The 57,671-nt window shown below is 70.2% G+C and carries 51 protein-coding genes, 2 tRNA genes and 1 pseudogene (1 of these 54 running past the window's edge); 18 read left to right on the forward strand and 36 right to left on the reverse strand.

The window, feature by feature from the left end; genetic code table 11:
- The first annotated feature begins 382 nt into the window (after positions 1–382).
- A complete protein-coding gene (locus ACWEF2_RS18490; RefSeq protein WP_453816673.1) occupies positions 383–802 on the forward strand; it encodes a hypothetical protein in 420 nt (139 codons plus the stop codon).
- Between the two features lie 68 nt (positions 803–870).
- Complete coding sequence (locus ACWEF2_RS18495) at positions 871–1,083, forward strand: hypothetical protein (RefSeq protein WP_453816675.1); 213 nt, start codon at positions 871–873, stop codon at positions 1,081–1,083.
- A 27-nt stretch (positions 1,084–1,110) separates the two neighbouring features.
- Here the strand turns inward: ACWEF2_RS18495 and ACWEF2_RS18500 are convergent, their stop codons facing one another.
- From ACWEF2_RS18500 to ACWEF2_RS18530, 7 genes are all read right to left on the reverse strand, one after another.
- A complete protein-coding gene (locus ACWEF2_RS18500) occupies positions 1,111–1,530 on the reverse strand; it encodes a PH domain-containing protein (RefSeq protein WP_453816869.1) in 420 nt (139 codons plus the stop codon).
- A 104-nt stretch (positions 1,531–1,634) separates the two neighbouring features.
- Positions 1,635–1,711: transfer RNA gene (locus tag ACWEF2_RS18505), tRNA-Met, on the reverse strand.
- A 176-nt stretch (positions 1,712–1,887) separates the two neighbouring features.
- Positions 1,888–1,964 (reverse strand) — tRNA-Met (locus ACWEF2_RS18510).
- A gap of 66 nt (positions 1,965–2,030) precedes the next feature.
- Entirely contained in the window at positions 2,031–4,943 is a 2,913-nt protein-coding gene (locus ACWEF2_RS18515) for a UPF0182 family membrane protein (protein ID WP_453816677.1), read from the reverse strand.
- Positions 4,944–5,331: 388 nt separating this feature from the next.
- A complete protein-coding gene (locus tag ACWEF2_RS18520; RefSeq protein ID WP_453816679.1) occupies positions 5,332–6,378 on the reverse strand; it encodes a YlbL family protein in 1,047 nt (348 codons plus the stop codon).
- 116 nt (positions 6,379–6,494) lie between these two features.
- On the reverse strand, positions 6,495–6,920 hold the full coding sequence (locus ACWEF2_RS18525; RefSeq protein ID WP_453816681.1) for a molybdenum cofactor biosynthesis protein MoaE: 426 nt from the start codon (positions 6,918–6,920) through the stop codon (positions 6,495–6,497).
- A gap of 126 nt (positions 6,921–7,046) precedes the next feature.
- Positions 7,047–8,120 carry an NAD-dependent epimerase/dehydratase family protein gene (locus ACWEF2_RS18530; protein WP_453816871.1) on the reverse strand — a complete coding sequence of 358 codons (1,074 nt, stop codon included), beginning with the start codon at positions 8,118–8,120 and terminating at the stop codon, positions 7,047–7,049.
- Positions 8,121–8,199: 79 nt separating this feature from the next.
- Between ACWEF2_RS18530 and ACWEF2_RS18535 the strand changes: the two genes are divergently transcribed.
- The 3 genes from ACWEF2_RS18535 to ACWEF2_RS18545 all read left to right on the forward strand — a co-directional run bounded on the left by ACWEF2_RS18535 (position 8,200) and on the right by ACWEF2_RS18545 (position 11,164).
- Positions 8,200–9,519 carry a zinc-dependent metalloprotease gene (locus tag ACWEF2_RS18535; protein WP_453816683.1) on the forward strand — a complete coding sequence of 440 codons (1,320 nt, stop codon included), beginning with the start codon at positions 8,200–8,202 and terminating at the stop codon, positions 9,517–9,519.
- Entirely contained in the window at positions 9,516–10,073 is a 558-nt protein-coding gene (locus ACWEF2_RS18540; RefSeq protein WP_355599759.1) for an NUDIX hydrolase, read from the forward strand. The genes ACWEF2_RS18535 and ACWEF2_RS18540 overlap by 4 nt, the downstream gene beginning before the upstream one ends.
- A 77-nt stretch (positions 10,074–10,150) precedes the next feature.
- On the forward strand, positions 10,151–11,164 hold the full coding sequence (locus ACWEF2_RS18545; RefSeq protein ID WP_453816686.1) for an endonuclease/exonuclease/phosphatase family protein: 1,014 nt from the start codon (positions 10,151–10,153) through the stop codon (positions 11,162–11,164).
- Positions 11,165–11,214: 50 nt separating this feature from the next.
- Here the strand turns inward: ACWEF2_RS18545 and ACWEF2_RS18550 are convergent, their stop codons facing one another.
- A complete protein-coding gene (locus ACWEF2_RS18550) occupies positions 11,215–11,814 on the reverse strand; it encodes a DUF2064 domain-containing protein (RefSeq protein WP_453816688.1) in 600 nt (199 codons plus the stop codon).
- Positions 11,811–12,326, reverse strand: coding sequence for a M48 metallopeptidase family protein (locus ACWEF2_RS18555; RefSeq protein WP_453816690.1), 516 nt, complete (start codon positions 12,324–12,326; stop codon positions 11,811–11,813). Before ACWEF2_RS18555 ends, ACWEF2_RS18550 begins: the two co-directional genes overlap by 4 nt.
- Before the next feature lie 519 nt (positions 12,327–12,845).
- Between ACWEF2_RS18555 and ACWEF2_RS18560 the strand changes: the two genes are divergently transcribed.
- Together ACWEF2_RS18560 and ACWEF2_RS18565 are read left to right on the forward strand one after the other, a co-directional pair.
- Entirely contained in the window at positions 12,846–13,946 is a 1,101-nt protein-coding gene (locus ACWEF2_RS18560) for a ThiF family adenylyltransferase (protein WP_453816692.1), read from the forward strand.
- A 63-nt stretch (positions 13,947–14,009) separates the two neighbouring features.
- Positions 14,010–15,347 (forward strand): ABC1 kinase family protein, encoded by a 1,338-nt coding sequence (locus ACWEF2_RS18565; RefSeq protein ID WP_453816694.1) that lies wholly within the window; start codon positions 14,010–14,012, stop codon positions 15,345–15,347.
- Positions 15,348–15,702: 355 nt separating this feature from the next.
- On the opposite strand, the gene ACWEF2_RS18570 is transcribed toward ACWEF2_RS18565, so the two are convergent.
- From ACWEF2_RS18570 to ACWEF2_RS18590, 5 genes are all read right to left on the reverse strand, one after another.
- Positions 15,703–15,897: a hypothetical protein gene (locus ACWEF2_RS18570; protein ID WP_453816696.1), complete on the reverse strand. Its 195-nt coding sequence runs from the start codon at positions 15,895–15,897 to the stop codon at positions 15,703–15,705.
- 56 nt (positions 15,898–15,953) lie between these two features.
- Complete coding sequence (locus ACWEF2_RS18575; RefSeq protein ID WP_355599752.1) at positions 15,954–16,223, reverse strand: WhiB family transcriptional regulator; 270 nt, start codon at positions 16,221–16,223, stop codon at positions 15,954–15,956.
- A 127-nt stretch (positions 16,224–16,350) separates the two neighbouring features.
- A complete protein-coding gene (locus tag ACWEF2_RS18580) occupies positions 16,351–16,653 on the reverse strand; it encodes a hypothetical protein (protein WP_453816698.1) in 303 nt (100 codons plus the stop codon).
- A gap of 112 nt (positions 16,654–16,765) precedes the next feature.
- On the reverse strand, positions 16,766–17,644 hold the full coding sequence (locus tag ACWEF2_RS18585) for an acyl-CoA thioesterase (RefSeq protein WP_453816700.1): 879 nt from the start codon (positions 17,642–17,644) through the stop codon (positions 16,766–16,768).
- Positions 17,641–19,764, reverse strand: a complete 2,124-nt coding sequence (locus ACWEF2_RS18590; RefSeq protein WP_453816702.1) for an ATP-dependent DNA helicase UvrD2 — start codon at positions 19,762–19,764, stop codon at positions 17,641–17,643. The genes ACWEF2_RS18585 and ACWEF2_RS18590 overlap by 4 nt, the downstream gene beginning before the upstream one ends.
- A gap of 196 nt (positions 19,765–19,960) precedes the next feature.
- Here ACWEF2_RS18590 and ACWEF2_RS18595 point away from each other — a divergent pair, with 196 nt between their 5' ends.
- Both ACWEF2_RS18595 and ACWEF2_RS18600 read left to right on the forward strand, forming a co-directional pair.
- Complete coding sequence (locus ACWEF2_RS18595; protein WP_453816704.1) at positions 19,961–20,923, forward strand: alpha/beta hydrolase; 963 nt, start codon at positions 19,961–19,963, stop codon at positions 20,921–20,923.
- A gap of 73 nt (positions 20,924–20,996) precedes the next feature.
- Positions 20,997–21,233, forward strand: a complete 237-nt coding sequence (locus ACWEF2_RS18600) for a mycoredoxin (protein WP_355599747.1) — start codon at positions 20,997–20,999, stop codon at positions 21,231–21,233.
- Here ACWEF2_RS18600 and nudC read toward each other — a convergent pair whose 3' ends face one another.
- A complete protein-coding gene (nudC, locus tag ACWEF2_RS18605) occupies positions 21,234–22,217 on the reverse strand; it encodes an NAD(+) diphosphatase (RefSeq protein ID WP_453816706.1) in 984 nt (327 codons plus the stop codon).
- A 411-nt stretch (positions 22,218–22,628) separates the two neighbouring features.
- Here nudC and ACWEF2_RS18610 point away from each other — a divergent pair, with 411 nt between their 5' ends.
- Genes ACWEF2_RS18610 through ACWEF2_RS18620 form a run of 3 tightly spaced genes read left to right on the forward strand, consistent with a single transcriptional unit; the run spans position 22,629 to position 26,952 of the window.
- Complete coding sequence (locus tag ACWEF2_RS18610; protein ID WP_453816708.1) at positions 22,629–23,786, forward strand: ATP-grasp domain-containing protein; 1,158 nt, start codon at positions 22,629–22,631, stop codon at positions 23,784–23,786.
- Positions 23,771–25,396 carry an IucA/IucC family protein gene (locus ACWEF2_RS18615; protein WP_453816710.1) on the forward strand — a complete coding sequence of 542 codons (1,626 nt, stop codon included), beginning with the start codon at positions 23,771–23,773 and terminating at the stop codon, positions 25,394–25,396. Before ACWEF2_RS18610 ends, ACWEF2_RS18615 begins: the two co-directional genes overlap by 16 nt.
- A complete protein-coding gene (locus tag ACWEF2_RS18620; protein WP_453816712.1) occupies positions 25,393–26,952 on the forward strand; it encodes an IucA/IucC family protein in 1,560 nt (519 codons plus the stop codon). Before ACWEF2_RS18615 ends, ACWEF2_RS18620 begins: the two co-directional genes overlap by 4 nt.
- 971 nt (positions 26,953–27,923) lie before the next feature.
- Here ACWEF2_RS18620 and ACWEF2_RS18625 read toward each other — a convergent pair.
- Genes ACWEF2_RS18625 through ACWEF2_RS18635 form a run of 3 tightly spaced genes read right to left on the reverse strand, consistent with a single transcriptional unit; the run spans position 27,924 to position 30,957 of the window.
- Positions 27,924–29,420: a tripartite tricarboxylate transporter permease gene (locus ACWEF2_RS18625; protein WP_453816714.1), complete on the reverse strand. Its 1,497-nt coding sequence runs from the start codon at positions 29,418–29,420 to the stop codon at positions 27,924–27,926.
- Complete coding sequence (locus ACWEF2_RS18630; RefSeq protein ID WP_453816716.1) at positions 29,420–29,953, reverse strand: tripartite tricarboxylate transporter TctB family protein; 534 nt, start codon at positions 29,951–29,953, stop codon at positions 29,420–29,422. Before ACWEF2_RS18630 ends, ACWEF2_RS18625 begins: the two co-directional genes overlap by 1 nt.
- Positions 29,950–30,957, reverse strand: a complete 1,008-nt coding sequence (locus ACWEF2_RS18635) for a Bug family tripartite tricarboxylate transporter substrate binding protein (protein WP_453816718.1) — start codon at positions 30,955–30,957, stop codon at positions 29,950–29,952. Before ACWEF2_RS18635 ends, ACWEF2_RS18630 begins: the two co-directional genes overlap by 4 nt.
- Before the next feature lie 99 nt (positions 30,958–31,056).
- Here ACWEF2_RS18635 and ACWEF2_RS18640 point away from each other — a divergent pair, with 99 nt between their 5' ends.
- Positions 31,057–32,703 (forward strand): ATP-binding protein, encoded by a 1,647-nt coding sequence (locus ACWEF2_RS18640; RefSeq protein ID WP_453816720.1) that lies wholly within the window; start codon positions 31,057–31,059, stop codon positions 32,701–32,703.
- Entirely contained in the window at positions 32,700–33,374 is a 675-nt protein-coding gene (locus ACWEF2_RS18645; protein WP_453816722.1) for a response regulator, read from the forward strand. The genes ACWEF2_RS18640 and ACWEF2_RS18645 overlap by 4 nt, the downstream gene beginning before the upstream one ends.
- A 29-nt stretch (positions 33,375–33,403) precedes the next feature.
- Here the strand turns inward: ACWEF2_RS18645 and ACWEF2_RS18650 are convergent, their stop codons facing one another.
- Positions 33,404–34,261, reverse strand: a complete 858-nt coding sequence (locus ACWEF2_RS18650; protein WP_453816724.1) for an ATP-binding protein — start codon at positions 34,259–34,261, stop codon at positions 33,404–33,406.
- 632 nt (positions 34,262–34,893) lie between these two features.
- Here ACWEF2_RS18650 and ACWEF2_RS18655 point away from each other — a divergent pair.
- A complete protein-coding gene (locus ACWEF2_RS18655; protein WP_453816726.1) occupies positions 34,894–35,739 on the forward strand; it encodes a helix-turn-helix domain-containing protein in 846 nt (281 codons plus the stop codon).
- A 10-nt stretch (positions 35,740–35,749) separates the two neighbouring features.
- Positions 35,750–35,953 (forward strand): DUF397 domain-containing protein, encoded by a 204-nt coding sequence (locus tag ACWEF2_RS18660; protein ID WP_453816728.1) that lies wholly within the window; start codon positions 35,750–35,752, stop codon positions 35,951–35,953.
- Positions 35,954–35,963: 10 nt separating this feature from the next.
- On the opposite strand, the gene ACWEF2_RS18665 is transcribed toward ACWEF2_RS18660, so the two are convergent.
- The 6 genes and pseudogenes from ACWEF2_RS18665 to ACWEF2_RS18690 form a co-directional block, all read right to left on the reverse strand.
- Entirely contained in the window at positions 35,964–36,101 is a 138-nt protein-coding gene (locus ACWEF2_RS18665; RefSeq protein ID WP_453816875.1) for a hypothetical protein, read from the reverse strand.
- A 125-nt stretch (positions 36,102–36,226) separates the two neighbouring features.
- Complete coding sequence (locus ACWEF2_RS18670) at positions 36,227–37,522, reverse strand: RNA-guided endonuclease InsQ/TnpB family protein (RefSeq protein WP_453816730.1); 1,296 nt, start codon at positions 37,520–37,522, stop codon at positions 36,227–36,229.
- 9 nt (positions 37,523–37,531) lie between these two features.
- A pseudogene (tnpA, locus tag ACWEF2_RS18675) lies at positions 37,532–37,931 on the reverse strand (IS200/IS605 family transposase).
- A gap of 230 nt (positions 37,932–38,161) precedes the next feature.
- Positions 38,162–38,353 (reverse strand): hypothetical protein, encoded by a 192-nt coding sequence (locus ACWEF2_RS18680; RefSeq protein WP_453816732.1) that lies wholly within the window; start codon positions 38,351–38,353, stop codon positions 38,162–38,164.
- Between the two features lie 33 nt (positions 38,354–38,386).
- Positions 38,387–39,088: a pentapeptide repeat-containing protein gene (locus ACWEF2_RS18685; protein WP_453816734.1), complete on the reverse strand. Its 702-nt coding sequence runs from the start codon at positions 39,086–39,088 to the stop codon at positions 38,387–38,389.
- Positions 39,089–39,248: 160 nt separating this feature from the next.
- The gene (locus ACWEF2_RS18690; RefSeq protein ID WP_453816736.1) at positions 39,249–39,539 is read right to left on the reverse strand and encodes a hypothetical protein; all 291 of its coding nucleotides are present in this window, start codon (positions 39,537–39,539) and stop codon (positions 39,249–39,251) included.
- Positions 39,540–39,748: 209 nt separating this feature from the next.
- On the opposite strand from ACWEF2_RS18690, the gene ACWEF2_RS18695 reads away from it, so the two are divergent.
- Positions 39,749–40,327, forward strand: a complete 579-nt coding sequence (locus tag ACWEF2_RS18695) for a hypothetical protein (protein WP_453816738.1) — start codon at positions 39,749–39,751, stop codon at positions 40,325–40,327.
- 135 nt (positions 40,328–40,462) lie between these two features.
- Here the strand turns inward: ACWEF2_RS18695 and ACWEF2_RS18700 are convergent, their stop codons facing one another.
- Complete coding sequence (locus ACWEF2_RS18700) at positions 40,463–40,918, reverse strand: hypothetical protein (RefSeq protein WP_453816739.1); 456 nt, start codon at positions 40,916–40,918, stop codon at positions 40,463–40,465.
- Between the two features lie 384 nt (positions 40,919–41,302).
- On the opposite strand from ACWEF2_RS18700, the gene ACWEF2_RS18705 reads away from it, so the two are divergent.
- Positions 41,303–41,503, forward strand: a complete 201-nt coding sequence (locus tag ACWEF2_RS18705) for a DUF397 domain-containing protein (RefSeq protein ID WP_453816741.1) — start codon at positions 41,303–41,305, stop codon at positions 41,501–41,503.
- Between the two features lie 10 nt (positions 41,504–41,513).
- Here the strand turns inward: ACWEF2_RS18705 and ACWEF2_RS18710 are convergent, their stop codons facing one another.
- The 10 genes from ACWEF2_RS18710 to moeZ form a co-directional block, all read right to left on the reverse strand.
- A complete protein-coding gene (locus ACWEF2_RS18710; protein WP_453816743.1) occupies positions 41,514–45,209 on the reverse strand; it encodes a UvrD-helicase domain-containing protein in 3,696 nt (1,231 codons plus the stop codon).
- Positions 45,210–45,294: 85 nt separating this feature from the next.
- Positions 45,295–48,486: an ATP-dependent helicase gene (locus ACWEF2_RS18715; protein ID WP_453816744.1), complete on the reverse strand. Its 3,192-nt coding sequence runs from the start codon at positions 48,484–48,486 to the stop codon at positions 45,295–45,297.
- Between the two features lie 305 nt (positions 48,487–48,791).
- Entirely contained in the window at positions 48,792–51,692 is a 2,901-nt protein-coding gene (locus ACWEF2_RS18720) for a CDP-glycerol glycerophosphotransferase family protein (RefSeq protein WP_453816746.1), read from the reverse strand.
- A gap of 67 nt (positions 51,693–51,759) precedes the next feature.
- On the reverse strand, positions 51,760–52,080 hold the full coding sequence (locus tag ACWEF2_RS18725) for an MGMT family protein (protein WP_453816748.1): 321 nt from the start codon (positions 52,078–52,080) through the stop codon (positions 51,760–51,762).
- On the reverse strand, positions 52,068–52,436 hold the full coding sequence (locus ACWEF2_RS18730) for a hypothetical protein (protein ID WP_453816750.1): 369 nt from the start codon (positions 52,434–52,436) through the stop codon (positions 52,068–52,070). Before ACWEF2_RS18730 ends, ACWEF2_RS18725 begins: the two co-directional genes overlap by 13 nt.
- Positions 52,437–52,536: 100 nt before the next feature.
- Positions 52,537–53,784, reverse strand: a complete 1,248-nt coding sequence (locus tag ACWEF2_RS18735) for a S8 family serine peptidase (RefSeq protein WP_453816752.1) — start codon at positions 53,782–53,784, stop codon at positions 52,537–52,539.
- Complete coding sequence (locus ACWEF2_RS18740; protein ID WP_453816754.1) at positions 53,778–54,668, reverse strand: hypothetical protein; 891 nt, start codon at positions 54,666–54,668, stop codon at positions 53,778–53,780. Before ACWEF2_RS18740 ends, ACWEF2_RS18735 begins: the two co-directional genes overlap by 7 nt.
- Before the next feature lie 49 nt (positions 54,669–54,717).
- Positions 54,718–55,941 carry a S8 family serine peptidase gene (locus ACWEF2_RS18745; RefSeq protein ID WP_453816756.1) on the reverse strand — a complete coding sequence of 408 codons (1,224 nt, stop codon included), beginning with the start codon at positions 55,939–55,941 and terminating at the stop codon, positions 54,718–54,720.
- On the reverse strand, positions 55,935–56,669 hold the full coding sequence (locus ACWEF2_RS18750) for a hypothetical protein (RefSeq protein WP_453816758.1): 735 nt from the start codon (positions 56,667–56,669) through the stop codon (positions 55,935–55,937). Before ACWEF2_RS18750 ends, ACWEF2_RS18745 begins: the two co-directional genes overlap by 7 nt.
- Before the next feature lie 120 nt (positions 56,670–56,789).
- A protein-coding gene (gene moeZ / locus ACWEF2_RS18755) for an adenylyltransferase/sulfurtransferase MoeZ (protein ID WP_355598297.1) crosses the window boundary here: on the reverse strand, positions 56,790–57,671 show its 3' portion. Its footprint extends 300 nt past the window's final position; the window shows 882 of its 1,182 coding nt (coding positions 301–1,182); the start codon falls outside the window, past its right edge; its stop codon occupies positions 56,790–56,792.

A 57,671-nucleotide genomic window follows, 5' to 3' on the forward strand; every position in this document is an offset into this window, starting at 1 on the left:
AGCACACCCAAACCCGGCAAACCCACTAGAATTCCCACCACCCCGTCTCCGGAGCAACCCTTCCAACTTACTCTGACATCCAGGCCCTGTCCAGTTGCCCGCAGGCAGCCAAAGATCCAGAAGTAGAGAAGTGGAGGATACGCTGGGCGGATCCTGTTTCCGGAGGCCTTCCGGCCCCGGGGCTCGACCGCCCTGCGGGAAGAACATTACCAGGACTCAAGCGTCACAGAGACAACTTGCCAACCATCCCTGCGACTCGCGCGTCCAAAACGTTTGTGGGCAGTCGAACAGCGCAAGCAGCCGTCAAGCCATCCGCAATCGACTCTGGATACCAAGTAGGCCCGAGGGTCAGGATCCTGACTCCATCCTGGAGGTGAGCACCATGACCCGTTCAGAGTTTGACGACATCCGCGCACACATCGACGCGGAAGCCGATCATCCCAGTGACCTGCTCAGGGTCGCCAGGTCCCTGGTGAGCGACCTTGAGGACGCGAAGATGCGCGAGGCGAAGCTCCGCGCCCAGTATCTCCGCCTTCTCACCGGTGCTCGCACGACGATCGCCGCCCAGGCGGCCGGCTATCCGGAACCGCTGGCCTTCCTCGCCGACGAGCTCGCCAAACAGGGCCAGCTCCCGACCACCCAGGAGGAGATGCAGCAGGTTCTGGTGGACGCTCATACCGCGGCCACGCTACTGACACACCTGGAACAGGCCCCGCGTCTGAAACAGGCCGCGGCCGGCGTCATCCGAGGCGGGCCAAGGGTTCACCGGTGCGCCGGCAGCAGTCGTAGTCTCCCCCGATGAGGCATTCCGTGTCATTGACCTGGGCTTGAACCAAGATCTGTAAGACTTCAGGCATGTGGCAGCGGGGGATGAATTGGGGTGCGACGACCCTCGTGGGCGTCTTCGGCGTTCTGTGGATCGGCGTAGTGGTGTTCGCGGTCGCCGAGGGACCGATGTGGGCGCGCCTTGGACAGGGCGCCTTCGGGGGGTTCCTCATCGGCTGGGCTCTGCACAAGGCGGCTCTGCTGCTGCGCCCCACCCGTCCCAGGAGCCCGGCGAGACACCGTCGGGTCAAGGTCTGACGGACGTCCCCGAGGAGCCCGGCCCGGTCAGAAGCCGGTCCGGTAGGAGCGCAGTTCGTCCGCGACCTCCTGACACGGGACGCCCAGGTCGAACCGGCTCAGCAGAAAGATCGCCTCTCCGGTGTCGATCTCCAGGAGCTCCGTGCGCGAGGTGAGACGCGTTCGCCGGTCCACCCGGATCCGCTCGACCGAGCTCCACGGCACCCGCTCCGAACCGGCGAACCCCCGCACCACGACGAGCCCCTCGTCGTCGACGCTGAGCCGTACCGGAGCCAGCACGTCGCGCAGGGCGAGTACCGCGGCGACCAGGGCGCCCACGCCCGACAGGATCATCCCGCGCGGGTCGCCGACGCTCAGTAGGGCGAGCATCGCGAACGCGACCACCGCGAGGACCTTGAGAACGAAGAGCTCCCGGCGCACGCGCCAGCGCAGGACCGGCCCGGACATGTCAGCCACACCTGCACGTTAACCGCTCGGCCTGCCGGACGGTTAAGGCGGCACCGTGGGGAGCATGAGAAAGGCCCTGATCTCTGGGAGATCAGGGCCTTCTTTGGTAGCGGGGACAGGATTTGAACCTGCGACCTCTGGGTTATGAGCCCAGCGAGCTACCGAACTGCTCCACCCCGCGTCGGTGTGTGTCTGAAGATTACCGGGCCCGGCACTCAAGAGCAAATCGACGGCGCCGACCGGGAAATCGCGCCGCCGGGAAATTCCCCGATGCGGGTGGAGACCCCGGCGTGCCCCGGGAACGGAGAATCCGGACAACGAGAAAGGCCCTGATCTCTGGGAGATCAGGGCCTTCTTTGGTAGCGGGGACAGGATTTGAACCTGCGACCTCTGGGTTATGAGCCCAGCGAGCTACCGAACTGCTCCACCCCGCGTCGGTGTGTGTCTGAAGACTACCCGGCTTTGGCGGTGGACGCGAATCCGACGGCTCCCACGACCTCCTAGGGACTCGACGAGGACGACGACGGTGACGGCGTAGGAGTCCCTGAGGGGGCCGGAGTCGGCGTCTCCGACGGGACCGGGGCCGGGGCGGCCGAGGGGACCGCGGCGCCCTTCAGCTTCTCCAGGGCCTTCTGCAGCTCCTTCTGGGCCTCGCCGTACTCGGTCCAGTTCGGCGGGGTCGCGTTCAGGGCCTTCTGCGCCCTGTCGTAGGCCTTCTCGGCCTCGTCGATCGCCTGGCTCAGCGCGGTGCTCGGCTGGGCCGGCTGCTGCGGCTTGGTGGTGTCCGGCTTGGTCTGCTGGGTGCTTTCCCCGAAAACCTGTTCCAGCGCGACCTTGAGGGTGTCGGCGAAGCCGACCTTGTCCCCGTAGGAGACCAGGACGCGGCGGAGGATGGGATAGGGCTCCTGGCCGGGGGAGGCCGCGGTCTCCACGTAGACCGGCTCGATGTAGACCAGGCCGTCGGCGAACGGCAGCGTCAGCAGGTTGCCGTAGCGGACCTTCGCCCCTCCGATGCCGAGCAGGTTGAGCTCACCGGAGAACTTGTTCTGGAAGTTGTTCTGCACCTGGCCGGGGCCGGGGATCGTGGTGTTGGAGGGCATGCGCAGAATGCGCAGCTTGCCGTAGTCCGGTCCCGGCGTGGCGTCCACCGCCATGAACGCGGCCAGGTTCGGGCCCTGGCGCGGTACGAAGGTGGTGGTCAGCGAGAACGTCGGCTCCGTGGTGCCGGGCATCTTGACCGACAGGTAGTACGGCGGCTGCTTGATGTCACGCTCGCCCGAGGACGGGTCGGTCGGGACGTTCCAGAAGTCCTGGCCGCTGTAGAAGGCGTTCGGGTCCTCGATGTGGTAGCGGGACAGCACGTCGCGCTGGACCTTGAACAGTGCCTCCGGGTAGCGCAGGTGCTGCCGCAGTCCGTCCGCCATCTCGGCCTGCGGCTTGATGATGCCGGGGAACGCCTTGCGCCAGGTCTGCAGGATCGGGTCCTTGTCGTCCCAGGCGTACAGCGTGACCGTGCCGTCGTAGGCGTCCACCGTGGCCTTGACCGCGTTGCGCATGTAGTTGATCTGGTCGCGCGGCTGCTGCACCAGCGGACGCGGGTCGGTGACCGTGTCGCGCTTCATCGCCTCCAGGCTCCTGCTGTCGGAGTAGGGGTAGGCGTTGGAGGTGGTGTAGGCGTCGGCGATCCAGACCACCCTGCCGTCGACGATGGCCGGGTAGGGGTTGTCGTCCAGGCTCAGGAACGGCGCGACCTTGGCGATGCGCTCCTGCGGGTTCCGGACGTAGAGGATCTTGGACTTGTCGTTGACGTCGCTCGACAGCAGCAGGTTCTTCTCGCTGTACTTGGCTGCGTAGAGCAGGCGGTTCAGGAACGAGCCGACCGGGACACCACCCTTGCCGGTGTAGGTGGTGTTCTGCTGGCCGGTGCCCTTGCTCTCGGGGTAGTCGAGCTCCTGCTTCTTGTCGCCGCCCACGATGACGTACTCGGGCGCGGTCGGGGACTCGCCGAAGTAGATCCGCGACTCCGTCAGCCCTGTCCGCTGGGCGAGCGGGCCGGTGACCGGCATGTCCTTGGCGTCGAAGTTGGGCAGGCCCTGCGAGTCGACCTCGTTGCCCGGCGCGGCCACGAAGCCGTATCCGTGGGTGTAGACCAGGTGCTGGTTGATCCAGTTGTTCTGCTCGGCCGGCGGCCCGGTGAGCTCACGCACCGCCACCACGGTGTCGCGCATCTTGCCCGAGTCGTCGGGGTAGCGGTCGACGTCGAGCGGGTCGTGGAAGCTGTAGTAGCCGCGGATACGCTGCTTCTGCTGGTAGGTCTTGGCGACCAGGTTGGGGTCGAGCAGCCGCACGCCGGAGATCGAACTGTCGGCGGTGATGTTGACCTTGGAGGGGTCGCCCTGCGCCGCGTAGTCGATGACCTCGGACTTCTCGATGCCGTACGCCTTCCTGGTGGCGGCGATGTTGCGTTTGATGTACGCCTGCTCCTTGACCTGCTGGTTCGGCTTGACCTGGAACTGCTCGACCATGGCCGGGTAGACCCCGCCGATCAGGATGGCCGAGAGCACCAGCAGGCCGAAGGCGACGCCGGGCAGCATGCCGCCGGGCCGTACGACCCCGGCGAAGAACAGGACGGCGCAGATGAGCGCGATGATCGCCAGGATGGTCTTGGCGGGCAGTACGGCGTTGACGTCGGTGTAGGACGCGCCGTAGGCGAAGCCCCGGTCGGAGAAGACCAGGCCGTACCTGTCGATCCAGTAGGCCACCGCCTTCAGCAGCACGAACACGCCGAGCAGCACCGACAGGTGCACCCGGGCCGCGCGGGAGGCGTGTATGCCGGGTGACTGGAACCGGAAGCCCCCGTACAGGTAGTGCACGACGGCCGCCATGATGGCCGAGAGCACCACCGTGGTGAACAGGAAGTTCAGCACCATCCGCAGGAACGGGTAGGTGAACATGAAGAACGACAGGTCCATGCCGAACTGGGCGTCGTTCTCACCGAACGCCGTGGCGTTGACGAACTCCAGCCATGTCTTCCACTGTCCGGCGAACGACGATCCGGCGAACAGGGCGAGCACCGCGGCACCGATCAGGAAGATCAGTTTGCGGTGCGGGTCAAGGGCCATCCGGTAGCGGTCGGCGCCGGTGGCGCCGCCGAACATCCCCGGGCCGAACATCGGCCGCATCCGGTAGGCCAGCAGCATGTTGCCGCCCACGATGCCCACCATCAGGACGGCGCCCACGATGAAGAGCAGGATCTGCGTGATGACCACGCCGGAGAAGACCTCCGTGTAGTCGACGGAGGCGTACCACAGGTAGTCGGTATATATACCTGCGAAAAGGAAGAACAACGCAACGAGCGCGACGATGGTGATCGCGACAGGAAGCAGCAGTCGTGGCCGGCGGGGCAAGCGCATTGCCCTACCGGCTCCGGGGGTCCGGAAGCTCAAGGCCAACCCCTTGTCGTAAGAGCACGGTCCGTGTTTGAAAACCTACACCGGCAGGGGTATGGTCGCGCTCAGCCGCTCGGGCACGGTCCGGCCACAACCCCCCTAGCGGGTTTACAGGTCCAACGGTGCCAACGACTGGGATTCCGAATAAGTGCCCCGCCAGGCGATTTAGGGTCACCGATCGGCCGGAGCTTCGGACAACCGAAAGCCCCGACGCCCTCCGAGGCTCTCGGATCAGGCGAGAATCCGGCGGACGGTCTCCGTCACCCCGCGTGTTCGCGGCCCTCCCGACCACCGTCCCGGCGAGCCCCCCGATCACCGTCCCGGCAGGCCCTCCGGCCCCTGTCCCGGCGGGTCAGCCCGCCGCGCAGCCGGGCACGGCGCCGGTGCCGGTACGGATCACGTCGAGCGCCTTCACCGCGTCGTGAAGCGTGCCGACCTTGTACAGCCTCAGCCCTTCCGGGAGCGCCTTGACCGCCTCGGCGCAGTTGTCGGCCGGCGTGAGGAAGACCGTGGCACCGGCCTTGCGGGCACCCACCATCTTCTGCTGGATGCCGCCGATCGGGCCGACCTTGCCCTCGGGGCTGATCGTCCCGGTCCCGGCGATGGACTTGCCCCCGGTCATCGGGCCCGGGGTGAGCTTGTCCACGATGCCGAGCGAGAACATCATCCCCGCGCTCGGACCGCCGACGTCACCAACGTTGATCTTCACCTTGAAGGGGAACTTGTAGCTGATCCGCATGGTGATGCCCACGATCGGCGTGCCGTCCTTGGCCGCGACGGTCGGGATGGCCACGGTCATGCTCCGGTCGCCCCGGTTGACGGTGAAGGTGACCGTCTCACCGGCCTTGTGCCTGCGGACGATGGCGGAGACGCTCTCCCTGTCGGTCGCGGGAATCCCGTCCACCGAGACGATCTCGTCGCCGGGCTTGAACCGCCCGTCGGCCGGCAGCCCCTTCTGGGCGGAGGCCACGGTCACCACCGAGGTATAGGGGATCTTCAGCTCGGTCAGCGCCGCCGCGGTCGCGTCGTCCTGGGAGTTGGTCATCTCCTGGGTGTTCTGCTGCTCGACCTCCTCGGCGGTGCTCGTCGGCGGGAAGATCGTCTCCTCCGGCACAACCGCGACGGTCGGGTCGATCCAGCCCCTGAGCGCGCTGAACAGGTCGATCCTGTTGCCCGGCCCACCCTGGTAGGCCACGGTGACGAGGCTGAGCTTGCCCTCGGTCGGGTAGGTCTGGTGCCCCTCGATGCTGATCACCGGCTTGCCCTTGACGTCACCGATGGTGTTCTCGGTCGGCCCGGGTCTCAACACGACGTACGGCACGGGCAGCAGGGCGCCGACAACGCCGAGCGCGAGCGTGAGGAAGCCTGCCACCATCAAGGTCAGCGCTCGTCGGGACATGGGAGGAAGCCTATTCCGTGTGACCGGTTGAGGAGTCGCACGCACGCGCCGTCATCTTTCCCCCGTCGTCCTCCCGGCCGTGGTCCTCCCGGCCCGTACAGCTCACGCCCGGCGGCTCAGTCGCAGGCCCCGACCCACTCGGCCGAGCCGTCCGCGAAGAGCTGGTTCTTCCAGATGGGGATCTCGCTCTTGATGTCGTCGATCAGCCGGCGCGAGGCCGCGAACGCCTCACCCCGGTGCGGGGTGGCGACCGCCACGATGACGGCGATGTCGCCGAGCCGGAGGTCTCCGACCCGGTGCACCGCGGCCAGTGCGGTCGCCGGGAAGTCCGCGGCGATCTTCTCGGCCACCCGGCGCAGCTCGCTCTCGGCGCTCGGATGCGCCGAGTAGGAGAGCCCGACGACCGCCCTGCCGTGGTCCTGGTCGCGGACCGTGCCGATGAAGAGCGCGGTGCCGCCCGCCGCGTGGTCGCCAACGGCGGAGAGCACCTCGCCGACGGAGAGTGCGCTGTCGCGAATACCCAGCAACCGGATGACGTCCACGCCACAGAGGGTACCGCCCGGGGAAAACCACTCCCGTGCCGCGGGCCGTACTCGACAAAAAGGCTGTACAGGGCGAGGGCCGCCCCCTCTCCCCGGAGCGGGGACCCGGTGAAATCCCCGGCGGCGTCAGGTGCGGCGTTTCTTGCGGGCGGCACGGACGATCGCGGCGGTGCCGAGGACCGCGACGGTGGCACCGGCCGCGGTGAGCGTGGCCTCCTTGCCGGACAGGCGGCGGCCGACCACCGCGTGTCTGCCCTCGCGCAGCTCCAGAAGCTGCGCCAACGCGGCCTCGTTGCTCCACAGCGGCTTCCATCCGGCCCCGCGCAGCGCGGCGCAGTCGACCACCCAGGGGTAGACGACGTAGTGCAGATCGGTGGCCGGCGCCGGGGTGATGCCCAGCCGGTGCAGGCGCTGAGCGGTGCCGAAGGTCAGCCCGGCGGGCAGCTCGAACCGGCGCAGCCCGGAGATCTCCTCCACCTGCTCCTGCTCCAGCCAGCCGTCGCCCCCCACCGCCACCACCCCGGAGACCGTGCCGAGCGCGGCCATCTCCAGCGCCGAGACCAGGTCGTCCAGGTGGCAGAACTGCCAGCGGGGACTGCATCCCTTGACGCTGAGCAGCCGGGGCGCCTCGAAGTGACGGGTGACCACGCTGTCCGCCCCCGGCCCGACGACGGCCGCGGGGCGGAGCACGGTCACCTCAAGGCCGAGGTGGCTGCGGAGCGAGCGCCGGACCAGAGCCTCGATCTCCAGGTGGTCGCCGACGATCCCGGTGTCGGGCTCGGCGGCCACCGCGGAGTCCTCGGGCAGTGGGACGGGGTTGTCGGGCGCCGCGCCGTAGACCATGGCGCTGGTGACCAGCACGACGCGCCGCACCCGGGCCGCGGCGCTGGCGGTGAGCACCGTCTGGGCCGCGCGCAGGTTGTAGGCACGCCGCTCCGCGGGGTCGGCGTCGAGCGCGTAGTCGCCCGCCAGATGGACGAGCACGTCGATGTCGGAGATCCGGTTCGCCAAGAGCGGATCTCGGACGTCGAGCACTCTCCAGGTGACGCCGGGCACGTCGCCGCGCTGCTCGTCGATGGCCACGACCCTGCGGAAATCCGCAGACGAGGCGACCTTCGCGAGGAAGGCACGGCCGATACCCGAGGCCGCGCCGGTGACGGCGACGACCGGGAGCCGGGGGCGTTTCGAGGTAGGCACCAGGTCCTCACTTTGCACTGACCCGCCATGCGACGGATAACGTGGCGGATGTGGACTCCTCCATCCTGCACGAGGTAGAGCGGTGACTGACTTGCCAGGTCGGGAAAACGACCCCAACGAGAATCCGTTCGCCATGTTCGGCGACCCGGAGCAGATCGCAGCGGCCATGCGCCAGTTCGCCGACATGCTGTCCGCTCCGCAGAGCTCCGGTCCCGTCAACTGGGACATGGCGAAGAACATCGCCCGGCACGTCGTGGCCGCCGAGGGCGACCCGAGTGTCATGGAAGGCGAGCGGCGCCAGATCGTGGACGCGCTCAACCTCGCCGACCTGTGGCTGAACGAGGCGACCGCGCTCCCGAGCGGGGTGAACACCCCGCAGGCGTGGAGCCGGTCGGAGTGGATCGAGAAGACCGTCCCCGTCTGGCGGCAGCTGTGCGATCCGATCGCGGCCCGCATGGTCGAGACCATGAGCGGCACGCTCGGCGCCGCCGGGCTGCCCGCCGAGGCCCAGGCCATGGCCGGGCCGCTGATGGGCATGATGAAACAGATGGGCGGCATGATGGTCGGCCAGCAGATCGGCCAGGCCCTCGGCTCGCTCGCCCGCGAGGTGGTCGGCTCCACCGACATCGGCCTGCCGCTGTCCGGCAACGCCGCCCTGCTGCCCAGCGGGATCGCCTCCTTCAGCCAGGGGCTGGAGACGCCCGCCGACGAGATCCGCCTGTACCTCGCCCTGCGTGAGGCGGCCCATCACCGGCTGTTCCAGCACGTGCCGTGGCTGCGCGCCCACCTGCTCGGCGCGGTTGAGGAGTATGCCAGGGGCATCACGGTGGACGTGTCCGCCCTGGAGGAACAGCTTCGCGGGCTCGACCTCAACAATCCCGAGCAACTCCAGCAGGCGCTGAGCGGCGGCAACCTGCTCAAGCCCGAGGAGACCGACCGGCAGAAGGCCGCGCTGACCCGGCTGGAGACCATGCTCGCCCTGGTCGAGGGCTGGGTCGGCACGGTCGTGGACGGCGCCGCCGACGGCAAGCTGCCGTCGGCGGCCGCGCTGGCCGAGACGGTACGGCGCCGCAGGGCGACCGGAGGCCCCGCCGAGCAGACCTTCGCCACGCTCGTCGGCCTCGAACTGCGTCCGCGCCGCCTGCGCGAGGCGGCCGCCCTGTGGCAGGCGCTGGAGAGCGACCGGGGCGTCGACGGCCGTGACGCGGTCTGGGGGCACCCGGACCTGATGCCCACCGCCGACGATCTCGACAACCCCGGCGTGTTCGTCCGGGGGGAGCCCGAACTCGACCTGTCCTCGCTGGACACGCCCCGGGAGGGGCCGCCCGCCGGGGACGACGGCCGCGAAAAGGGCGGAGGCGGCGGGAACGACGAGGACGGCGGCAAGGGCGACACGGCGTGAGCCTGCGCGCGCACGCACAGGACGTGCTCGCGACGTGGATCGCGCCGACCGCCGAGGAGGAGCTCCTGCGCGAGGAGTTCCTGGAGCACGTGCGCGCCCACGAGGACGCGATGTGGCGCGAGTGCGTGCCCGATCACCTGACCGCCACGACCGCGGTCCTCTCCCACGACGGTGAGCGGGTGCTGCTGACGCTGCATCCCAAGGCCGGGATGTGGCTTCCGATGGGGGGCCACTGCGAGCGCGGCGACGTCTCACTCGACGCCGCGGCGCTGCGGGAGGCCGTCGAGGAGTCCGGCATCCCCGGCCTGCGCCTGCTGCCCGGCCCGCTGGCCCTCGACCGGCACCGGGTCTGGTGCCACCCGCCGCGCAGTCACCATCTGGACGTGGAGTACGGCGCGGTCGCCCCGGCCGACGTCGAGGCCGTGATCAGCGACGAGTCGCTCGACCTCCGCTGGTTCCCCGTCGAGGAGATCCCCGAGCTCTCCGACGAGGCGACCCGCCGACTGGCCCGCCGCGCCCGTGAGGCGATGCGGCGCATAGTGGGCTCCACATGATTGGACCGTTTTATACCTGTCTCACGTAGCCGTGGATATCGTCGTCCACGTCGAGCAGACGAGCGAATCGAGGCAGTGTGAGCGTGGACGTCTCGGCCGGCGGGGATGTGGTGGGCGGTACGGTCGTGGTTCCGCGGCGGCGCCGGCGACTCCGCCGGCTGCCCAGAGCCCTGGTCTGGGCAGCGGTCACCCCGTTCGCCGCCTGGGCGGTGGCCAGGGTCGCCGGACTGGAGCGCGGGTCGCTGACCACCCAGCTCATGACCGCCACGCCGTACGCGGCGGCGGGCTCGCTCGTCCCGGTGCTGCTGGCCGCGGTGACCCGCAACCGCGCGGCCACGGTCGTGGCGCTGGTCACCACCGCGGCGTTCGGTATCGCCGTGCTGCCCAGGGCCGTCGGGTCCACCCAGACGGTGTCCGGAACGCCGCTGCGGGTGCTCACCCTCAACATGCTGTTCGGCCACGCCGAGCCCGAGGCGGTGATGGACCTGGTCCGGCGGCTGAAACCGGACGTGCTGAGCACCCAGGAGCTGACCCCCGGCATGGTCGAGGAGCTGGACGGCGCGGGGCTGAAGGACGTCATGCCCCACCGGGTGCTGCAGGAGGAGTGGAGCGCCGGCGGCAGCGGCCTGTACTCCAGATATCCGCTCACCCCGCTGGAGAACCTGTTCCGGCCGATCGGGCACAACATGCCCGCCGCGCTGATCACCGTTCCGGGCGCCGGGAACGTCGAGTTCGTCGACGTGCACCCCTTCCCCCCGCTGGGCAGCCAGGTGCACGACTGGACGGCGGCCCTGGACTCCTTTCCCCCGGCCTCGGCCGACCGGATCCGGATCCTCGCCGGCGACTTCAACGCCAGCCTCGACCACGCCGCGATGCGCCGCTTCCTCAGCCGGGGCTACGCCGACTCGGCCGACAGGGCGGGCCAGGGGCTGATCCCCACCTGGCCGGCCAACAAGAGGGTCCCGCCGCTCATCACCATCGACCACGTCGTGGTGGACCGGCGGGTGAACGTGAACGCGGTCAGCGTGCACACCGTCCCCGGCACCGACCACCGCGCCGTCTTCGCCGACCTGCGCCTGCCCCCGTCCTGATCGGCTCCGACGTCCGCCCGGCGCTCACACCCGATCTCCGTCGTCTCCGCTCACGACGACAGCAGCGCGCGGGTGTTGTCCCAGCCCTCAAGGCCGGGATCGAGCCTGCGGAGATCGTCGGGGGTGCGGAGGCGGTGCCAGCCGGGGCCGGCCGCGACCGTCCGGGGGCCGGGGGCCGCCGCGCGCAGGGTCTTGACCGGGTCGGGGTCGTCGAACCCCACGTCGGCCCAGCCGGGACAGGGCAGGTGGGCCGCTATCGCCACGGCCCCGCCGTCGGCGGCCGGGCAGACGGCGATCCGCGCCCTGCCCAGTTCCCGGAAGAGCTTGCCGATCAGCAGGGGCGGCAGGTCGGGCGCGTCACCGCTCAGCAGGACCGCCTGCTCGCCGTACGGCAGGGCCTCGAAGACGGCCCGGACCAGGGCGGCTCCGGACAGGTCGGGGATCTCCAGCACCGGGGTCCCCGGCCAGACGATCTCCTCCATCCCCGGCACGCCGGTCACCAGGACGGGGGTGACGAAGTCGAGCCCGGCGACGAGCTCGTAGGTGTCCTCGGCCACCGCTGTCAGGAACCTTGCCGGATCGGTCCCCGGAGGGGTCGCCCCTGCGATCGAGGAGGTGACGACGACCGCCACCAGTCGCTCCTGTGTCAATATTCCTCCGCGGCTCCGTGGGCCGCCGTGGAGAATCCCTCAAGGAACCCTCGTGCCCGTTCGGCCTTGGGATAGTGTTCCACCAGCGACCAGAACCTGGGGCCGTGACTCGGCACCAGCAGGTGCACGAGCTCATGCACGATCACGTAGTCGACCACCCACGACGGCATGCCCCGCAACCGTGTGGAGATCCTGATGGTGCCGTGATCGGGGGTGCAGGAGCCCCAGCGGTGCTGCTGGTTGTCGACCCATCGCACGCTCGACGGACGGGCCTCCCCGTCGAGATAACGTGCCGACAGCTCCGTGGCCCGCTCGAACAGGTCGTCGTCCGAGGGACGTCTCCGCTGTTCCTTGGCAGCGAGCCGGTCGAGCATCCGGCGCACCCATTGTTCTTCATCGGTGCTGCTGAGTCCGGCGGGGAGCAGCACGATCGTTTTCTCGCCGTCGCGGTATGCGGAGACCGTCCGCCGGCGACGAGAACTTCGACGGACCTCGACTGTCTCGGGGGGCACATACGAACGGTAGCCGAGAATGACGAATTCACACCAGAGGGCTGAGGGCGTTCTGGCTGGTCAATCCCTGTTCGTAGGCTGTTCGGCAAGACCAATCGGTTATAGGAGGGGCCTATGGAATTGACCCGGATATCCGCTGTCTTGGGAGTTGTCGAATCGCGGGGAGGCGTCGTTCTCTCCATAACGCCGCCCCTTGAGGTATGTCGTCCACGGCCGTGATATCCCGCCGGGCAAGGGCCTCACGGCTCCGCGGCCCCGATGCGGCGAGCAGGAGACGGCACGGCGCGGGACGGACGGCGCGACGCCGTCGTTCCGCCGGTAGGCCGGGAACCGGGAAGTCGCCGCAGCGGGAGACGCCGTACCACGGGTTCCCCGGGCGGCGTCCCCGACGCGACTTGTCCACAGCCGGAACGCGGCGGGCGAAGTTATCCACAGGCGGAGAGAACCCCGTTCAGGATCTTGCCGGAACGTGGCACGCTGGCACTCCCAGCCGACGCTCCCCAGAGGAAAGGCAGCCCTGTGAGGCCACGTCTGAAGCCCGCCCTGTGCCGGGTCGCGCGTGACGAACGCACCCTGCAGTTCGGCCTGCACCCCCGGCACGCGGTGCTGCTGGCCGATCTCGAACCCGAGGTCCGCCACTGGGTGGAGAGCCTGGACGGCGTGCGCGACGTCGCCGGGGTGCTGGCCGGGGCCGTCGAGGCGGGGATCGGGGAGGAGCACGGCCGGACCCTGCTCAACCTGCTGATCAGCCGTGGCGTGGTGGACGACGCCGCGGTGGGGCCCGGTCCGCTGCGCGGGCTCGCGATGGCCGAGCGGGACCGGCTCCAGCCGGATCTGGACGCCCTCTCCCTCACCCCCGGCACCACGGACGGTGGCCTCAGCGCGCTGGAGCGCAGGCGCGGCGCCCACGTCCGGGTCTATGGGGCAGGCCGAGTGGGCGCGCAGATCGTCGCGCTGCTCGCCGCCTCCGGCATCGGCCGGTTATGCGTCGTCGACTCCGGTACGGCCCGCAACCGAGACGTCGTCCCCGGCGGGCTGACCTGGGCACACGTGGGCATGAGCAGGCAGGATGGCGCGGTCGCGGTGGCCGGAGACCTGGCGCCCTCGGTCACCGCGTGGACCGGTGACCACGCGGCCCGCCCGGCGGACGGCGTCCGCCCACCCGACCTGGCGGTGCTCGCGCCCGTGGAGCCGCTGGACGGCCTGCTGGTCGCCGAGCTCCTCGACTGGAAGGTCCCGCACCTGCTGGTGACCGCCTACGAGGGCTTCGGGTCGGTCGGCCCGTTGGTGCTGCCCGGACGGAGCACCTGCCTGCAGTGCCTGGATCTGGTGCGGCGCGATCGCGACCCGGGCTGGCCGGTGGTCAGCGCGCGCCTGGGGGGCTTCCCCGCGGGGGAGGTCGCGTGTGACACGGTGACGTCAACCGTGGTGGCTGCGATGGCCGCCGGTCATGCGCTTGCTCTGATCGACGGGCGGGAGTCGGTTGTGACCAACGGCACATTAGATGTATTGCCTGATTGGAGCTGGAAGCGGCGATCCTGGAGTGTTCACCCTCAATGTCGTTGCTTCCGAAACAACATGGGTTCGCTGACAATGGTCACGTCGGCTACCTGCAGCTGATAGACACCACACCGAAGGGAGGGAGCGGCGTCTCGCTGTACGGAGAACACGCCGCAAACCAAGGTGAGTGACCTTCCGCGCCGCGCAGTTACGCGATCCGCCAAGCTGGCGGCCCTGCCGATCGGATTCGCCGGCCGCACCGCCCTCGGACTGGGAAAACGGATCGGCGGCAAATCCGCCGAGATCGTCGCACAGGAGATCCAGCAACGCACCGCCGAACAGATCTTCAAGGTTCTGGGAGAGCTCAAGGGCGGGGCGATGAAGCTCGGTCAGGCGCTGTCCATCTTCGAGGCCGCGCTGCCCACGGAGATCGCCGGGCCGTACCGCGCGACCCTCACCAGACTGCAGGACGCCGCGCCGCCGCTGCCGGCCAGGACCGTGCACAAGGTTCTCGTCGAGCAGTTGGGAGACAACTGGCGGGAGCACTTCCGGTCCTTCGAGGACAGGCCGACCGCCGCCGCCTCGATCGGGCAGGTGCACAAAGCCGTCTGGCATGACGGCCGGACGGTCGCGGTCAAGATCCAGTACCCGGGGGCCGGCAACGCGTTGCTCTCCGACTTCAACCAGCTCTCCCGGCTCGGCAAGCTTTTCGGGGTGCTGCTCCCCGGGCTCGACATCAAGGCCGTGCTGAGCGAGCTGCGGGAGCGGGTGGCCGAGGAGCTCGACTACCTGCGCGAGGCCGAGGCCCAGCACGCCTTCGCGTTGGAGTTCAAGAACGACCCCGACTTCCTGATCCCGGACGTCATCGCGGCCAACGAGCAGGTGCTCGTCTCCGAGTGGGTGGACGGCATCCCGCTGTCGCGGATCATCACCGACGGGACCAGGGAGGAGCGCGACCGGGCCGGGCTCCAGCTCGTCCGGTTCCTGTTCTGCTCGCCCGCACGGGTGGGCATGCTCCACGCGGATCCGCATCCGGGCAACTTCCGGATCGTCGAAGACGGACGGCTGTGCGTGCTCGACTTCGGCGCCGTCAACCGGATGCCCGAGGGCTACCCCCCGGTCTTCGGGAAACTGACCCGCATCTTCAACAACGGTGACATGGACGAGGTGGTCCAGGGGCTGCGCGACGAGGGTTTCATCCTCCCGCACATCGTGGTGGACACCGAGGCGCTGCGGGCCTTTCTCGCCCCCTACGTCGAGCCGACCTCGGTGGAGGAGTTCACCTTCAGCCGTGAGTGGTTGCAGCAGCAGGCGGCCCTGGTCGCCGACCTGCGTCCGGGCAACGTGGTGCGTCAGCTCAACCTGCCGGCGTCCTACGTCCTCATTCATCGCGTGCACGCGGCCGGGGTGGGCGTGCTCTGCCAGCTCGGCGCCACCGCCCGGTTCCGCGAAGAGGTGATCCGCTGGGTTCCCGGTTTCACCGAGGAGGACCCCGAGGAACAGGCGGTCGCCGCAGGCTGAGCCCCCGGAAACTCCCAGGCCGGACCCGGCCGTCTCCGGAGGCGAGACCTCCGGAAACGCCCCGCCTACCGGGCCATGGTGCCGGCTTACCGGGCCGCGGCGCCTGGCCGCAGTGCGGGCTTACCGGGTTGTGGTGCCGATCTACCCGTCTGCGCCGCCTACCGGTCTGTGGTGGCTACCGGTCTGCCGACCTGTGCCGCCGGCAGGCCGGTAGGTGGTGCCTACCGGCCTGCCGGGCGGACCGGCCTGGCGGATCCTCACAGTCAGAAGACCTGCGGTCCTCGTTGTCGGAAGAAGGGCCAAGCCTCAGGAGGCGCTCACCCGCGTTCCTCCTGTCAGACGAGCGTCCTCACTGTCAGACGAGGCGCAGAAGCGCGTGGCGGAGGCGTATCGACGCGCGTTCCGCGTCACGCCGGGCGCGCCGCAGGCGCAGGATGCCGGACGCACGACGCTGCTCCTCCGCCTCACGGTGGAGGGTCCGTATTCGGTCACGGACCAGTTCTTCGTGCATAGAGAGCATGTCCCGGCCGCGGTCACTGAAGTGGGTCATCGGAGGTGGTCCTTTCACGAACTTTCGAACACTTGGTTGATCGGTTTCTTGGCTGGTCAGGCGGCGACCGGAGTCTTGCGAGGACGTCCGCGCGGGCGCTTCCGCGGAACGACGACGCCCCGCAGGATGAGCTCGCCGCCCCAGACACCCCAGGGCTCCTCGCGCTCAAGAGCACGGGCCAGGCAGGCCGCCTGGATCGGGCAGCGTCCGCAGAGCGCCTTGGCGAACTCCACGTCCTCCGGAGACTCCGCGAACCAGAGGTCGGGGTCGGTACGACAGGGGATTGTGGCTTCGTCGATCAGGTCCATGACCGTCTGGGCCCCCATCTGCTTCACCTCTCAGTTAGGTACTGGATCTTCAATTACCTCTGGGTGGGGGACAGGAATGACGCGGACAAACAAGAAGGCCGCGGATCCTGGTGCGGATCCGCGGCCTGGAGGCTCTTTCTGCCGGTCAGACTATGACCGGAGGTTGCCTCCAGGGATACGGACCACGCGAACCACCATTTCCGGTGTGCTTGGTCGGTGCGCAATCGCCGGCTTCAGGTGCCGGGGCAGCCAGGACACCCGTCGCCGCGCGGGCGATCAGGGTGGACGTGCGGCTGACCTGAACCTGGCGCCGGACGGACTTCTCCTGCTGCAGTTGGACGGCCACGCCATCGAGGTAGACGAGGAGGGCCTGGCCGCCGACGGGCAGGATCGTGCCGGGACGCGCGGAAGTGAGCCCAAGCTGGGGCCACATCAGATGCTTCTTCACAGCGGACTCACCTCCATTCGTGGATCGTCGAACAGGACAGTCCGACTCGCTTGACCATGACCCTAAACCCCGCTCCCCGGGGCGGGCAACATATTTTCTACCAGCGGTTTTATCACTTATTCATGCGGATCATCGCTTCCTGCACCACCGACACCACCAGCTCGCCGGAACGGGTGAACATCTCCCCTCTCGCGAGCCCCCGCGCCGCCCCCGACCAGGGCGACTCCTGGGCGTACAGCACCCAGTCGTCCACCCGGAAGGGGCGGTGGAACCACATCGCGTGGTCCAGGGAGGCCCCGGAGACGTTGGAGGCGCCCCAGGCCAGGCCGTGGGCCAGGAGCACGGTGTCCACCAGGGTGAAGTCCGAGGTGTAGGCGGCGAGCACCACGTGCAGCAGCGGATCGTCGGGCAGCTCGGTGTCGTAGCGGAACCAGACGTTGGTCTTGGCGCCGCGCAGCGCCGGGTCGCGGTGGGCCTCCCAGGTGAGCGGGGTCACGTAGCGGGCGTCCACCGGACGCGGTTTGGAGAGCCACTCCCGCCACGGGGACTCCTCCCCCATCACCCCCATGACCTCCCGCATCCGGTCTTCGAACGGGGACAGGGTCTCCGGCTCCGCCACCGAGGGCATCACCGCGGCCTGGTGTTCCACCCCGGGCTCAAGGATGTGGAAGGAGGCCGACATGGTGAATATCGCCTTGCCGTGCTGGACGGCGACCACCCTGCGGGTGGTGAAGGAGCGGCCGTCGCGGACGCGTTCGACGTTGTAGACGATCGGGACCGCCGGGTCGCCGGGCCGGATGAAATAGGCGTGCAGAGAGTGGACGTGCCGTTCGGCCGGGACCGTACGACCCGCCGCGACCAGCGCCTGGGCCGCCACCTGCCCGCCGAACACGCGCTGGATACGCTCCTCGGGGCTACGGCCCCTGAAGACGTCGAGCTCGATCTGCTCCAGGTCGAGCAGGTCCAGTAACTCCTTGAGCGCTTCGTTCACGCGTCCTCCGTCTGGTCTGCGGCAGCACGGCAGAGGGCGAACACCGCCTCGCCATACCGCTCCAGTTTGACGCGCCCGATGCCGGTTATGGCCAGCAGGTCCTGCTCGCAGACCGGGGCGCGCTCGGCGATGGCCTGGAGGGTGACGTCGGTGAAGACCACGTAGGCCGGGATCTTGGCCTCCTTGGCGACCGCCGTACGCCAGGTCCGCAGGCTCTCCAGGAGCGCCTCGTCGTAGTCGGCCGGGCAGGTGACGCACCTGCCGAGCTTCTGCTCGGTGGCGACGGCGAGGGTCTTGCCGCAGACCCGGCAGCTCACCGGCGCGGCGACCGGGCGCCGCCCTCCGGCCCCGGAAGACCCGGATGATCCGGAAGACCTGGAGGACGGGGAAGACCCGGGGGGCGGGGAGGACGAGGTACGGCCAGGCGCGGCTGAACGGCCCGTGAGGCCGTCGAGGAAGCGGGAGGGTTTCCTGGACCGGCGACCGCCCGGCGAGCGGGCCAGCGCCCACGACAGCGCCAGGTGTGCCCGGGCACGGGTGACGCCGACGTAGAGAAGGCGGCGCTCCTCCTCGATCTGGTCGGGCGTCTCGGCGTAGACGATCGGCATCATGCCGTCCGTGACACCGACCAGGAAGACCGCGTCCCACTCCAGGCCCTTGGCCGCGTGCAGCGAGGCCAGCGTCACGCCCTCGACCGGCGGCGCGTGCTGCTCGCCGGCCCGGCGCTCCAGCTCGGCGACGAAGGCGGGCAGGTCGGCGCCGGCGGTGGCGAGGTCCTCGGCGAGGTCGGCCAGGGCCTTCAGCGACTCCCACTTCTCCCGGGCCTTTCCGCCGCCGGGCGGCTCGGGGGTGAGGCCGATGCCGGTGAGGATGTGGTGGACGGTCGGGGCCAGGTCGTCGTCCTGGGCGGCGGAACGGGCGGCGCCGCGCAGCAGCACGACCGCGTGGCGGACCTCGGGCCGCTCGAAGAAGCGGTCGGCGCCGCGCAGGAGGTAGGGGACACCGGCCTTGGTGAGCGCCTGCTCGTAGACCTCGGACTGGGCGTTGACCCGGAAGAGCACGGCGATCTCACGGGTCGGCACCCCTCCGTCGGCGAGCCCGCGCACCGCGCGGGCCACCCCCTCGGCCTCGACCTGCTCGTCGTCGTACTCGGTGAAGACGGGGTCGGGGCCGTCGGGACGCTGCGCGATCAGGGCGAGCTTGTGCGGGGTCCTCGCCCGGTCGAGCAGCCGGTTGGCCAGGGAGACGACCTGGGGGGTGGACCGGTAGTCGCGGACCAGCCTGATCACGGTGGCGTCGGGGTACTCGACCGGGAAACCGGTCAGGTAGCGGGGGGTCGCACCGGTGAAGGAGTAGATCGTCTGGTTGGGGTCGCCGACCACGCACAGGTCGTCGCGCCCGCCGAGCCAGGTGTCGAGCAGCAGTTTCTGCAGCGGGTTGACGTCCTGGTACTCGTCCACCACGAAGTGGCGGTACTGCTGCCGGATCTGGGCGGCCACCTCCTGGTGCTCGGTCATCACGGCGGCGGTGAGTTCCAGGATGGTCTCGAAGTCCACCAGGTGCCTGTCGCGGCGGAGCCTTTCGTAGGCGTCGTAGAGCCGGAAGATCTCCTCGGCGGGGACGGGCGGGGTCCGGCCGGCCTTCCTGGCGGCCTCGGCGTAGTCGTCGGGGCCGATCTGGGTGACCTTGGCCCACTCGATCTCGGAGGCGATGTCCCGTAGCTCGGAGCGGTCCGGGTTTCTCCGCAGGGCGCGGCAGGCGTCGATCAGCAACGGCAGCTTCGACTCGATCACCTTGGGCGGGTCGCCGCCGATGACGCGGGGCCAGAAGTAGGTGAGCTGGCGCAGCGCGGCGGCGTGGAAGGTGCGGGCCTGCACCCCCGGGGTGCCGAGCAGCCGCAGGCGCTGCCTGAGCTCTCCGGCCGCGCGGGTGGTGAACGTCACGGCCAGCACGCTCTGGGCCTCGACCACCCCGCTGCGCACCGCGTGGGCGATACGGTGAGTGATCGCCCGCGTCTTTCCGGTGCCGGCTCCGGCGAGCACGCAGACCGGCCCCCGAACGGCCTCGGCCACCGCCCGCTGCTCGGGATCCAGTCCCGCCAGGATGTCGTCGGACTCCACGGAGACTCCTTACACGCGGTTGAACAGGCTTGACGGAGGCATTCTCCCAGCCGGTGACCGGTCACCGCCCATTCTGGCAACCCACGGCCGCAAGCCCCCGCGATTTGCCAAGATGCGTAAAAAAGGCAGTTCCTCCACAATGGAGGCCAAACTGAGCCCGGGAGTAAGGAAGAGGCCTGTGCGAACTGCGGTAACCGTGAGTGCTCTCGCTCTGACGGCGTCGGTGGTCGGGCCCGCGGCCTTGCAGGTGTCCCCGGTCGCGCTCGCCTCCTCGGAGACCTCGCGGCCGGGCGGCATGTTCACCACGTCCAGGAAGGACGACCCCACCCCCACGCCGACCCCCAAGGTGAAGAAGAGCACCCCGGCCCCGCCCGACACCCCGCTGCTCCAGAGCACGGTCGTCGACACCGTCGCGTACGGCCCGCACATCCGCCAGCGGATGGACGTCTGGCACCAGGCGGACGGTCTCAGACGGCCCGGCGTCTTCCTGATCCACGGCGGCTGGTGGTCGGCCGGGGACAAGAAGTACATGGCCGATATCACCAAGAGCTACGCCGAGCAGGGCTACACGGTCTTCAACCTCAACTACCGTCTCTCCGGCGACGCCCCCTGGCCCGCCCAGCGGACCGACGTGCTCGACGCCATCACCACCGCGCGCAGGCACGCCGCCCTGTGGTCCTTCGATCCGGGCGACTACGCGGTCGTCGGCTTCTCCGCCGGGGGCCACCTGGCCGCCGCGGTCGGTACCTACGGGAACGGCCTGCCCGGCCTGCGCGGCGTGGTGGGCGTCTCCCCGGTGACCTCGCCGATGCTGGCGTACATCGACGGCGTCGACACCCTCGATCTGAACAGGCGCAGACTGCGCGAGGCGGCCATCCAGCTCGCCGGCGGCTGTGAGCCCGCCCGGTGCCCGAGGATCTGGGCCAGCATGGAGGTGTCGCGGCACGCGAGCCTCGGTGACGTGCCGATGCTGGCGGTGCACTCGGAGGACGAGTTCGTGCCGGCCGAGCACAGCCTCCTGCTCAAGGAGCGCCTGCGCCTGTTCGGGGTGGGCATGACGGTGGTGACCGAGCCCGGCGCCGATCACAGCACGCCGCTGTACCGCCTGCCGGAGGTGGAGGAGAGGGTACAGGACTGGATCGCCGGCAAGTTGCTCTGACCGGCGGGAAGACGAACGGCCCTCACCTTGTTGCCAATGAGCGCCGAACATCTCACGAGGGGACAGTCCACACATGGCGCTGACGGTTTACACCACTACCTGGTGCGGTCCTTGCAGGCGGCTGAAGTCCCAGCTCTCCCGGGAGGGAATCTCCTACCGGGAGATCAACATCGAGCAGAACCCCGATGCCGCACGGTTCGTCATGAGCGTCAACAACGGCAATCAGACCGTGCCGACCGTCCTGTTCGAGGACGGCACGGCGGTGACCAACCCCTCGGTGATCGAGGTCAAGGCCCGGCTGAAGGTCTGATCACCAGTCTCCGGTCAGGGGCTCCCCGTACCAGGTCTCGATCAGCCTTCGGGCGATCGAGACCTCGGACGGCAGGCTCACCTCGCCGCTCGCCAGCGCGGCCCGCAGTTCGGCGCGGCTGAACCAGCGGGCCTCGGCGATCTCCCCGGGGTCGAGGTCGAACTCCGTGGACACGGCCCTGGCGAAGAAGCCGAGCATCAGGCTGCGCGGGAACGGCCAGGGCTGGCTGCCCAGGTAGCGGGGGGCGGTGACGCGCACACCGACCTCCTCGGCCACCTCGCGGACGACGGCGTGCTCCAGTGACTCCCCCGGCTCGACGAACCCGGCGAGCACCGAGAGCCGTCCCTCCGGCCACTCCGGCCCCCGGGCGAGCAGGCACCGGTCGTCGTCGTCGTGGACGAGCATGATCACCGCTGGGTCGACCCGGGGGAAGTGCTGGCTGCCGTCCTCGGGGCAGACCCGCATGTGCCCGCCGGCCCGCACCTCGGTACGGGTTCCGCAGCGAGGGCAGAACTCGTGGGTGGCGTGCCACGCCTCCAGCGCGACCGCGTACACCAGCAGCCCGGCGTCCAGGTCTCCCAGCAGCGAGCCCACCTGGCGGAGCCCGGCGACGACGGCCTGTCCCTCCGGCAGCACCGTGAGGGGGAGCGGGGCGACGATCCGCCGGGGAGGCTCCACCCGCGTCCGCGCCATACCCGCCAGCGGGGCCGTCACGGCGAAGTAGGCGACCCCCTCGGCGTCCACACCGAGCAGGTAGCGCTCCCCCTCGGGGGCGTCGGCCACGGGCGTCAGGACCAGCCGGACCTCTCCCCCGCTCCGCCGGACCAGCGTCCGGCCACCGTCGACGACCAGGACCCGGGTGGTGCCGTCGGCCCACGCCCGCTCCCGCCACCCGGCATCGCCGCGGAGCAGCGCCGAACGGTCGATGGCGCTCCGCGCGAGCAGCAGCGATCCCAGCAGACCTTCTTGTGTGGTGCTTTCCACGCCGTCCCCGCTTCCCAGACCGATTCGACATCCTATGCCGCGAGACGGGGGTGGATTTCCGGAGTTCACGCATCTGCTCCAGAGCCGAGGCCCTTCTGCTTTCTCTCCTGTTTTCCGCCCTTATCCCTCGTGCCGGAACCTCCCCTCCGCCGGAACGGTGAACGCGGCCGGATGGCGGACGGGCAGCGGCTCCGCGTGGCCACCCGGGAGGCCCCGGCAGGTCGGAGAGGGCCGGAGCGGGCCGCGCGGCCCGGGGGGAATACGAGATTCCGCATCCCCGGGCGGGATTCCGTATCCACCGGGGAAGCGGACATATACGGTGAATACCCAATCACCTCAGCGAGATGATCTCCGTACGGCTAGGATGCACAAAGTTAGGTTAGGCTTACCTGATTATCGGGGGTCCCTGCATTGCGGCTGTACCTCACCGCGCTCAAGCCGACCGACTCGGTCACCCACGGGTTCCTTCCGGCGGCACGCGCACTGGGCTGCGACGTCACCGTCCTGACCGACCGGCCGGAGCACCACCTGGGCTCGGGGACCGAGGTGCTCCGCTGCGACGTCCGTGACGCCCGCGCGGTGATCGACGTCATCGCGCACCACCACGCGCCGGACGCCGTCTTCTCCAACTCCGACCACCTCCAGGTGGAGACCGCCCTCGCCGCCGCCTACTTCGACCTGCCGGGCAAGGACTGGCGGGCCTGCGCGGCCACCAAGAACAAGGCGCTCACCCGCCGGCGGCTGGCCGCGGCCGGCGTCGAGACCGTCCACTCCGTACGGCTGGCCCCGGGCGACCCCGTGCCACCGGACACCCCGTTCCCCGCCGTCGTCAAACCGCGCGAGGGCGTCGCCAGCGAGGACGTGGTGCTGGTGCGGGACGGCCGCGAGCTCGCCGAGGCCCTGCGGGCGATCCGGTCCCGGCGGCCGGGCGAGGCGCTGGTCGTGGAGGAGTATCTCGACGGCCCCCTGCACACGCTGGAGACCCTCGGCGACGCCGGCGAACCTCGGGTGCTGGGTGGCTTCAGGACCACGCTCGGGCCGCCGCCGTACTTCGTGGAGGAGCGGCTCGACTGGGAGCCGCCCCCCGCGCGCGAGCACGTGCTGCGGGCGCTGCGCGCGCTGGGGGTGGGGTTCGGGGCCTGCCACACCGAGTACGCCATGACACCCGCCGGGCCGAGGATCATCGAGGTCAACTACCGGGTGATCGGCGACCACTGCGACTTCCTCCTCGGCGACCTGCTCGGCGTCCCGCTGTTCGAGCGCGTCCTCGGCGTCCACCTGGGGGCGGGGGCCGGCGAGGTGAACCACGCCCGCGGACACGGGGCCGCGCTGAGCCTGGTGGCCGACCGGCCGGGAACCGTGGTGGCGGCCCCCAAGGCGGTCACGCCCACCCCTGGAGACCGGGTCAGGCTCTGGCACCGGCCGCTGCGCGCCGTGGGCGACCGGATCGACCTGAGCAACACCAACCGCGACTACCTGGGCATCGTCCGCGCGATCGGACCCGGCCGGGCGGACGTGGACGCGGCCGTGGCGGCCTTCGGCGCCGGAAACCCATGGGTGATCGCATGATCGGCGGCCCCTCGGCGAGCGGGCGGGAGCGGTACCTGGCCGCCCGGGTGCTGAACGCGCTGCTCCGTGAGAACTACGGCGGGCTGGCCGGGCGGGTCACCCGGTGCAAGAACGGCGTCGCGCTGGTCCTGGTCGGCGGACGCCGGGTCCGGCTCGTGCCGGGTTCGCTCTTCCAGGACTTCGTGGTGGCCCCGGAGGAGGCGCTCGGCCTGCCGGAGGTCCTGCACACGCTGCGGGAGATCGCCGCGCCGGCCGACACCCCGGGGGTGGAGGCGTTCACCCGGGAGTGCCGGGAGGCGCTGCGCGCCCTCGACCTGCACGGCGCCCACCGGGACGAGGTGCTGACCCGGCTCCGCGGCACGCGGCTGTGCGCCGTGCGGTACGAGACGCTGGCGGCCTTCGTGGACCACCCGGTCTACCCGACGGCACGGTGCCGGACCGGGCTGTCGGACCGCGAGCTGACCGCCTACGCGCCGGAGTTCGCGCCCGCCTTCGAGCTGCGGTGGGCGGCCGTGCCCCGGGAGCGGGCGGCCGGGGCCGCGGTGCCGTACGCGCCGGAGTTTCCGGTCGCCGGGCTGCCCGAGTCGCTGAGCGGGACCCACGTGCTGTTCCCGGTGCATCCGCTGACGGTCCGCGCGGTCGAGGAGATCCCGTGGGCGACCGTGGGCCCCGACCCCTACCTTGAGGTCAGGCCGACGCTGTCGACGCGCACGGTGGTGATCGACTGTGACACACACCTGAAGCTGCCGCTGGCCACCAGCACGCTCGGGCTGCGCAACCGGCGGTCGATCAAACCCGCCACGCTGGCCGACGGGGCACGGGCCGAGCTGCTGCTGCGCGAGATGCCCGACCCGGGGGTGCTCCTGGCCGACGAGCAGACCTACGGCCACGCGGGGCACGAGTATCTGGGCTGGCTCGTCCGACGCCTCCCGGAGGGCGAGATCGTCCCGGTGGCCGCGCTGCTCGCGCCCCTGCCGGGGGGCGGACTGGTCCTGGAGGAGCTCGCCGGACGGTGGTACGCCGGGGACGTGCCACGGATGCTGGGAGAGTATCTCCGGCTGCTGTTCGGCTTCCACGTGCGGCTCTTCGTCCACTACGGCACGGCCCTGGAGACCCATCAGCAGAACCTCTCGCTGGTGCTGGGACACGGCCCGGCCAGGCTGCTGGTCAAGGACAACGACGGACTGCTGACCTCGCCGGACCGGCTGCGGGCCGCGGGCGTCGCGGTGCCCGACTTCGTCGACGGGCGGATGCTGACCGACGACCCGCACGCGCTCGCCGACGTGTTCGTGACCATCACCCTGCACCTGGCCGCGGCGGCGGTGACGTTCGGCGTGCTGCCGCCGCCGCAGGCCGCCCGGCTGATCCGTGACACGCTCGCCGAGGCGCTGGCCGAGCACGGGGGCGACCCGATGGCCAGGCTGCTGCGGGCCAGGACCCTCGACGCCGCCCGGCTCGTCGGCAAGTCGATGATCACCGCCGGAACCCTGGCGGACAAGGCGCGCACCGGGGCCCGCGACGTGAACAAGTTCTACGGCACCAGCGGCCCCAACTACCTGCGCCAGCCTCCTCAGGCCATCCAGAACATGATCATGCGAAGGACGCCATGACCAGCCTCGCACTCGGCCCCTCTCCCGCCGCCGTCGCCGAGGAGGCGTCGCTGGCGGCCCTGCTGCGCTGCTGCGTCAGAGAGGTGGCCGGACCGCGCGGGCAGGTCTGGCACGCCGAGCCGTACGTGCTGCTGCGCGTGGCGGACACCCTGCTGCGGGTCCGCACGCACGGCGGGCTCGCGCTGCGGTTCGAGGGGCGGCCCGAGTGGCTGGAGCTCGGGTGCTGGCAGCCGCTCTCCGCCGACCGGCTCGTCGGGCTCGTGGAGATCGAGCTGGGCGGGGCCAACGAGGAGTTCGCCGCCCAGGTGGGCGCGAGCCGGGACGCCATGACCGCGCTGCTCGCGGCGCGGCGGGACGCCCGGCCACCGGCCGACCCGTGGCTGGCCTCCGAGCAGGAGCTGGTCCTCGGCCACCCCTTCCACCCCAGCCCCAAGGCCCGCGACGGCGGCGGATGGCTGCGCTATGCCCCCGAGGCGCACGCGAGCTTCCCGCTCCGGCTGCTGGGCGTCCGCCACGACGTGCTGGCCGAGGCGGGCGACACCGGCACGCTCGACGATCTCGGCCCGGTCCCGGACGGCTACTCGGCGCTGCCCGCGCACCCCTGGCAGCTCGACCTGCTCGCGGCGGAGCTGGCCGCGCCGCTGGCCGACGGGCGCCTGATCGACCTGGGCCGGGGCTCCCGCATGGCGGTCCCCACCTCGTCGGTCCGTACCGTCTACGAGCCTGCGATCGACCGGTGCCTGAAGTTCAGCCTGGACGTGCGGATCACCAACTGCGTCAGGAAGAACTCCTGGTACGAGCTGGCCGGCGCGGTCGAGCTGACCCGGCGCCTCCGGCCGGTGTTCGAGGAGCTGTCGGCCGGGTTCCCCGGCACCCGCTGGCTGCCCGAACCCGGCTACCGCTCCGCCGACCTGGGCACCCGGCTGCTGGAGGGGCTCGGTGTGATCATCCGCGCCAGCCCCTGGTCGGTCTGCAGACCGGGGGTGACCCCGCTGCTGAGCGGGGCGCTGGCCGTCTCCGCGGCGCCCCCGGCCGACCCGGTGCGCTGGTGGCGCGCCTATGTGGAGCGCGTGGCTCCGCCGGTGCTCGACGCCTACCTGAGCCACGGCGTGGTGCTGGAGCCCCACCTGCAGAACGTGCTGATCGGCGTGGACGCGGCGGGACAGCCGGTGGAGGCGATCTTCCGCGACCTGGAGGGCACCAAGCTCGTCGCGGGGCGCCACGACCTGTCCGGAGTGCCCGGCCGGGTCGCCGAGGCGCTGACCTACGACGCCGGCGGCGGCTGGGACCGGGTGGTCTACTGCCTGATGGTCAACCACCTCGCCGAGATAGCCGCCTGGATCGCCGGGGCGGGGCCGACGCGGGAGCTGTGGGCGGTGGCCGGGGAGGTGCTGGCCGGATACGCCGCCACCCGCGGCCGGCCGCGACCGCTGTCGGACCTGCTGGCCGGGGCACCGCTGCCGGCCAAGGCCAACCTCTCGGTCCGCTGGGCGCGCTCGGCCGACCGCTGCGCCGGATACGTACCGGTGGCCAACCCGCTGGCGGTGCTGTCATGATCCCGGCCGTCTCGGCGAGCGGCCTCCCGGCGGTGCCGCGGTGATCCCGGACGAGCCGGCCGCCTCCGTCTACGATCTCGCCGCGCTGGACGCGCACGCGGCAGCCGTACGGGGCGACCCTGGGTGAGGTCGAGTTCTACGACGTTACCCGGCTGCGCATGAAGAACCCCGGCGAGCCGCGTCGCCTGCCGGGGTTTTCGACCGGCGTTCGTACGGCGAGGGCCTGACTGGGCTGCGCCGCCCCGGCGAGGTGCTCCGGATCGAACCCCGCCGGACACTGACGGTCTACCGCGGGCCCCGGCGCGGGGGCAGGCAGGACGTGACGCCTGATGACAGGACGACGGCTCACGCCCCATAAAAACAGCTGAAAATCCCCTATTGCCACCCAATTCATGTGATCTTCGTTAACCAGCCGGAAGCATCGCCCTAGTGATCATCGGATACCCGAGGCTTACCGCCATCAGCGCGGCGCACAGGAGCATAATTCTCCGAAATCACCAGAGGCATGGAATGCGATGATTTCTAGCGGTAAAAAACGGGCTTCGACCGCCGTTTCCGGAAAACGTGGCCGATGTTGGGCCGTCACCACGGGCGAACTGCACCGCTTTCACTGATGAGTCACCGCCGACGCCCTGAGTCCTAGGAGGCGGCAAGAGGATGGCGAGTGCCGTGCCCGGTGTCGACACCGGGCACGGCACTCGCCGTACCCTCCCGTTTGGACGGCAGGAAAGATGATCATGTATCCGGTCTCCGGAACGCGAGACGGCATGATCCAGGACCTGGGTACGCGCGGGAGCTTTCGTCCACCCTCATCGACAAGTGGCGTCAGATCCACTCGTCACCGACAGAGCCGGAACAGGCCGTCACTCGGCAGAGGCAGTCAGATCACGGCCACGCGCAGCCCCGCCTCACCTTCCGGCGACGGCACATACCCAACTACCTCGGTCATCGTCGCTCCCTTCTCAAGCTTCTCAAGCCGTCCGCGCGCGCATCGATTCCACGAGGCGCCGGACCAGTGGCCAGAGCAGTACCAGCACGATGACGGCGTAGATCATGTAGGAGAGCGCTCCCCCCAGCAGGCCGGACAGGTCGCCGCCCGACAGCTGCAGCGAGCGCCGGCCCTGTAGTTCGGCGCGCGGGCCGAGGATGACGCCGACGATGAGGGGCAGCACCGGCAGCCCGAACCGGCGCATCCCGAATCCGAGTAGTCCCAGGAGCAGCAGCAGAAGCAGGTCGAAAGGTTGCGCGTTGACCGCGTAGGCGCCCATCGAGGCGAAGAACAGGATCCCCGCGTACAGATAGGGGCGGGGAATCCGCAGGAGTTTCGCCCACGCCGGCGCGAGCGGCAGGTTCAGAACGAGCAGCAGCAGGTTGCCGACGAACAGGCTGGCGATCAGTGTCCAGACCAGGTCGGGCTCGCGTTCGAACAGCAGCGGGCCAGGCTGGATGCCGTACGACTCGAATGCGGCGAGCATCACCGCGGCGACCGCGTTCGTCGGCAGCCCGATGGCCAGCATCGGCACCAGGGTGCCGGCCGCGGACGCGTTGTTCGCCGCCTCGGGCCCGGCCACCCCCTCGATCGCCCCCCTGCCGAACTGCTCGGGGTACCTGGTCATCCTCTTCTCCGCCATGTACGACAGGAAGGTGGGGATCTCGGCGCCCCCCGCCGGCAGCGCCCCGAACGGAAAGCCCAGCGCGGTACCGCGGAGCCACGGCTTCCAGGACCTCCTCCAGTCCTCCCGCCCCATCCACGGCCGGCCGACGGGGATCACTCCCCCCGCCGTGCGCCGCAGGTGCGCGGCGACCCAGAGCGCCTCGCCGACGGCGAAGATCCCGACGGCCACCACGACCACGTCGACGCCGTCGGCCAGCTGCGGGACGCCGAGCGTGAGCCGCTGCTGCCCGGTCACCGCGTCGATGCCGATCACGCCGATCACCAGGCCGAGCAGCAGCGAGGCGAAACCCCGGACGCGGGAGGTGCCCAGCACCGCGGTGACCGCGATGAAGGCCAGCATCATGATCGCGAAGTAGTCCGGCGCCCCCAGGCTGATCGCGAACGTCACCACCAGCGGCGTCACCAGCACCAGCAGCAGGGTGCCGATCGTGCCCGCGACGAACGAGCCGATCGCCGCGGTCGCCAGCGCCTGTGCCGCCCTACCGGCCTTGGCCATCTTGTTGCCCTCGATCGCCGTGACGACCGAGGACGACTCGCCGGGCGTGTTCAGCAGGATCGAGGTGGTCGACCCGCCGTACATGCCGCCGTAGTAGATGCCGGCGAACATGATGAAGGCCCGCGTCGGCTCCATCCCGTACGTCACCGGCAGCAGCAGGGCCACCGTCATCGCCGGGCCGATGCCGGGCAGCACGCCGACCGCGGTGCCGACGACGACGCCGATCAGCGCCACCAGCAGGTTGAGGGGGGTCACCACGTGGGCGAACCCCTCCAGCAGATGGGTGAGGTTGTCCATCACAGAATTCCCTGCAGCACACCCGCCGGCAGGTTGACACCCAGCCCGACGGCGAACCCGTAGAAGGTGGCCAGCGACAGCGTCACCGCTATCGCCAGGTCGCGCACGTAGTGCCGGCTGCCCAGGGCGAAGGCCGACCCCCAGAACAGCAGGGCTCCGCTGATCACCCAGCCGAGCCGGTCGATCAGCACGGCGTTGACGGCGAAGGCGCCGATGAGCAGCAGCACCGTGCGCCAGTCGATCCGCGTCGACAGGTCGATGTCCTCCCCCGCCTCCGGCTCACCCCGGCCGCCCCGGGCGACGTCGACCGCGTAGACCGGCGCGACCACCAGGAGCAGGACCCCCAGGATCATCGGCACCGGACGCGGCCCGATCGGGTCGTTACCGCCGACCAGATGCGCGATCTGGCCGGCGTCGAGGATCACCAGGACGCCCAGCAGGGAGAGGAACGCGCACAGGCCGTACTGCGCGCGGTCCGGCCCCAGGGAATCCCGCACGGCCGCGTCGAGTTCTTCGGAGGCCTGCACGCTCATGCCAGCCCGAGCCGCGTCAGGATGTCGGCGACGACCTTGTCCTGCTCGGCCAGATATGCCGTGAACTCGTCGCCGGTGAGGAAGGCGTCACTCCAGCCGCGCTTGGCCAGCTCGGCCTTCCACAGGTCGGAGTCGTGCATCTTCGTCAGCGCCTCGATCCAGGTCTTCCGGTCGGCTTCGCTGATCCCGGGCGGCGCGACGATCCCGCGCCAGTTGGTGAAGAGGAGGTCGATGCCCGCGGACTTCAGCGTCGGGACGTCCCCGAGCACGTCGACGGGCTCCGCGCTGGTCACCGCGAGCACCCGCACCTGACCGGCCTCGACCTGGTCGAGGAACTCCCCGTAGCCGCTGGCGCCAAAAGTGATCTTGCCGCCGAGGATCGCCGGCAGCAGCTCACCACCACCGTCGTAGGAGATGAAGTTGACCTGTTCCGGGTTGATGCCGACCGCCTTGGCCAGCTGCATCGGCAACAGGTGGTCCGGTCCGCCCCGCGATGAGCCACCGCCGACGGTGATCTTCCTCGGGTCCCTCCTCCACGCGGCGACAAGATCGTTGATCGTCCTGTACGGCGAGTTCTTCGGCACGACGATCGCACCGGCCTCCTCGATCAACCTGGCGATGGGGGTGGTCTGCTTCAGTGTCGCCCTCGACCTGGAGGTGTACGAGGCGCCCACGACGCCCAGCCCCATCTGCATGGCGAGCCGGCCGTTGCCCTTCTCGTTCACCATGCGCTGCAGGCCGACCGTGCCGCCCGCCCCCGGCAGGTTGAACACCTGAACACCAGACGCGATCTTGGCGTCGTCCATCACCTTGGCGACGGTCCTGGCGGTGGTGTCGTACCCGCCGCCGGGCGTGTTGGGCACCATGATGCGCAGTCCGGGGACGGGTTTGCCGTCCGCGTTCCCGCCGCCTCCCTCTTTCTGCGCGGTGACCCCGCAGGCACCAACGGCGAACATCGACATGGCGGCCAGCGCGCCGAACAGCGCGGTGATCGGGGTTCTCACAATTGGTCTCTTTCGCTATACGGGAGTCCGGCGCCATGATTGTGACGACCTGGCCGACACCCCGTCTGCCTTGTGTGACCAGCGAAGATTGAGTTCATTGTGGTCGTAACGTTCCACCGTCACACCCTGGCGGGCGAGCTGCTGACGCTGCAGCTCGCCATCGTCGTGGTCGTGCTGGTCGCCGTCGGCGCGCTCTCACTCACGCAGTCGGCGGCGGAATTCGATCAGGTGGAGGGGCGCCGGGTGACGGCCCTGGCCGAGCAGATGGCCGGCAACCCCCTGGTCCGCAGCCAGCTCGGCCGATCGGCGTCCGGGGAGACCATCGCCCCGCTGGTGCAGACGACGCTGACCCAGTCCGGCGTCACCTCCGTGACGGTCGCGAACGTCAACCAGAAGATCGTCAGCTCCACGAACCCCACCCTGGTCGGGACACGGCTGCCCCTGGGCGACCCGGGCGTCGCCGTCGGCCGCGGCTGGTCGGGGGAGCTGATGGTGGACAACTCCCGCGAGCTGGTGGCCCAGGTCCCGGTGCTGGGGGCCTTCCGGCACAACCTCGGCCGCCAGCTCGGCACGGTGATGATCGGTAATGCCTCGCCGACCCTCTGGCAGCGGCTGGTCGGCGCCTCGTCGTACCTGCTCACCTACCTCGGCATCGCCAGCGCCCTCGGGGTGTTCGGATCGTGGCTGCTGGCCCGGCGGATCAAACGTCAGACCCTCGGCCTGGAACCGCGCGAGATCGCCGGCCTCGCCGAGCACCGCGAGGCGATGCTGTACGGAATCGCCGAGGGGGTGATCGCGCTCGACCTGCAGCTGCGGCTCACCCTGGTGAACGCGGTCGGCCGCAGACTGCTCGACCTGCCCGAGCACTGCATCGGGATGAGCCTGACCGATCTGCGGATCGAGGGCCGGCTGTACGACGTGCTGGCCGGGGTCGACGGCGACGCGGTGGAGGCTCACGACGAGATCGTGGTACGCCGTGGCCGGGTGCTGGTGATGAACCGGATGAACGTCACCAAGGACGGGCGCCGGCTCGGCTCGGTGGCAACGCTGCGGGACCGCACCGAGCTCGCCCAGCTGGAACGCGAACTCGGTTCGTTCCGCAGCTCCACCGAGTTGCTCCGCGCGCAGGCGCACGACTTCGCCAACCAGTTGCACATCATCTCCGGCCTGATCCAGGTCGGGGAACACGACGAGGTGGTCCACTACATCCGTGCGCTGAGACAGCACCGCGAATCACTCGACCTGGCTCTGACCAGCCAGGTCCGCGACACGGCCGTCGCCGCGCTACTGATGGCGAAATCCTCCCTGGCGGCCGAGCGCAAGGTTCAGCTGAGAGTCTCGCAGCGCACAGCGCTCAACCGGCTGGACCCGATGGACTCGGCGGACGTGGCGACGGTGATCGGCAACCTGGTGGACAACGCGGTCGACGCCGCCGCGGCCGACACCGACGGGAACGGCGCCTGGGTGGAGGTCGAGCTACGGCAGGACGCCGCCAGCGTGGAGATCGTGGTCCGCGACTCGGGGCCCGGGGTGGCCCCCGAACTCGCCCACGAGGTGTTCTCCCGGGGCTTCACCACCAAGGCCGCCCAGGAGGGCGGGCGCGGCATCGGACTGGCCCTCACCCAGCTGGTCTGCAGGCGCCGCGGCGGAGAGGTCGGGGTCACCAACACCCCCGACGGCGCCATGTTCACCGCTCGGATGTCCGTGAGGCACCTGACCGACGAGATGACGGAGGGAACCCGTTGATCGACGTACTGGTCGTTGACGACGACTTCATGGTCGCACGGATCAACCACGGGTTCGTCGAACGGATCAGGGGCTTCCACGTCGTCGGGACGGCGCACACCGGTGAGCAGGCGATCTCGGCCGTCACGGAACTCCGTCCCGACCTGGTCCTGCTCGACCTGTACCTGCCCGACGTCTTCGGCCTGAAGGTCATCACCCGGCTGCGGGCCGCGGGCCACGACTGCGACATCCTGGTGATCAGCGCCGCCCGGGAGGTCGAGGCGGTCCGCGGCGCGGCCCGGCACGGGGTGGTCGACTACCTCCTCAAGCCGTTCGACTTCGACGATCTGCGGATCCGGCTCGAACGGTACGCCGCCCATCACGGTGGTCCGCGCGCGGCGACGGTCAGCGGTCAGGCCGACGTGGACCGGGTGCTCACCAGAGCCCCCTCGCGGGTGCCCGCAGCCGCACTGCCCAAGGGCATGAGCGCGGAGACCGCGGAACTGGTCGAACGCGCGCTGCGCGCCACCGACGGGACGCTGTCCGCCGCCGAGTGCGCGGCCCGGGTCGGCATCTCCCGGGTCAGCGCGCGCCGCTACCTCGAACACCTCTACGCCGTCGGCCGCGCGAAGGTGTCCCTGCGGTACGGCACGACCGGCAGACCCGAACGCCGCTACCGCTGGTTCACCTGACATCCGCGGCCCCACGGGGTGTCCCCCGCTCAGGGGTGGCGCGCGGGCGACCGGTATTCGGGTGGAGGACGGGAAACACCGTCGGCGGCCGGTCCGGGCGGACCGGTCCGGTCTTCGGCGACGCCGGAGTACGGGATCAGGCCCGCACGGCCGACGGCGCGGCCCGCGTCGGGCCGGGGGCGGGGGAGCCACCACACGGCCCAGACCGTTTTGCCGACCTTGCCCACGGCGGGGACGACGCCCCACTGGTCGGCGAGCGTTTCGACGATGGCGAGCCCCCGGCCGTGAACGGCGTCCTGGCCGAGGTCGAGCCGGTGGGGCCGTCCGGGGCCGTGGTCGGTCACCCGCACGCAGACCCTCTCGGGCATGCCCCACAGTGACAGCCGGATCGGTGGCTCGCCGTACACCACGGCGTTCGCCACCAGTTCGCCGACGACCAGCACCGCGTCATCGGTGAGATCGGGCGGCAGGCCCCAGGCGGTGAAAGTGTCGCGCACCGTTCCGCGAGCCCCGTGGGCGGTCGCCGGGTCGCGGGACAGTTCCCGGCACACGGTCCGTAGGCCGTCCGGGGTGCTTGCGCTCATCGAGACTCCTCGTCGGTGACGGTGAGGTACGGCGGGTGGCTGCGGACGGGGCGGCGGTGGCACGGCCGGTTCGGCGTCGCGGATCAGCGCGCGCAACTCCTCGGCGGTACGCGCCTCGATGATCAGGGACTCCGCGACCCGCATGGTGGCGATGGCGTAGAACCGGCGTCCGCCCAGGCCGTACAGCACCGTCCAGCCCGTCTCCGTCTGATCCAGCAGGGCGGCGAGCTCCCGCTGGTCGAGGTCCCATTCCCGGCGGGCCACCCGCACCTCGGGCGTTCCCCGCCGGTGCCGCCCCCTCACGCGACCCTCCGGGGGCGCCGCTCACGCGGGTACGGCTCCCACAACCGCGCCTGAAACCGCGCGCGGGTCGGCCGTTCGTAGTCGTGTCGCGGCCGGTGGGGAAGACACCGATCGTCGTGGGCGTACGGCGAGTGGCCACACCACCGGCAGCCCAGCGGCGCAGGCGGCCGGTCGGCGTCGAAGCGCATCCGGACGACCCGGACCGCTCTTGTAAAGTTGACCATGGGATCGGACCTCCAGAGTCCGGTTCAAGAGGCCGTCCGGTGTTCGCTGCACCGTGGCGGCCTCTGCTATTGGTCTAGATCTGACGGCGGCCAGAGCAACTGCTTCTCCTGCCGACCCGGCATCGAGAGTCGATCAGCATCTGACTCACAGCCCCACGCAAATCACATTTTTAGTCATTAATCATCACCAATAATTCCAATTGCTGAATGTGCGATAAATATGGACATATTTACGCAGGACTGGGGGCAAGCGCATACTGCCACCACAATGGGCACACGCTCGCAGCTTGAGCCCACTAGCATGCTGGCATAGCGATACGGAAATCACAATGCGCAAATAAACATGCACTGAATTGTCTGGTTTGATCCGCAGAATCATGACCGACGATTCCTGGAGGAGAGTTCGGCATGGCAGGCAACAGTCCCACGATCAAGCGGCGCAGGCTCTCTCAGACGCTCCGGCAACTCCGTAAGGAAGCAGGTCTCTCGGTGACCGAGGCCGGCAGGCGACTGGAGTGGGACCCGTCAAAGGTGTCGAGGATGGAGCGCAACGAGTGGAAACTCCCCAGCGTCCACGACATTCGCCTACTGCTCGACCTGTACGGCGTCACCGACGAGAGCCGCCAGGAGGCGATGATCACCCTTGCCAGGGAGGCACGTCAGCGCGGCTGGTGGGAGAAGTATCAGGATGTCTTCCGGAGCAGCCTGCCCGACTTCGAGTCGGGTGCCGACATTATCCGCACATGGCAGATCGCCCTTATCCCAGGGCTGCTCCAGACAGAGGAATACGCCAAAGCGGTGTGGCGTGCCGGTCGGGTTCTGGACGAGAAACTCATCGAGCGCCACGCGCAGGCAAGGCTCGCGCGCCAGGAGATCCTCACTCGGGAGAACCCGCCGACTCTGCTGGCGCTCATCGACGAGACCGCCTTGCGGAAGTTGATCGGCGGAGCAGAGGTGATGCGGGAGCAGGTTCGGCACCTCATCGAGATGACCGCCAAGCCGAACATCACCATCCGGGTGGTTCCCGACTCCGCCGGAGCACACGCTGCACTGGAGGGGTCATTCGTCATTCTGGAGTTCCCCGACGATCCAAGCCTCATCTACACGGTGACCGTGACAGAGAGTCTCTGGCTTGAGCAACCAGCGGACTACCAGCGATATAGCCTTATTTTCGACCATGTGATGACATTGGCTCTATCGCCAGATGAATCGGTTCGGCACATGGCGACACTCGCGGAGCACCTCAACGGATAGGCGAAAGACAGTGGATCAAAGCACCCCGAATCTCGCCTGGTACAAGAGCACCCGCAGCGGGGCCAACAACGACGACTGTGTCGAGGTGGCGAATCTGCCCGGCGGCGGGCGGGCCGTACGGGATAGCAAGGACCCGAACGGACCCACGCTGAGCTTCACCGCCGACGAATGGCGAACGTTCGTCAACGCCCTTAAATCCGGACAGGCCGGATGAGATCCGGAGTTCACCTGGGGGTGGGGATCGACTCGATGAGGGTGACGAGGCCGGGTTCGTCGAGGAGGTTGACCGGGCGGACCGTCTCGTTGAGACGGACGTAGTGGAAGGCGGCACTCACCCCAGCCAGAAGGCGGCGAGTGACCACGTCTGGGCACCGCTTGTGGAGCCGTCGTGTGGTGCGAGCTCGGTTGGCGCGATGTATCCCTGACCGGGCTCCAGTCGGATGCGCAGGCACCGCAGGGAGTGCCCGTCTTGAAGCGCTCCCCACGGCTAAAGCCGGGGGATTCCAGCCAGCTCGGGCTCCGCCGTGGCGTGGCCCGGTGCTGCTGTTGCTTGGCGGTTCGCCTTCCGGCCCACACGGGTGCGTGGTTTGCGCGCCCCAACCCGCGTGGCCGGTCTGGCCGCCGCGTGTTCCGCCCTTCCGGCGGTGAGGATGTTCTTGGCGGCGTTCACGTCGGCATGCTCGGTGTGCCCACAGGAGGCGCAACGGAAGAGGGCTTGGATCTCGCGGCTCTTCTCATCCACCTTCCCGCAGCTTGGCACCGAGCACCTCTGAGACGTGTACGCCGGGTTGACGGTGATCACAGCGCTGCCCGTGTACCGGGCCTTGCCACGGGTGGCGGTCTCGATCCGATACCAGCCCTTGTCCAAGATGGCCTTGTTCAGCCCGGACTTGGCAGCGGCCCCGTTGGGCAGATGGCCGCCCGGCCGGCCGGGGTCGGGCTTCGGCGCGACCGACGCGGTCATGTTCTTCGTTTTCAGCGCCTCGAACACGATCAGGTCGAACCGGGTCGCGAGGGTGTTCGCGGTCTTGGCCGCGAAGTCCTCCCGGCGGCGGCGGACCCTCCCGGCCAGGTCGGCGACGCGCCCGGCCGCCACCTTGCGCCGCGCCGAACCCTTCTCCGTCCCGGCCAGCCGTCGTTGGAGCTTCGCGGCGTGCCCGACCTCCCGTCCGGTGGCGAACATCCGGTGATGGAAGATCCCGTCGGAACGGGTGACGACCTTGACCACGCCCCGGTCGATCCCCACGCCCGTGCCGGGGATGGCGTGCCTCTCGGGAGTGGTCACACCGTCTTCGACCAGGAAGGAAACGAACCAGTGCCTCCCGTCGCGGCTGAGCGTGGCCGACCGGATGACCCCACCAAGCGGGCGGGTGATCCGGAACCGGACCCAGCCGAGCTTCGGCAGTTTCGCCCGCGCCCACCGCCGGTTGAGCCGCTCCACGGCGATCTTTCCCCCTTCGGGGAAACGGAAGCTCGGCGGGTTCTTGACCTTCGACTTCCAGCGCACCTTCCACGTGCCGTGGGCGCGGCACGCCCGATCCAGATCCATCAGCGTCTGCTGGAGGCAGTGACCGGGAACCTCGGAAAGCCACGGAAAGCCGGCCTTGGCGTCGGCGAGTTGCCGGGCCTGCTCCACGTAGTCGATCCACGCGCCGCGCTGCCGGTAGGCGCGGCGCTGCTCCAGGCCGGTGTTCCACACCGACCGGCACGCCCCGCCGATCCGCTCCGCGAAGTCGGCTTGCTCGGGGGTGAAGGCGAGGCGGTAACGGCGTCCGGTCAGCATCAGTGCCGCCTACACGTTCTTCTGGTTCTCGACATACCGCTCGACCACGTCCAAAGGTGCTTCACCGACCGTGGCGACGAAGTAGGAGTTCGTCCACAGCGTGGGCAGCCGGGACCTCAGCGACGGGAACTCCTGGCGCAGCACACGGGAGGTACGGCCCTTGACGGCCTTGACCAGCTTGTGGACCCCGTACCGGGGGGTCCACCTCGACCAGGAGGTGAACCGGGTCGGGCATGACCTCCAGTTCCACCGGCCACGCCCCCTTCTCTGAGATCACCTCACGGATCAGCTCTTTGAGTCGCTCTTCGATCCGCCCGTCCAGAACGCGACGCCGGTACTTGGGGCACCACACGACGTAAAACGCGCACCGGAAGACGGTATCGCTGTTGGTACGGAGCGTCACCGACACACTGATCAGTATGCATCCGTAAGACATCTACCGAATGAGTTTTCGATGGGATTCGGCATCCCGAAAAAGATGCGGGTCAAAGCACGCTCAGGCGCCGGCACGCCTTCCCGCGCCGGCCTTACCTCCATGGCTGAAGCCAGGGATCCGCGCCCAGCATCCCCGATCGACGTATTGACGCACGTCGTCGGTGTGCGAGCAGTGCTGTTCCTGGTCCCGGAACAGTTCGATCGTCATGCTGAGCGGCGTATCGGCGTCGGGCCGGAGTCGTTTGGCCTCTCCTCGCTGAGGGCTGCCCAGTTCCCCTGGGGGACGACGGCCGCGCTGTCGTCGTAGCCCGACGTGTCGCCCGCCTGCCTGACATCCCCGATGTCGATACGTCCCTGGATGTCGCCAAACCGGTCGAACAGCAGCCGTACGCCCATGTCTCCGCCTCCTGTGCGGCAGTTGTCGAAGTCCTAACCGAAGCTGATCTCCAGCTCGGCCGCGAACGCCTCGGCGAGGCCCTGGAGCTGCGGCCGATCAACGATGATCTTCTTGAGCGCGCTCACTCCGCGAAGGCCGGACAGGTCATTGCCGCGCAGGTCGCAGCCACGATAGGTGCCGCCGTCAAACTCCGTCAGGTGCAGGTCGCACTCGTCGAACGCCACGTCGCTCAGGTCGGCTGCGGAGAACCTCGCCTCACGCAGGGAGCAGGACGAGAAGATGACTGCCCCGATGGCGCGCACGCGGGTGAAGGCGGCGAGGTCGAGCCTGCACCGCTCGAAGACCACATCGTCGAGGGTGATCCCCTCCCACGCAGCGCCGAGCAACTTGCAGTCGGTGAACGTAACCCGGGAGAGCTTGCTGTCCTCCCAGCGGAGGCCGGACAGGTCACAGCCGGAGAACTCCACCGAGTGCAGACGCAGCTCCTCCAAGCGGGCCCACTGGGTGGTGAGGCCGATGATGCGCCCGTCCATGAGCTGGGTTCCCGACAAGGGCAGCTCGCGCAGCCTGGCGTCGGCGTATCGGAAATCGCGCAGCTTGCCGTGCTCGCCTTCCAGCGAATCGACCTCTTCCAGGTCCGCGTCGTCCAGGTCGGGCAGCGTAACGCTCGTCTGGCGTACGGTGCGTGTTTCCATCGTCTTGCCTTCCAGGGTGGAGGTGTTTAGTCCCGTCATGGGCGCGATGACCCTGCGCCCACGACGGTCATCTGCTATTTCTTCTTGCTCCAGTTGTCCCAGCTCGGCTTGTTGTCGAACCTGACTGCTCGAATCGCAGCGGGGTTCTCAAGGGTGCTGGTAGTGATCAGCTCGTTGATCACCTTCGCATCCGTGGTGATCAGGTAATCCAGAATTCGCATTCGGCTTCGCAGCGTCGCAGACCGGCCGTGAACTCGCGGACGTAGCGCAGCCGGGCCTGGCCGGAGCGGCTCGTCTCAATCACTACGCCCGTCGGCACTGGGAGGTGGAAAACCGTGAACACTATGTTCGTGACGTCACTTTCGGCGAGGACACCGGCCAGGTCCGTACCGGGCAACTCCCGCATTTCATGGCCGCTATCCACAACCTCGTGATCGGCACGTTCCGCAAGAAAGGCCACGTCAACATGGCCCGAGCCCGCCGTCAACATGGTTATGCGTCACATCGCCTGCTCACCCTGTTCACTCTATGAAATCAGCCCTCAACGGACTGAATCATCAATGCGCCGGGGCTCTGCCCGCTCCACTGGGCGCACGAGATCACCTCATTGACATTAAATATCTTCCATGCTGCAATGATTGCGTCACATCCGAAGGGACTCTCCACTCGATCCCGCTCAACCGCACAAGAAGGCTAATAATGCAATCTACGAAATGGTCAATCATTGCTGCTTCATTCATAGTGACAGCGCTGGGGGCCACGTCTCCAACTATCGCCAATGCCGACACTCCTCCACCCGTCAGCAACAACCAGTCTGACACTTCACCGACTCTTCCAGGCGAGCCCGAGGTCACGGCAGAACCTGGTTCAGCCTTCTCCGGGGTAGATACAGAAGCAGCCGAAAACAAGGTGGCTGCAGACGTTGTTGGCTGCTACGTCAGGGCAGAGGCCCCGTTCACCCTCGTATACAACAAGCCGCCGATCAGAGCCGAAGGCTACATACCGTCATGCACACCCACAAAGCCCGATGACTGCCGCACAGAAACCGATCTTGAACTAAACATAAACGGGACCTGGACAGTCATCGCGAACGGCCCCGTGAAGTGGGGGTGCAATATAGGTAGTGGCTCGAAGTCCAGCACCTCTTACAACTGCAGCCACGCCAACGGTCCTCACCACTACCGTACTCGAACCTACCTCATAGCTAAATATAAAGGTGTATGGGCATCCGAAGCCGCTGTCGCCACAAGCGGGCAAAACAGCTGGTGGTGCCAGTAAACCCCAAACCCCTTAGAGGTATATGCACTTCAATCCCAAGATTGAACCACTGGCAGAGAAAAGCTGTACTAGAAACACACAAACCGCAAGCGTTATGTCACATAGCGCTTGCGGGTATCACTTCAGGAAGCCTTGCTATTCAGCTGAGAGGGAACTCCTCACCAGACGCACACAGGGAACCAGTCGCCTACGCTTCACCTCATGGTACTGAACAAAAGATACGGCCACAAGAAGGCGCCACAAAAGATCGACACTATCTTCTCGATTAATTTTTGTCGCAGTGACATCAAAATTCTGACCGTAAATCTCAACGGTAATAACATTATTCGACCCGGCGCCAAGCAGCTCGGTGGCCCACTCTGGGGAGTTTCCGGCTTCACAATTCCCAAGAAGAACGAAGTCGTTACCGTCGGCCAGATAGGGCAAGAGCAAAGTGCTGTGCTCCGACGCCTGGGGCCCGCTGATCATAATAGACAAACCAGGCATTCCGCCAAACCGATACAGCACCACATGCCCTTTAGAAATTCGGAACACTAGCCAGTTGACGCCACCTACAAGATGAATCAATGCCGCCTTGAGCATGTCTCTCACGACTTACCTCTTAGCTACAAACTAGTAGTTGCCCCATACGGTTCAGCTCAGATGCTCCTGATGATATCTACCTTGCAGCGGCCAGGAGAGCATTGAGCGGGAAAGCGGTACCAGCATCCCCGCCTACGGGATGGGGCCGATCTCCACACTGGAGTCCAGGGTCGTCAGCAAGTGCAGCTCGCGAATGAGGATCGACAGCCGCAGTCAGCACGGCGAAGCACCGGGGCTGGACACGAACGGTGCCGGGCTTCTCGCGCGCACGCGCATAGCAGGACTTCGTTAGTTCGAGATTTTTTGGCATCGTTTGCGCATGGCTGGCAATCCCTGGTGAAACGGGCAGCCGACAACCTGGCTTAGAGCGCGAATCAAAGAAGGAGCCACGGGATGGACCCTGACCTCTCCCATCTGAAATGGCACAAGAGCACCTACAGCAGCCAGAATGGCAACTGTGTCGAGGTGGCGAACCTGCCCGGCGGCGGGCGGGCCGTACGGGACAGCAAGGATCCGAACGGACCCACGCTGAGCTTCACCGCCGACGAATGGCGAACGTTCGTCAACGCCCTTAAATCCGGACAGGCCGGGTGAGATCCGGGGCTCACCTGGGGGTGGGGATCGACTCGATGAGGGTGACGAGGCCGGGTTCGTCGAGGAGGTTGACCGGGCGGACCGTCTCGTTGAGACGGACGTAGTGGAAGGCGGCGCTCACCCGGGTCAGGGGGACGGCCGCCAGCCGCGACCAGGCCAGGCGGTAGGCGGCGAGCTGGACGGAGGCCGCGGCCTCCGTCTTGCCGGTGGGACGCCGGCCGGTCTTCCAGTCGACGACCTCGTAGCGACCGTCCGGGGTCTGGAACACCGCGTCCATCCGGCCCCTGACCAGACGGTCGGCGATCATCATCTCGAACGGGACCTCGACGTCCAGCGGTTCCCGCTCCGCCCACTCACTCTCCTCGAACCGGGCGCGCAGCTCGTCGAGCCGGGCCGCGGTCTCCTCGACGTCGTCGGACGCGCCGGGCAGGTCGAGTTCGTCGATCAGCCGCTGCTGGCCCCACCGGGACTCCAGCCAACTGTGGAACGAGGTGCCCCGGCGGGCCAGCGGGGTGGGTTCCCTGGGCACGGGACGGCGGATCTGGCGGGCCAGGGCCTTGGGGTCGGCGGCCAGGGTGACGAGGGAGGACACGGTCAGGTGGGTGGGCAGCCGCACCTGGCCGCCACCGCGCCGCCGGTTCAGCTCCCGTTCCCTGAGCAGCAGCTCGGTGTCGCGCTCCCACGCCTTCGCCCGCTCCCTGTCCCACCCCCGCAGCTCCGCGAGCGCCCCGGCCCGCTCGCTCTCCGGCTCCGCCCCCGCTTCCGGCTCACCGCCGGACCCGCGCTCGGAGTCGGCCGGGACCGCCTGCCGGGCAGGGGTGAACGATCCCTCACCCTTCGAAGCCCGGGGAAGGGGGGCATCCTCGTCCCCGGGGAAGGGGGGCATCCTCGTCCCCGGGAAGGGAGCGCCCTCGTCCCCGGGAGAGGGAACGTCCTCGTCGGGAAAGGGAGCGTCCTCGTCCCCTGGGAAGGGGATGTCCTCGTCCCCGGGAAAGGGGACGTCCTCATGCTCCGGGAGGGAGGTGGCTGAGCCCTTCCGGGAGGAGACGAGAGAGCTCTCGGGAAGGGGGGCGGGCAGGGGGGAGACCGGTGGAAGGGAGACGGGTGGAAGGGAGACGGGTGGAGGAGGGGAGGCCGTGGTTGTGGCGAGGGTCGCCAGGGCGGATTCAACCATGGTGGCGCCGTCGAGGACGGCCTCGTAGCGCAGCCCCCCGGGGGTGACGGGCCAGACGGACTCGGCGGGTTCCGCCAGAAGGGGGTTGGCGGCGCCGTCCTCGGCGTCGGCGGCCCAGACAGCCACCCGGCCGCAGGTCTCGCTGATCTCCAGCAGGAAGTCTGAGGGGTCCAGGGGCTTGGACGCGCTGCCCCAGCGGTAGCCGGAGGCGATCAGCAGGTAGTGGGCGCGGGTGACCGCGACGTAGGCCAGGCGGCGCTCCTCCATCAGGTCGCGTTCGCGGCAGCGTTCGTCGAACTCGGCCAGCTCATCCTTGGACAGCCCGCCCAGCCGGGGCAGGTCGGAGGCGTCGCCGCGGAGCGGGTAGGGCAGTTTGCGTGGGTTCTCCGTCCATTTCGGGCTGGCGACCGGGCGTGCCGGGAACATGGTGCCGACGGTCAGCGCCCCGGACTTGGACACCGCCTGCGACATGCCGGGCACCACGACGACCGGCCACTCCAGGCCCTTGGCCGCGTGGACGGTCATCAGTTTGACGCTGTTGCTCTCCCCCACCCGTCCAGCGTCCAGACCGTTCTCCTCGGAGTCGGCCGCCTTCAGGAACGCCAGGAACGCACCCAGCGTCGGGTCCTCGGAGTCACCCGCGAACCGGGTGGCGGCGTCCAGGAAGGCGTCCAGGTCGGCGCGCGCGGCGAACACGCCGACCGCCGCGCCCCTGGCCGCCACCTCGATGTCCAGCCCGAGCCTGCGCTCGATCTCGATGATCAGGTCGGGGAGCGGCTGGCCGCTGCGGGCCCGCAGGGAGCGCAGTTCCTGGGCCATGGCGACCAGCCGTACCCGGGCCAGGGGTGAGAACAGGTCCTGCCACTCGGGGCGGTCGGGCAGCTCATCGAGGGCGTCGACCAGGCTGCCGCGCTCCTCGGCCATGTCCACCACGACCTGGTCGAGAGGGTCGGCGACCCCGGCCGGGGCGCCCCGGGCCTCGCGGTTCAGCTCCCGGGCCCGCTCGCCCAGCTCCTTCAGGTCGGCCGGGCCGATCCGCCACCGGGGGCCGGACAGCAGCCGGACCAGGGCGTCCCCGGCCGTCGGATCGTAGATCACCCGCAACGTGGCGACGATGTCGGAGACCTCGGGCACGGTCAGCAGGCCGCCCAGGCCGACGACCTCGACCGGGATGTCCCGTGCCTCCAGCGCCCGGCGCAGCGCGGGGAACTGCGACCGTTTCCGGGCCAGGACGGCCACGTCGTGGGGCTGGAGGCACTGCGGGCCGCCCCACACGCTCTGCTTGGCCTTCCTGCGCTCGCCGTCGCCCCAGGGCATGCCGTCGGGCGCGCTCTCGGTCCCCAGCAGCCTGCCGATCCCGTCGGCGATCCACGCCGCCTCGTCGTCGGCGGTCTCGTGGAAGGCGCACACCACCCGGCCGCGCTCGACGCGGTTGCCGCCCGGCACCAGCACCGGCACCTCCCTGGCCTCCATCCGCAGCGGGATCTGCACCCGGGCCGCGACGTCCAGTACGGCGTCGCCGTTGCGGAAGCTGACCGACAGGCGGCGGACCGGGGCGAGCTCCCCCGAGGCGGTTCTGAAGTCGCGGGGGAAGCGGGTGAGGTTGCCCGACGAGGCGCCGCGCCAGCCGTAGATGGACTGGCAGGGATCGCCCACCGCGGTCACCGGGTGACCGCCGCCGAACAGGGAGCGGAGCAGGACGAGCTGGGCATGGCTGGTGTCCTGGTACTCGTCGAGCAGGACGACGGCGAACCGGCCCCGTTCGATCTCGCCGACCTGGGGGTGCCTGGCGGCGATCCGGGCGGCCAGCGCCATCTGGTCGCCGTGGTCGACGACCTCGCGGCTCCGCTTGAGCCGTCCGTACGCCTCGACCAGGGGCAGCAACTGCTCCCTGGCCCGCTGCGCGGCCAGGGGTCTGTGCTGGGCGAGGGTGGGCGAGCCGGGGAGCTCACTGTACCGCTCGGTGAGCCAGGTGCCGATCTCCCGCACGTCCCCCGGGGTGCGCAGGTGCTCCGACAGCTCTCCGGCCAGTTCGAGCACGGCCCGGGTGACGGTGGCCGGCCCCCACTCGATCTGCTCCATCGGCCCGTCGTAGCCGCTGACCACCCGCGTGGCGAGCTGCCAGGAGACCGCCTGGGTGACCAGGCGCATGGTGGGTTCCAGGGCCTCCCGCAGGGCGTGGTCGGTGACCAGCCGGGCCGCGTAGGCGTGGTAGGTGGAGATGGCCGGCTCGCCCTCCAGCAGGTCGGCGGGGACCTGCTCGGCCGCGACCAGGCCGTTGAGGCGCTCGCGGACCCGGATGGCGAGCTCCCCGGCGGCCTTCCTGGTGAAGGTCAGGCCGAGCACCTGCTCGGGGCGGACCAGGCCGTTGGCGACCAGCCAGACGACCCGCCCGGCCATGGTCTCGCTCTTGCCCGATCCGGCTCCGGCGACCACGACCATGGGTTCGAGCCCGGCCTCGATCACCTCGGCCTGTTCGGGGGTGGGGGGGAGGATGCCCAGCTTGGCGGCGAGCTGGATGGGGTTCAGCACGGCGCCCCGCCCCGACCGGCGGTACGGCCCGGCACGGGACACCCCTCCGGCCGGTGGTCCGGCTCCCTACGGCCGGTGGCACGGCTCAGCACACCTGATCTCCGTTCTTGCTGACCGGGCAGCTCGCCCGCACGGCGCAGGTACGGCATCCGTCGTTGACCTTGGCCTGGAAGAACGGCCCGGACATGCCGAGCGCCACGGTGTCCACCATGTCACGGGCCCAGCCGGGGTCGGGGTCCTCCGACAGGGGACGCTGGGTCTGCTCCCTGGCGTTCTTCTTGCCCGCCGCGTCGCCCACCTGGACCAGGGCCGCGCCGCCGGGCTCGGTCATGCCGTGCCGCTGGAAGGCGCCCAGCAGCGCGGCGAGCTGGTAGACCCCGAGCTGGGGGTGACGGTCGAGCTCGGCCTCCTTCGGGCCGTTCTTCCCGGTCTTGATGTCGATGATCACGGCTCGCCCCTCGCCGTCGCGCTCGACCCGGTCCACCCGTCCCTTGATCTGCACGCCCTCGGAGACGGTGGCGGTGAACGCCTCCTCCAGACCGATCAGCTCCCGGGGGTTCTCCTGGTGCCAGCGGACGAACTTGGAGATCATCTCCTCGGCGACCTTGCGCTGCTTGCGGTTGTACCAGGCGCCGCCGAAGTCGAGCTCGTGCCAGACGTCGTCCAGGCGTTTGCCGAGGGTCTCCTCGGTGGGCATGCCGGTCGCGGCCAGCACGGCCAGCGCGTGGATGACCGTACCCAGGCCCCGGGCCGCGTCGGTGCCGCCCGCGCCCACGGAGGTCTCCAGCAACCAGCGCAGGCCACACTTGGTGAAGCTCTCCACAGCGGACGGCGAGACACGCACGGTGTCGTCGGGCCAGCTCAGCGCGCGGTCGTCGGAGATCGGCGTGAGGGCGTACCAGTCGCCCGGGTGGGCGCCGGACACCCCGGCCGCTGCGAGCCTGGCCAGATGGTCGGCCGCGGCCCTGCGGAGCGGGTCCGGCCGGGTCGGGTCGCAGACCGCCGAACGCAGGTCCGCCACCAGGGCCGGCATGCTCAGCCAGCGGGAGCGCTCGTCGACGCCCGCCTCCCCCGTCTCGCCGGGCACCAGCTCGGTGAGGAAGCGCGATGGCCGCTCCTCGGTGTCCTCACCGCCCACGGCGGTGACGACGAGCACGCTCCTGGCCCTGGTCGCCGCCACGTAGAACAGGCGGCGCTCCTCGGCCAGCAGCTGGGAGGCCAGCGCCGCGGAGACCGCGGCCGGGTTCTCGTGCTGGGAGCCCGCCGCCCTGGCGACCATGTCGTCGGTGCTCAGGATGGATCCGCGCAGCCGCAGGTCCGGCCACACCCCCTCCTGAACCCCGGCGACGACCACGACGTCCCACTCCAGGCCCTTGGCGCGGTGCGCGGTCATGACGCGCACCGAGTCGCCGTCGGGGGCGCGCTCGGCTAGGGAGTCTCCGGGGATCTCCTGGGCGACCAGGTCCTCCACGAACACGTCGACGCCCGCGTGCGGCAGCCGGTCCACGAACCTGGCCGCGTGGTCGAACAGCGACACCACCGCGTCGAGGTCGCGGTCGGCCATGGTGCCCCTGAACCCGCCCGCGACGCTCGTCTCCGTCCACCTCTCGGCCAGCCCTGTGGCGTTCCAGACGCCCCAGAGCACATCCTCCGCGGTGCCGCCCCGCCGTACGACGTCGGCCGCGCCGGAGATGAGCCGGGCGAGCCGTTCGGCGGGGAGCGCCACGTGCGGCTCCACCCGGACCAGCTCACGGGCGTCCTTCAGCGCCGCAACCAGCAGCTCACCCGACGGGCGCGGCCCGGAGAGCTCGCGCTCGGCGGCACGGTCCACCGGGTCGCGCTCATCGAGGCCGGCCATGGCCTCGTGCTCGGCGATGCGCAGGGCCCTGCGCAGGCGGCGCACGCCGATCATGTCGGTGCCGCCGAGCGCCCCGGTCAGCAGTTCCTCGGCCATCGCCTCGTCCAGGGTCTCCGGATGGAGCGCGACCTGGATCAGCCTGATCAGCGGTCGTACCCCCGGCTCCTGGAAGAGCGGCAGCTCTCCGGCGCCGACCACGACCGGCACCCCCGCCGTCACCAGGGCACGGCGCAGCAGCGGCATCTGACGGGAGGCCGACCGCACCAGCACCGCCATCCGCGACCAGGGGACGCCTCCGAGCAGGTGCGCCCGGCGCAGCGTGTCGGCGACGAGCGCCGCCTCCTGGACGGCCCCGTCGGCCACCAGGATCCGGACCTCGCCGGGGTCGGCGTCCGGGAGCGCCCTCAGCTCCCGGTGCGCGGCGCCCCCGGGGGGCGCGGGAAGCCGGGCGGTGACGCGCCGGGACGCCTTCAGGAGCTCGGCGCCGCTGCGGCGGCAGACGCGCAGGGCCACGACGGGGGCCTTCTCGCCGTCAGCCCGCCGGAACCTGTCGGGAAACTCCATGATCCCGCGCACCTCGGCGCCGCGGAAGCCGTAGATCGACTGATCGGGGTCGCCGACCACGACGAGGTCGCGCCCGTCACCGGCCAGCGAGGAGAGCAGGAGTTCCTGCGCGGGGTCGGTGTCCTGGTACTCGTCGACGAGGACGGCGTCGTAGGCGGACCGTTCGCGCTGCCGTACCTCGGGGTCGGCGAGCAGTGCGGCGGCGGCGCGGATCAGCTCCGAGTAGTCGAGCACCGGCTCCAGGTCCAGGTCGAACCTGGCCTGGTAGCGGTCGGCGAACCGCCCGGCGGCCACCCAGTCGGCACGGCCGTGGCGGCGGCCCAGCCCGGCCAGGTCCTCGCCGTCGAGGCCGCGCTCGGCGGCGCGGGCCAGGAAGTCGCGGAGCTCCTGGGCGAAGCCGCGGGTCTTGAGGGCCTCGCGCATGTTCTCCGGCCACCGTGGCGCCCCGTCCTCCAGCTCGCCGTGGAGCAGGCGGCGGATCTCCAGAAGCTGTTCGGGGGCGGTCAGCACGCGGGGCGGCGACTTGCCGGCGAGGACGGCCTCGCGGCGCAGCAGCGCGTAGGCGTAGCTGTGGAAGGTGAGCGCGAGGGGGGTGCGGGTGGTACGGCGCATCCGGCCGGTGACGCGCTCGCGCAGCTCCTCGGCCGCCTTGCGGCTGAAGGTGAGGACGAGCACCCGCTCGGGGTCCAGCCCCCGGCGCTCGACCCGGTCCACCACGGTCTCCACGATCGTGGTGGTCTTGCCGGTGCCCGGCCCGGCAAGGACGAGCAACGGGCCGCTCTCGTGGGCCACCACCGCCCGTTGATGCTCGTCAAGCGCGGGGGCAACAGCCCTCCCCGCACCCTCGTGACGCACCAACCGCCAACCCTGACCACTCACAACTCGTCATTCCACCAGATCCCGGGCGATGATCGTGCCGAGTCGGCCCGCGCGGCACGGCGGGACACCGCTCCGACCGGCCGGACGACCGGTGTCCCGGCGTGGTTCCGGCGTGGTTTCGGGCGCCTGCGGCGCAGGTGGTTCAGGGGGTGGGCCCACGGGGGGGGCAGAGGACGGGCGCACCGGGGGTTCAGGGGATGGGCGCGCACGGGGCTCCGGGGGTAGGCGCACGGGGATCCGGAAGGCGGGCGCGCACGGTCCGGAGGAGGGGCGGGTGGGTCTCAGGAGACGAAGACGTGGTCGACCAGCCTGGCCGCCGCCTTGCCGTCGTCGCGGGGCGCGTAGGCGCGCCGGAACCGTGCGTACCGTTCGGCGTGGGCCGCGGCCACCTCGTCGATCGTCCGGAGCGCCTCGATGACCTCGGCGCCCGTGGTCAGCAGCGGGCCGGGGGCCTCGGCGGCCAGATCGAGGTAGAGGCCGCGCTTGGCCGAGTAACGCTGCAGGTCGTGGGTGAGGAAGAGGATGGGGCGGCCGGTCGCGACGAAGTCGAACATGACGGAGGAGTAGTCCGTGATCAGCACGTCGGCGACCAGCAACAGATCCGTTACATCCGGATAAGTCGTGACATCGTGGCCGAGGCCCTCGGGGACGGCGGGGGCCGCCTGCATCGAGTGCGCCCTGACCAGAAACTCGTGGCCGGGGCCGAGCACCCGCCGCGCCTCGGCCAGGTCCAGCCGGAGCGAGGCGTTCTTGCGGTCGTAGTCGCGGAAGGTCGGCGCGTAGAGGACCAGCCTGACGCCGTCGGCGACTCCGAGTCTTCGGCGCACCCGCGCGGCCAGCTCCTCCCGGTCGGGGGCCGACAGCGTGTCGTTACGCGGGTAGCCGCACTCCAGGACCGCGCCCTGGTAGCCGAACGCCTTACGCAGGACGGGGGTCGCCCACGGGCTCTGCGAGATCAGCAGGTCCCAGCCCCGCACCTCGGCGGCCTGCCGGTGCCAGGCCGCCGGCCGGGGGTCGCGGGACATGTGCGGCAGGTCGTTGCCCAGGCGCTTGAGCGGGCTGCCGTGCCAGGTCTGCACGACCGTCTGGTCCTCGCGGGACCGGAACCACGGCGGCAGGAAACCGTTGGTGACCACGTGCCGCGAGCGGGCGAGCGCCGCGTAGTGCTCACGGCTGCCCGCCCGGACCACGGTGGGCCGGATGTCCGAGCCGGTCCCCAGCTCCGCCGACCCCGGCGGCGTGAACGCGCCGTCCTTGACCACCCAGACGTGCTCGCGGTCGTCGCCGCGGCGCATCCGCTCCTCGTAGACGGCTCGGACGTTGCCCTCGTACTGCCTGCCGTCGTAGGCGACGTACACGGTCGCGTCGTTGAGCTCGCGGGTCCGCTCGGCCGGGTAGAACGAGCGCTGCAGGGTGTACAGGCCCCCGGCGCCCTTCTCGTCGTCGGGGCGGTCCTCGGCGACGGTGAGCACCGGGACGTCGAACCGGGTGGAGACCAGGCGGTACTCCCGGCCGTCACGGACCCTCGGGTCCTCGTCCAGCGCGCCGAGAACGGCGTGGTCCATCCGGAACGGCACGACCTCCCCCGCCGGGTCGCGGGCCGCCATGCTCCAGGTGCCGCCGCCCAGCGGCACGGCCTCCCCGAAGCGGGGCATGGCCGAGGGCGTGAACCGTACCGAGAAACGGCCGGCGTCCCGCTCCAGGGCCACGGTGTGGACCAGGCCGCCGCGCTGCCGGAGCACCAGCTCGGCCGGCCCCGAGCCCGGATAGGAGCCTTCGAGGGTGAGCGTGCCGTCGTCGCCCCAGGTCACCACCGAGACGACCGGGCGGATCGGGTGCGCGGAGACGATCACGCGGTCGCGCCGGTCGCCCAGCACGGTGATCTCCCTGTCACCGACGACCCAGCGGCTCTCCTCGGCCCGGCCGAGCATGACGGGCGCCGCCGGATCGCCCTTGGGCTCGACCCAGAGCCTGCCGCCGTCGCGTTCCTGCAGCAGCGCGGGCACGGCGAGCGGCACGACGACCCGGGTACCCCCCTCGACCGGGGTGAAGTCGGCGGACATCCGGTGACCGTCCAGCCGCGCGTGGCCCCTGCCCTCCCCCTTGCCCGGCAGGAAGACCTCCACCTCCATCCGGTCGCCGTCGAGCCGGACCCCGGTCAGCTCGGCCCTGGTGGGCTGCAGCGCGATCTGCAGGGCACGGTCGGACGTCCAGACCGGGCGCATCCACCAGCCCCGGCCCAGATCCCGCCCCGCGGGGCGCTCGGTGCGCCCGATGGAGGGGCCGCGGAGCAGGCCGGCGGCGCGCGCGCCCCGGCTCCATATCTCGATCTCGACCCGCCAGGTGGTGGTGTCACGGACGGTGGCCCGGCGGCGGAGCAGCCGCCTGGCACCGCGCACGACCGCCCGGACGCCGGCGCGCCAGCGGAGCGGCCACGGGTGCAGCTCGGCGACGAAGCCGGACCAGTCGTAGTTGCAGCCGGGCTCCTGGGCGCCGTGGGTGGCCTCGGGGTGGAGGACGCGGCGGGTGCGCGGCCGTATCGGGGGCAGCCAGCGGGGGCCGCGCAGCACCACGCCGGCCCGGTTGAACCGGCGGCCGCGGACCGAGAGCCCGGCCAGGTAGGCGTGGCCGGTGATCCGCAGCCGCCCGCCGGACCAGGAGATCTCCTCCACCTGCGTCACCGGGATCAGGTCGGCGGCGCGGAGCCGGAACATGGCCTCCGGCAGCTCGTCCCTGAGTGGCAGGTCGGCGTACCAGCGCAGGCGCCTGCGGGTCCGCTTGAACGGCTCCGCGGCGGCGGCGGTGATCCCGCTCAGCGCGTCACCGTCGGCGAGGTCGTCCACCTGCCGCCGCTCGACCAGGTGGAAGGCGATCCTGCGGGCGACCGGCAGGTCCCGCTTGACCCGCGCGTCCACCCCGGCGAGGTAGGGCTTGAAGAGGGTGACGAACTCCCGGCGGCGGGCGGGCCCGCGCTTGACCGCCAGGTCCAGCCGGGAGCCGAGCGGACCGGCCAGCGCGCGGGCGTCGAAACGGCGCCGCTCCGCGGGGGTCAGCCCCCCGGCCAGCACCGCCGTGACGATCGATTGAAGTGGCTCTCCCCGGTCGCAGAGGTCCTGAACAGCTCGGATACGGTCGTTGACGGGATCACCGCCGGCTCGCGCGGGTGTGGCGCCGGTGGCCATGGGGAAGGCACCGCCTTTCGGACAGAGCGCTGTCCTAGGCAATGGTAGTGCGCCATACCGAAGGCGGTTACGCACTACTTTCAGATGACCCATCCCATCTGGCCGTGCGCATGTCGGCGCGGGTACCCCTCAGGGGCGTGCCCTCCGCCTTCCAACCTGCGAGAGCGCGCGCCTCGTGACCTCCGGGAGGGGTTCCGTCCGCGTGCACGACCCGCCACCAGGGCACCGCGCCGCCCCAGGTGGACATCACCCGGCCGACCTGGCGCGGGCCTCCCTCTCCGAGGTACTCGGCGATGTCGCCGTAGGACATCACCTTGCCGGACGGGATGCGTTCGACGAGGTCGAGAACCCGGTCGGCGTAGGCGCCCGGCCTGCCTAGTGGCTCCATACGGTGGGCCCGGCCGCGAGAATCTCGTCGAGTCTGCCGAACTCGTAGGCCGCCGAGCCGTTCACCTGCTCGACGAGGCCGTCGCGGATCTCGTAGGACTCACCGTCCTCACCCACCAGGCGCGCGCCCAGCAGGGCGGAGACCCGCGCGAGCTGGGCCACCTGCCAGTCGGATCCGGGCGCGCCGGACAGCGCGCCGTTCCAGGCCGCGATGGCCAGAACCCGGTCACCGTGGCGGGCCAGGACCTCGCCCGTCTCCTGCGAACCGCGGAACTCGAACCCCGCCCGCCCCAGCACGGTCGCGAGCTCCGCGAAGGCGAGAGGCGCCGGGCGCTCCACGCGCAACTCGTACCCCATGGTGCGCGACCCTAGCGAACCTTCGGCGGTCGCCAGGCCGTGAAGACCGACATCGGGCCGAACGCATCCGAACAGTGTCCAAAACGCGTTCGAATCGAATTCAATCCGGCCCGTATCGGTGGTGGCGGGCCGTCCCCGCGGCCGTATCCGCAGCGGGCGGGACGGCCTGCTCCGAGCGGCGGGTGAGCACCACCACGGCCCCGGCGAACACGAGCAGGCCGAGGGTCAGGCCGGTGCCGTACAGCCAGAGCCGGAAGGGGTCGGGACCGGGGCGGGCCGGTTCCGGGGGCAGGGGGCCCCGGCCGAAGTGACCGCCGTCGGCCGGCGGGACCCGCGCCGCGCCGCGCGTCAGCTCCCCCGCCTTGGCGAGCGCCGCACCGGCGTCGACCACCCCGAACCCGATGTGGTCGTCGTATCCGGCGATGGGGGCCGAGGTGGCGGTGGAGGCGAGCGCCTGCGCGACCATGTGCGGCGGAATATCCGGATATTTCGCTTTTATCAGCGCGACTACTCCGGCCACCAGCGCCGCCGCCGAACTGGTCCCGTCCGACGAGCCGTACTTCCCGCCCGGAGCCACCACCGGCACGCCCATACCCGGCGCCGAGACCAGGACCGACAGGTTGTCGCTGCTGAACGTGGCCGGCGCGCCCGCCGAGTCGACCGCGCCCACCCCGATGACCCCCGAGTAGCCCGCGGGGAAGTTCCAGAAGGAGGTGGCGTGCTCGCGGGCGTACTCCGAGTCGCCGTCGTTGCCGACGGCCGCCACCAGCACCACCCCCCGGGAGAGCGCGTAGGAGACCGCCTCGCGCTCGGCCCTGTGCGGCCGGTAGGCGCCCAGCGACATGCTGATGACCTTGGCGCCGTGCGCGGCGGCGTAGCGGATCGCACGGGCCAGCGGGCTGTCGTTGCGGGCGCGCAGATCCTCCTCCGGCGGGATGAAGTCGCCCTCCGGCACCTCGGCCGGGACCAGCGGCAGCGACAGGATCCGGGCCTCGGGCGCGGTCCCGAGCAGGCCTCCGCTCCCCTTGCCCGCCCCGGCGATGAGCGAGGCCATGGCGGTGCCGTGCGGGCCGGGCTCGGGCCTGCTCCGGCCGAGCTCCACCGAGCTCATGTCGGGACCGAGGACGATCCGGCCGCGCAACTCGGCGACGTGGTCGTCCACCCCGCCGTCCACCAGGGCCACGGTCACCCCCGCCCCCCTGGTGACCCGCCACGCCTGCTCGACGTTCAGCTTCTCCAGCACCCAGCGCTGGTCCTGGCGGACGTCGGCGGCGCCCACCGGCCCGGCGGCCGCCAGGCAGAACGCGGTCAGGGCGCCCGCCGTCCGGAACCGCCGCCGCCTCAGCACACGTTTCCCCGGGTGCACTGGGGCACGGCGCTGGGTTCGTCGCCCAGGGCGTGGGCGATGCGCCCGGTGATCGCCTGCGCGGTCGGCCACAGCTCGCTGTGCAGGATCTCCTCGGGCGGGACCGACTCGCGGGTACGGCCGTCGGCGTAACCGGCCGTGGAGAAGACGACGTAGGGACCGACCGCGACCCAGGCGTTGCGCTGCCGCTGGGCGGCGCCGAACAGGGCGGCGGCCGTGCCGGGGAACGCCACGGGGCGCACCCCTACCCGGTCGTCAACCGGCAGCTGCGCGGTCACCGTGGTCCGCAGCTCCTCGTCGCCGAGCACGGCGACGCCCACGGTGAAGACGAAGGTGGACGTCTGGTCGACGTAGGTGGCGCGGAGCAGCGTGTGGCAGCCGTGCTCGGTGAGCAGCGAACCCACCGGGCCGTCCAGGCCGGACCCGCAGGAGGTCTCCGGGGCGAGCCCGACCCGGCGGGCGTACTGCTGGGCCCGGCCGAGGCCGACGTACTGCAGCTCGACGGGGAAGAGCAGGTCGGCGGACCAGGTGTGCCAGCGCCCGGCGATGTCGTCCCGGATGTAGCGGGCCTGTTCGGCGGCGGTCAGCGGCCGGGGCCTGGTCTCGCGGAACAGCCCGGCCACGCCGATCAGCACGTTGCTCGCGGCGACCGCCAGGATGGTGCCCATCAGGATCAGGAAGATCGTCCGAAACCGGATCCCCTGCTCCAGCGTCACCTGCCCGGCGCGCTCCACCGCCGGCCGGTCGCGGCCCGCGGCAGGCCAGGCGCGGACCCGGGTCCGTCCGCCGGACGCCCCGGGCGGGACGGTCCGCCGGGGGCGCGGCGTGGGCCGTTCCGGCTCCTGGGACCGCCCGGACTTCGACATGGTTCGATGCTACGTCGCGACGTTCCGCCCCCCTGTCGCCGGAGTGTGTTTACGCGTCGCCCTCCGCTCCGGTGGACCGCGCCCGGCCGACGGAGACGGCGATCATCACCAGGGATCCGAATGCGCCGAGCAGGGCGACCGCGGCCAGCCCGCCGTACAGGGTGATCCTGTGCCGATCGCGGTGGATCACCTGAATCGGTCCGGCCGGACGGCCCATCGGGCGGGTGGGGTCGTGACTGTCCCTCCCCCGGGCGACGAGGGTGTGCCGGGAGATCCTGGCCGCCTCGGCGAGCGACCGGGGGGCGTTGACGACGCCGAATCCCATGCTCGTGTCGTAGCCCCCTCTGGGCCGCCTGGTCGCCCCCGCGGCGAGCGCCTGCACGACCAGCGCGGGCGACATTTTCGGATATTTCGCTTTAATAAGAGCGGCGACACCGGAGACCAGCGCGGTCGCCTGGGAGGTCCCGCGCCCGACCCAGTACTCGTCGCCGGGGCCGGCGCCGAGGATGTCCACCCCGGGCGCGGCCACCAGGACCGAGGGGTTCCAGTTGGAGAACGAGGCCCTGCGCAGCCGCCGGTCCGCCGCGGCGACCGAGACCACTCCGGGGAAGGCCGCCGGGTAGGAGTAGGGGGCGTAGCCGGTGGAGTCGAGCTTGCCCGCGCCCCCGTTCCCGGCGGCCGCGACGAGCACGACCCCCTTGGAGATCGCGTAGCGGATCGCCGACCGCTCCTCCCTGGTCGCCAGCTCCTTGGAGATCGACATGTTGATCACGTCGGCGCCGTGGTCGACGGCGTATCTGATGCCCCTGGCCACCACGTTCTCGAACCGCTCGGCGGTGTTGAACTCCCGGAACCCCGGCTCCTCGTCCTCCAGGATCACCCGCACCGACAGCACCTTCGCCCTCGGCGCGACACCGATCACCCCGCTGGCCCCGCCGGGACCGTGCCCGTGCCCCGCGATGAGCGAGGCCATGTAGGTGCCGTGCAGCCTCAGCGGCGCCACCCCCCGCGGGTTGGCCCCCGCGGTGAAGTCCCTGCCCTCGACGACCGAGCCCGCCAGGTCGCGGTGGTCGGGGTCCACCCCCGAGTCCAGCACCGCCACCGTCACGTCCCGGCCCTCGGAGATCCGCCAGGCGTCGGGGAGGTCCAGGGTCCGCAGCACCTGCCCCTGGCTGCCGCGCACATCGTCGGCGTGCGCGGCCGGGGTCGCGGGGGCGAGCCACAGCGTGGCCAGGGCCAGCACGCCGGCCGCGCCCGCCCGCCCGCTCAGCACAGCCACTCCCGCGTACCGCAGTCGGGCCGCGCGGGCGTCGACAGGCCGGCGAGGACCCGGTCGGCGATGTCACCGGCGAAGGCGAACACGGTCGGGCGCTGCTCCCCCACCGCCTTGGCCGGACGACCGTCGACCTGGCCGACCGTGGCCATCACCAGGTACGGCCCCGCCTGCCGCACCAGGCCGCTCTGCCGTCCCGCCGAGGTGAACCGGTCGGTGACCGTGCCCCGGAAGGCCAGCGCCAGCAGGCCGGGGGTGGGGCGGCCGTTTCTGGAGAGCGCCACCTTGGCCGCCGCGGCGCCCTCCTCCCCGGCGAACGCGGCGACGCCGACGGTGACGACGACGCCCTGGAGCGCGTCGAGGTAGGTGGCGCGGAGCACGCCCCGGCAGCCCGCCTGCCGCAGCGTCCTCCGCAGGGCGGCGTCCACGGCCCTGTCACAGCGCGTCTCCGGCGAGATGCCCACGCGACGGGCCTTCTCCCGGCCCCCCTGCTCGGCCGCGTAGGCGACGGTCTCGGGGAAGACGCGACCGGCGGGCCAGGAGAGCCAGCGTCCGGCGATCTCGACGGCGGCGGCCCGCTCCAGCTCCATCGGGTTCGGGCCGCGGGTGAGCTCCGCTCCGGCTGTGCTGGACGCCACCCCGGCCGTGGCGGCGCAGATCAGCGTCATCGCCGACGCCGCGACCAGCGCCGGCCAGACAAGCCGCCGCTGACCTGGGACTTCATTCACATCCTCGACCTTAATGCGGCCAGGGGGATCGCATCCGGCCGATCCCCAAATAACGGACGCCCCGCGGAGCGTCGAGGCTCGGCGGGGCGTCGGCCGTGTAAAACCGTACAGGGAGACCGGTCAGTAGGCGGGCAGGCTCGGATCGACCGTCTTGATCCAGCTCAGCACGCCGCCGCCCACGTGGACCGCGTCGGAGAAACCGGCGTTCTTGACGATCGCCAGCACCTCGGCGGACCGGGCGCCCGACTTGCAGTGCAGGATGATGCGCCTGTCCTGCGGGAGCCCCTCCAGCGCCGAGCCGTTGAGGAACTCACCCTTGGGGATGAGCACGGCGCCGGGGATGGAGACGATCTCGTACTCGTTCGGCTCGCGGACGTCGATCAGGTAGACGTCCTCGCCGGAGTCCTGGAGGGACTTGAGCTCGGCCGCGCTGATCGTGGAGCCGGAGGCGGCCTCCTGGGCCTCCTGCGAGACCGCGCCGCAGAACGCCTCGTAGTCGTCCAGCAGCCGGGTGACCGTCGGGTTCTTGCCGCAGAGCACGCACTCGGGGTCCTTGCGGACCTTGACCGAGCGGTACGTCATCTCCAGGGCGTCGTAGATCATCAGACGGCCGACCAGCGGCTCGCCGATGCCGGCGAGAAGCTTGATCGCCTCGTTGACCTGGATGGAGCCGATCGACGCGCACAGCACGCCGAGCACGCCGCCCTCGGCGCAGGACGGGACCATGCCGGGGGGCGGGGGCTCGGGGTAGAGGCAGCGGTAGCAGGGGCCGTGCTCGGCCCAGAACACGCTGGCCTGGCCGTCGAAGCGATAGATCGAGCCCCAGACGTACGGCTTGCCGAGCAGCACGGCCGCGTCGTTCACCATGTAGCGGGTGGCGAAGTTGTCGGTGCCGTCCACGATCAGGTCGTAACCGGAGAAGATCTCCATCACGTTGTCGGTGGTGAGCGCCACGTTGTGGACGACCATGTCGACCAGCGGGTTGATCTCCCTGACGCTGTC

This window comes from Streptosporangium sp. NPDC004631 (genome assembly GCF_053601935.1).

Excerpts from the sequence above, each read along its gene's own strand:
- ACWEF2_RS18490 (WP_453816673.1), top strand. The coding sequence starts at position 383 with ATGACCCGTTCAGAGTTTGACGACATCCGCGCACACATCGACGCGGAA.
- ACWEF2_RS18495 (WP_453816675.1), top strand. The coding sequence starts at position 871 with ATGAATTGGGGTGCGACGACCCTCGTGGGCGTCTTCGGCGTTCTGTGG.
- ACWEF2_RS18500 (WP_453816869.1), bottom strand. The coding sequence starts at position 1,530 with ATGTCCGGGCCGGTCCTGCGCTGGCGCGTGCGCCGGGAGCTCTTCGTT.
- ACWEF2_RS18515 (WP_453816677.1), bottom strand. The coding sequence starts at position 4,943 with ATGCGCTTGCCCCGCCGGCCACGACTGCTGCTTCCTGTCGCGATCACC.
- ACWEF2_RS18520 (WP_453816679.1), bottom strand. The coding sequence starts at position 6,378 with ATGTCCCGACGAGCGCTGACCTTGATGGTGGCAGGCTTCCTCACGCTC.
- ACWEF2_RS18570 (WP_453816696.1), bottom strand. The coding sequence starts at position 15,897 with ATGACCCACTTCAGTGACCGCGGCCGGGACATGCTCTCTATGCACGAA.
- ACWEF2_RS18575 (WP_355599752.1), bottom strand. The coding sequence starts at position 16,223 with ATGGGGGCCCAGACGGTCATGGACCTGATCGACGAAGCCACAATCCCC.
- ACWEF2_RS18600 (WP_355599747.1), top strand. The coding sequence starts at position 20,997 with ATGGCGCTGACGGTTTACACCACTACCTGGTGCGGTCCTTGCAGGCGG.
- ACWEF2_RS18615 (WP_453816710.1), top strand. The coding sequence starts at position 23,771 with ATGGGTGATCGCATGATCGGCGGCCCCTCGGCGAGCGGGCGGGAGCGG.
- ACWEF2_RS18620 (WP_453816712.1), top strand. The coding sequence starts at position 25,393 with ATGACCAGCCTCGCACTCGGCCCCTCTCCCGCCGCCGTCGCCGAGGAG.
- ACWEF2_RS18625 (WP_453816714.1), bottom strand. The coding sequence starts at position 29,420 with ATGGACAACCTCACCCATCTGCTGGAGGGGTTCGCCCACGTGGTGACC.
- ACWEF2_RS18630 (WP_453816716.1), bottom strand. The coding sequence starts at position 29,953 with ATGAGCGTGCAGGCCTCCGAAGAACTCGACGCGGCCGTGCGGGATTCC.
- ACWEF2_RS18655 (WP_453816726.1), top strand. The coding sequence starts at position 34,894 with ATGGCAGGCAACAGTCCCACGATCAAGCGGCGCAGGCTCTCTCAGACG.
- ACWEF2_RS18670 (WP_453816730.1), bottom strand. The coding sequence starts at position 37,522 with ATGCTGACCGGACGCCGTTACCGCCTCGCCTTCACCCCCGAGCAAGCC.
- ACWEF2_RS18680 (WP_453816732.1), bottom strand. The coding sequence starts at position 38,353 with ATGGGCGTACGGCTGCTGTTCGACCGGTTTGGCGACATCCAGGGACGT.
- ACWEF2_RS18685 (WP_453816734.1), bottom strand. The coding sequence starts at position 39,088 with ATGACGGGACTAAACACCTCCACCCTGGAAGGCAAGACGATGGAAACA.
- ACWEF2_RS18690 (WP_453816736.1), bottom strand. The coding sequence starts at position 39,539 with ATGTTGACGGCGGGCTCGGGCCATGTTGACGTGGCCTTTCTTGCGGAA.
- ACWEF2_RS18695 (WP_453816738.1), top strand. The coding sequence starts at position 39,749 with ATGCAATCTACGAAATGGTCAATCATTGCTGCTTCATTCATAGTGACA.
- ACWEF2_RS18705 (WP_453816741.1), top strand. The coding sequence starts at position 41,303 with ATGGACCCTGACCTCTCCCATCTGAAATGGCACAAGAGCACCTACAGC.
- ACWEF2_RS18720 (WP_453816746.1), bottom strand. The coding sequence starts at position 51,692 with ATGGCCACCGGCGCCACACCCGCGCGAGCCGGCGGTGATCCCGTCAAC.
- ACWEF2_RS18725 (WP_453816748.1), bottom strand. The coding sequence starts at position 52,080 with ATGGAGCCACTAGGCAGGCCGGGCGCCTACGCCGACCGGGTTCTCGAC.
- ACWEF2_RS18730 (WP_453816750.1), bottom strand. The coding sequence starts at position 52,436 with ATGGGGTACGAGTTGCGCGTGGAGCGCCCGGCGCCTCTCGCCTTCGCG.
- ACWEF2_RS18740 (WP_453816754.1), bottom strand. The coding sequence starts at position 54,668 with ATGTCGAAGTCCGGGCGGTCCCAGGAGCCGGAACGGCCCACGCCGCGC.